The following is a 41378-nucleotide window of genomic DNA, read 5'->3' as shown; positions in this document are numbered from 1 at the left end:
GACGAAGAGAAAGAGTAACGTCGCCAGCACCCAGACAAAGGGCCATAGGGCTGTCTCTTATACAGAAATCCCCAAGCATTGCTTGGGGATTTTTTTACTTTGTCCCCCTTGCGTGATCTGAACCTGTCATCGCCCCATCCAGGTTCTAACATGCCCCTCACTCAACCGGCACAATGGGCTCGGGCTCAGTTTGGCCACGCGAACCTATAACACTCCGTACGGCTGTTCGCGCCGCGCGAGCGCAAGGTCGTTGGCATTGCCGACCAATGTATCTGGCCCCGTGATGTCAGCACCCGAGGGCTGTGCACACGATGCTGCTGACTGGCTGGCGTGGCACCGGCGAAGCAGTGACGACATCAGAGCAGGCCAGCGAGATTATCGGCGACGACGAGCGGCGCTGACTCATCGAGGATTATCACAAAATCGGGCAGAGTGCGGGCACCCGGATCGAGGGGTTAAAAATGCAGAGCAGGGAGAATCTGACTCGGATGTGCGTCATTCTGGCGTTTATCGCGGCGCGATTGCTGCAGCTGCGATTTATCAAAAAGGAATCATCTGCAGCGGGAGAAAGCTGCGAAGCACTGCTTGGTACGCAAAGCTGGAAGCTGCTGTGGTTGCAGATGAATGAAGAAGCCACTGCCGGGTAAGGCTGTTTTCAGTCAATCTTCCTCCAGCCTTTATACAGCGTGGCTTGCAATAGAAAGAGGGAGGCATCATGCCTCCCTCGCTTTTTAGCCCTGATACTAGGTGGACTGGCACTCAAATTCACTTAAGTGAATAGCATTGCGCCTTTAAGCCGCCTTTTTACGGGTCACAAACAGGCTTAGCCCCATGGACGCCAGCAGGATCAACGCCACGACACCCAGTGCTATGCCGGTCGGGATCTTGAAGATATCCAGCAGCAGCATCTTGACCCCGATAAACATCAGGATCAGCGCCAGACCATACTTGAGCAGGACGAAGCGATCAGCCACGCCAGCCAGCAGGAAGTACATGGCGCGCAGGCCCATAATGGCGAAGATGTTGGAGGTCAACACGATGAAGGGATCCGTGGTCACCGCGAAGATGGCCGGGATACTGTCCACCGCGAAGATGAGATCGCTCACCTCCACCAGCACCAGAATGAGCAGCAGCGGGGTGGCATAGCGCACACCGTCACGCCAGACGAAGAAGTTCTCCCCTTCCAAGGTCTCGGTCACCTTGAAGCGACGGCGCATCCAGCCCAGTAGCGGGTTGTTGGCCAGATCCGGCTCCTTGTCGGCCGCCCACAGCATCTTGGCACCGGTCAGCAACAAGAAGGCGCCGAACAGATAGAGGATCCAGTGGAACTGCTCGATCAGCCAGCTGCCCGCGAACACCATACCGGCACGCATCACGATGGCACCCAGTACCCCATACAGCAGCACTCGGCGCTGCAGCTCGGCCGGAATGGCAAAGTAGCTAAACAGCATCAGCCAGACGAAGACGTTGTCCACCGCCAGCGCTTTCTCGATAAGGTAGCCGGTGAGGAACTCCAGCCCCTTCTGGTTGGCAATTTCACGGCTTGCGCTGTGATCCAGCCAGAACCAGATAGCCAGGTTGAAGAGCAGCGCCACGCTGATCCAGATCAGAGACCAGATACCGGCCTCTTTGAGAGATACCTTGTGTGACTTGCCGCCACCGACAAAGCGTATGTCTACCCATAGCAGGACCAGCACTATGCTGAAGAAACCGGTCCACATCCACCATTCACCCATGTTCACCTCTCCCAAAAACGAAAAAACCCACATCCGAGAGGCGTGGGTTTGCGTTTAGAGCAGATACACCTTGCCTCTCGGCAAGGTCTCACTTACAGCCAATTTTCATCGACTGCCCAGCTGCCGGGTACACCTCAATGGATGCACCGTAATGACGACAAACCGGCGAGAAGTTACTCCCCTTGTTGCGCGGATATTAACAGCGGAAAAAGATAACGCCAAGGGACATCTTCATCTGTGGCCAAAATTAAGCGGGGTGCCACCTGAGCACCCCGCAAATCGGTTCAATAAATCGCCATCAGAGCGGATCGACCTTGAGGCAGGAGACCGCGTGATCGAAGTTGCCTTCCAGCTGGGGCCGAGTCTTGGCACACTCGGGGCCAGCCACCGGGCAGCGGGTGCGGAACACGCAGCCGGATGGCGGATTCATCGGTGAGGGCAAGTCTCCTTCCAAAATCTGAATCACCTTGTTGCGCTCCAGTTCCGGGTCTGGGATTGGAACCGCCGACATCAGCGCCTTGGTGTAGGGGTGCAACGGATTGGCGAAGATCTCCTTGCGGGTCCCCAGCTCAACGGCATTGCCCAGGTACATCACCAGCACCCGATCGGAGATGTGTTTGACCACCGACAGATCGTGGGCGATGAAGATGAGCGACAGCCCCATCTCCTTTTGCAGGGCTTTTAGCAGGTTGACCACCTGCGCTTGAATGGAGACATCCAGCGCCGAGACCGGCTCGTCACAGATGATCATCTTGGGTTCCAGGATCAACGCCCGGGCAATGCCGATCCGTTGACACTGACCGCCAGAGAACTCGTGAGGGTAACGGTTGACCAAATTGGGCAGCAGCCCCACCTTGCTCATCATGGCGCGCACCTTCTCTTTTACCTCTTCCCGCGACAGCTTGGGATAAAAGGTAATGAGCGGTTCAGCGATGATGTCACCTATGGTCATCCGCGGGTTGAGGGAAGCTAGCGGGTCCTGGAAGATCATCTGGATCTCTTTACGCTTCTCCCGCAGCGCATTGGGGTCGAGCTTGGTGAGGTCGTCACCAAGCCAAACGACCTTGCCCGCCGTAGCAGGCACCAGCCCGATGATGGCACGGGCAAAGGTAGACTTGCCGCAGCCAGACTCCCCCACTACCCCCAGGGTCTCCCCTTCGTAGAGACGCATGGTGACGCCATCAACCGCTTTAAGATCAGATGGCTTGGCCCAGGGCCAAGCCTTGCCACTCTTGATACTGAAGTGGACCTTGAGATCAGACACTTCTAACAGCAATTTTTTGTCGGCACCCATTTAGTTGGCCCCCTTGTTGATCGCATCCGAAACCCAGTGACAAGCCCGCTCCCGACCGTCGTTGAACGGCGTCAGGATCGGTGATTGTTGGCCGCAAATTTCGCTGACCCGGTGGCAACGCTCCTGGAAGGGGCAACCGGTCGGCAGACGCAGCAGGTTGGGCGGATTACCCGGAATGGTGGGCAGCTCTTCCCCTTCGGTATCGAGGCGGGGAATGGCGCGCAGCAAGCCTTCGGTATAGGGGTGGCTGGGACGATAGAAGATATCGTCGACCTTGCCGTACTCCATGGTGCGACCGGCATACATCACCAGCACCTTGTTGCAGATACCGGCGACCACGCCAAGGTCGTGGGTGATCATGATGATGGCGGTGTTGAACTCGCGCTTGAGCTCGTTCATCAGGGTCATGATCTGGGCCTGTACCGTCACGTCGAGGGCGGTAGTCGGCTCATCGGCGATCAGCAGTTGCGGCCTACACAGCAGTGCCATGGCGATCATCACCCGCTGGCGCATGCCGCCAGAAAACTCGTGGGGATACATTGCGATCCGCTTGCGCGCTTCGGGGATCTTCACCGCGTCGAGCATCCGCACCGACTCTTCAAACGCTTCCGCCTTGCTCACCCCTTTGTGCAACATCAGCACTTCCATCAGCTGATCCTTCACCTTCATGTAGGGGTTCAGCGAGGTCATGGGGTCCTGGAAGATCATGGCGATCTTCTCGGCGCGGATCTTGTTGAGCTTGTGTTCCGGCAGGTTGAGGATTTCGTCGCCCTGAAACTTGGCAGACCCTGTGATGATGCCGTTTTTGGCCAGCAGCCCCATGATGGCAAACGCAGTCTGGGACTTGCCGGAGCCGGATTCACCCACAATGCCGAGGGTCTCGCCCGCCGCGAGGGAAAAGTTGAGGTCGTTGACCGCCACCACATTGCCGTCCGGGGTCTTGAACTCGACCCGCAGATCTTTCACATCCAGTAACTTCATATAAAAACTCCTTATCGATCTTTCGTGATGCTTTCCTGTCGATCCGATGCTCGATTAACGATCTTTCGGATCGAGGGCGTCACGCAGACCATCCCCGAGGAAGTTGAAGCAAAACAGGGTCACCACCATAAAACAGGCGGGGAACAGCAGTTGCCAGATGGCCACTTCCATCGACTTGGAGCCTTCATCCAGCAGGGCACCCCAGCTGGTCATCGGTTCCTGAACCCCAAGGCCCAGGAAACTGAGGAAGGATTCAAACATGATCATCCCCGGCACCAGCAAGGTGGCATAAACGGCCACGATACCAAGCACGTTCGGGACTATGTGACGGGTAATGATCTTCCACTTGGAGACGCCACAGACGTGGGCCGCCTCGATAAACTCCTTGCTTTTGAGGCTCAGGGTCTGACCTCGCACAATCCGCGCCATGTCGAGCCAGCTCACCGCGCCGATGGCGATAAAGATCAGCGCCAGATTACGGCCGAAGAAGGTGACCAGCATGATCACGAAGAACATGAAGGGGAAGGCGTTGAGGATCTCAAGAATGCGCATCATCAGGCTATCGACCCGACCACCGATAAAGCCGGAAGCCGCGCCATACAAGGTGCCAATGATGACCGCCACCACGGCGCCCATGATGCCAACCATCAGCGAAATACGGCCACCGAGCAGGGTGCGCACGAACAGATCCCGCCCCAGACTGTCGGTACCGAAGTAGTGACCCGCCTCCATATCTGGCGGTGACTGCATCGCGTTCCAGTCCGGATCGTCAAAGGTGTACTGCGACAGATAGGGCCCGAAGATGACGGCCAACCCGATGATGGTCAATATAATCAGGCTGGTCAGTGCCGCCCTGTTACGCAGGAAACGGCGGCGTGCATCCTTCCACAGGGAGCGCCCCTCCACCACTTCCACTTTTTGCGCGAACGCGTCAACGGCGTCGCGTTTTTCAGTTGAAACAACCATGATGAACTCCCGAATTAGTAACGGATCTTGGGATCGATAAAGGCATAGAGAATATCGACCACAGCGTTAAAGGTGATGGTGAGGGCGCCGACCAGAATGGTCAGGCCAAGCACCATGGAGTAATCACGGTTAAGGGCACCGTTGACGAACAGCTGGCCAATCCCCGGCAAGCCGAAGATGGTCTCGATCACCACAGAGCCGGTGATGATGCCGACAAACGCCGGGCCCAGATAGGAGACCACCGGCAGCATGGCGGGACGCAGCGCGTGTTTGAGGATGATGTGACGCAGCGGCAATCCCTTGGCACGGGCGGTGCGAATGAAGTTGGCATTCATGGTCTCGATCATGCTACCGCGCATGATCCGCGAGATGGCGGAGATGTAGTACATCATCATGCCGAACACCGGCAGCACCATAAATTGAATGCCACCACCCTGCCAGCCACCGGCCGGGAACCAGCCCAGATAGATACTGAAAAACAGCACCAGCAAAGGTGCCAGCACAAAGCCCGGGATCACCACCCCGGCCATCGCCGACGACATCAACAGATAGTCAATAATGGTGTTCTGTTTCAAAGCGGCAATGGTGCCGAGGGTAACCCCCAGCAACACGGCGAAAAAGAACGCAGCCGCCCCGATCTTGGCTGAAACAGGCAGTGCCTGACTCACCAGATCATTGACGGTGAAATCCTTGTATTTGAACGAGGGACCCAAATCCCCCTGCACCAGGTTGCCCAGGTAGGTGAGATATTGCATGCCAATGGGTTTGTCGAGCCCGTATTTGGCCTCGATGTTGGCAATGACTTCGGGGGGCAGTGAACGCTCGCTGGTAAAGGGGTTACCCGGGGCGAAACGCATCATGAAAAAAGAGACGGTGATCAAGACCAGCAGAGTCGGGATCGCTTCCAATAGCCGTTTAAAAATGAATTTCAACATAGACATTACCTGTCCTGAACTGCTTCCAAATGGTCGCGGTTTTAATAAAGGCCCGCCATCTGGCGGGCCTGCTTGTTATGCGACTTGTTGCTTTAAATCAGTGAGCAATAATGTACATATCTTTGCTGTAGAGGTTATCCAGCGGGTTGGCAGGATAACCGCCCACAAAAGGCTTCACCATCCGAGCCGTCACATACTGGTAGATAGGCGCAATCGGCATGTCTTTGGCCAGGATCTCTTCGCCCTGAACGTAGAGCTTGTTACGGGCAGCCACATCGACCTGATCACGGGACGAATCCATCAGCTTGTCAAACTCCGGATTGGAGTACTTACCGTCGTTGTTGCCGTGGGTGGTCTGCATCAGATCCAGCATGGACGAGGCTTCGTTGTAGTCGGCGATCCAGCCGGCACGGCCCACATCAAACTGACCCTGTTTCTTGGTTTCCAGATAAGTTTTCCACTCCTGGTTAACCAGGCTCACCTGCACACCCAGCTTCTTCCACATGGAGGCAACGGCCACAGCCACTTTCTTGTGGTTGTCGTCGGTGTTGTAGAGCAGCTCGAACTTCAGCGGTTTGCTGGCATCGAAACCGGCCTCTTCCAGCAGAGCCTTGGCCTTGGCATCACGCTCGGCCTGGGTCATCTTCGACCACTCAGGCGCAACCGGTTTGAAACCATCTACAAAGTCCGGTACCAGGGTATAACCCGGGGTCTGGCCCTGACCCATCACCTTCTCGGCAATCACGTCACGGTTGATGGCGTAGGAGAGCGCGGTACGAACCCGCACGTCATCAAACGGCTTCTTCTTGACGTTGTACTGGTAGTAATAGGTGCCGACATAGCCGGTCACTTTCAGCTCGTCCGGCTTCTCTTTCTTCATCTGCTTGAAGCGCTCGATGGGCATCTGATAGGTGATGTCCACTTCGCCCGCCAGATAGCGGCTGAGATCGGCGTTGGTAGACTGGATTGGCAGATAAACCACCTTGTTGATCACTGTCTTGCCATCGTTCCAGTAGTGCTTGTTGCGCTCCACTTCGACGCGCTCGTTCACCACCCAACTCTTCAACGCATAGGCACCGTTGGATACCATGTTTTCAGGCTGGGTCCACTTGTCACCAAACTTCTCGATCACCTTCTTCGGGACCGGATAGGTAGTGGTGTGGGAAAGCATACTGACGAAATAGGGGATCGCTTTTTCAAGCTGAACTTCGAAGGTGTGGTCATCAACCGCCTTCACACCCAGGGTATCGGACGGCTTCTTGCCGGTAATGATCTCGCTGGCGTTGAGAATGGTCGGGATTTCCAGATACCAAGAGTAAGGAGAGGCAGTTTTCGGATCAACGGCGCGTTTGAAGGCAAATTCGAAGTCGTGGGCGGTAACCGGATCACCGTTGGACCACTTGGCATCTTTGCGCAGGTGGAACACGAAGTGTTTGTTATCCTTGGTTTCCCAAGATTCAGCCACAGCCGGGAGAATTTCCCCTTTCGGGCCAGAAGCAACGAGGCCTTCGAACAGGTCGCGCAAAATATTGGATTCGACCGTTCCTTCGGTCTTGTGCGGGTCAAGGGTGGCAGGCTCGGAGCCATTCCCCTTTACCAGTTGCTGAACATCCGCCAGCTTGGTTCCCGCCGGGACATCGGCAGCCTGTGCCACATTGATGCCACCAAACAGGGCAGCCATCAGAACTGTGTTAATAATTGTTTTTTTATGAGTCATTTCCCTACTCCAACAAGAACATTCCATGCATTTACTAAAGTGACGGGGTCGAAACCCGCTCCCAGCATAATTCCCTGCCAATTGCGATAATGCAACAGATATTGTCAGGATAATCGGCCTTTTCTGGTCAAAAAATCAGCTGCAGCGCTATTTTTCAGTATTAAAATACCGCCTTAAAGCTCGCTTTTTATACAAACGACCGATTCTAGAAAAAACCGGGCAAAAAGCAACCAATAAAAAGCCGGTCACCAGGACCGGCTTTGATAAAACAGAGCTGGCTCACATCAAGCTGGGGAAAACCCCCTTGATGCCGGCCACCATGATCTCGATACCGAGCGACATCATGATAAGACCCATGATACGGGTCACCACGTTGATGCCGGTATTGCCCATGATCTTGAACAGCAAGGGTGCGGCGCGGAAGATAAGCCAGGAGCAGAAGGAGAAGACCACCACCACCACCGACATGCCAAGCAGCTGCTGCCAGTGGCTCTGGCTGGCATAGACGATGACTGAGGAGATGGCACCGGGGCCCGCCATCAATGGCAGTGCCAGCGGCACCACGGCGATGGATTCGCGCACCGCCAGTTCACCCTTCTCCTGTTTGTTGTGCTTCACCTCGCCCAGCTTACCCTGCAGCATCGACCAGGCGATCAGGGTGATGAGCGAACCGCCAGCAATGCGAAACGACGCCAGCGAGATACCAAAACCATCGAGGATCAGCTGCCCCATGTACATGGAGACCAGCAGGATCACCATTACCGCAATATTGGCGGTGGTGTTGGTCTTCATCCGCTCGGCCTGGGTATGGTGGCTAGTCAGGCTGACAAATACCGGCAACAGACCAAGCGGATTGATAATTGCGAACAAACCGACAAAAAACTTCAGATACAAAGAGACGTCAATTGCTGCCATAGGCGCCTTCCAATAGTGTTACGGGCCCATCGGGCCAATCCATTAATTTCGTGCGTAAATTTACATCATAGCCAGAGCGGGCACCAATCAAATCATCACACTTATGCGGGTGATTGTTAGTGAGTTCACCTAATGATTGAAATCAACACGGGATAAAGTGGCAAGAAGATGCGCCTTCACCAGAGAGTTGGTAACAACAAGGCAGGCCCATTGCTGACCACCCCCACCAGCGCCGCCGGTGCCTCCCGGTTCAGCGAGCCTGGTTGCACCGAGTGACACGGCTTTGCCCAACAAAGGAGAGTCACAACCGTCATGATCTCGGTGATACAGGGGCCATTTTGCTCTCTAACCCCCACCAGCTAAGGCCGCCATCACGCCAGTTACAATTTCATCACAATCAAAATTTACCGCGGATTAAAACAACAACCATTTACGCAACACTTGCTGTAGATTTGCGCACCACCCCGACATGGCCACCCTGTAAAAATCAAAATGGTTAACTTTAACGGGAGAAACCCGCCGTAAAACCCCCCTTAAAAAGATCATTAACCACATGATTAATAGGTCTAAAAACCTTTTCATTACAACTCATATCACTTCCGCTACAATCCACTCTCCTGTAACATCCCTCGCACACGGATGATGAAATAAAATTTCTTTTGTTCTTTTGTTACACATGATCCAGATCAAGTTTTTATGGACCAACACAGCTCTATAATCGACTCGGAAAGCAATTTAGTAAGGCATGTAAATACCCCGTTATGGTCATTCGCGATTTGACTGAGGGTCTATAATTGCCGGGCATTGCCAACGTCTTACTAAACAGTTTTCAAATAATCAGGAGATAAACATGGCAGTAACCAACTTGGCTGAACTGGATGCAATGGTCGCCCGCGTTAAAGAAGCTCAGCGTGAATTCGCCAGCTTCTCGCAAGAGCAGGTAGACAAGGTTTTCCGTGCAGCCGCCCTGGCCGCCAGTAATGCTCGTATTCCCTTGGCCCAAATGGCCGTGGCTGAATCAGGCATGGGTATCATCGAAGACAAGGTTATCAAGAACCACTTCGCTTCCGAATACATCTATAACGCATACAAAGATGAGAAGACCTGCGGCATCCTGAGCCAGGATGACGAGATGGGCACCATGATCATCGCCGAGCCGGTAGGTATCATCTGCGGTATCGTTCCGACCACCAACCCGACCGCTACCGCGATCTTCAAATCTTTGATCTCCCTGAAGACTCGTAACGCCATCATCTTCTCCCCGCACCCCCGTGCCAAGAACTCCACCAATACCGCTGCCAAGCTGGTACTGGACGCAGCCGTTGCCGCTGGTGCACCGAAAGACATCATCGGCTGGATCGATCAACCGTCTGTTGAGCTGTCTAACGCACTGATGAAGCACAACGACATCAACCTGATCCTGGCCACCGGTGGCCCGGGCATGGTGAAAGCCGCTTACTCTTCCGGTAAGCCTGCTATCGGTGTGGGTGCCGGTAACGTACCCATCGTTATCGACGAAACCGCCGATGTGAAGCGTGCTGTCGCCTCTATCCTGATGTCCAAAACCTTCGACAACGGTGTGGTCTGTGCTTCCGAGCAAGCTGTTATCGTCGTGGACTCCATCTACAACCAGGTGAAAGAGCGTTTCTCCAACCACGATGGCTACATCCTGTCCAAAGATGAAGCGGACAAGGTACGTAAAGTGCTGCTGATTAACGGCGCGCTGAACGCAGATATCGTCGGTCAGCCAGCCACCAAGATCGCCGCCATGGCCGGTGTGACTGTGCCTGCCACCACCAAGATCCTGATCGGTGAAGGCCTGGAATTGTGCGCTGAAGATGAGTTCGCTCATGAGAAGCTCTCCCCGACCCTGGGTATGTTCCGCGCCAAGAATTTCGAAGACGCTGTCGAGATGGCCTGCACCATGGTCAACATCGGTGGTATCGGTCACACCTCAGGTCTGTACACCGACCAGGATCGCAATCAGGACCGCATCAGATACTTCGGCGACAAGATGAAGACCGCCCGTATCCTGATCAACACCCCTTCCACCCAAGGTGGTATCGGTGACCTGTACAACTTTGCTCTTGCTCCTTCCCTGACCCTGGGTTGCGGCTCCTGGAGTGGTAACTCCATCTCCGAGAACGTCGGTCCCAAGCACCTGATCAACAAGAAGACAGTCGCAAAACGGGCAGAAAATATGCTGTGGCACAAACTTCCGAAATCCATCTATTTCCGTCGTGGCTCCCTGCCGATCGCCCTGGGTGATCTGGAAGGTAAAAAGCGTGCAATGGTTGTTACCGACCGCTTCCTGTTCAACAACGGCTATGCCGATGACGTAGTTCGTCTGCTCAAGAAGCTGAACATGGAAGTGGAAGTATTCTACGAAGTAGAAGCTGACCCGACCCTGTCCATCGTCCGCAAGGGCGCCGAGATGGCCAACTCCTTCAAGCCGGACGTTATCCTGGCACTGGGTGGTGGTTCACCGATGGATGCGGCCAAGATCATGTGGGTGATGTACGAGCACCCGGATACTGCGTTCGAAGATCTGGCAATGCGCTTTATGGACATCCGCAAGCGTATCTACAAGTTCCCGAAAATGGGCGTGAAGGCCGAACTGGTCTGTATCACCACCACTTCCGGTACCGGTTCTGAAGTCACCCCGTTTGCGGTAGTAACCGACGACGCCACCGGCATGAAGTACCCGCTGGCTGACTACGAGCTGACCCCGAACATGGCCATCGTGGATGCCAACCTGGTCATGAACATGCCCAAGTCCCTGTGCGCCTTCGGTGGTGTGGATGCGGTCACTCATGCCATGGAAGCCTACGTTTCCGTGCTGGCTAACGAATACTCCGATGGCCAGGCACTGCAAGCGCTGAAGCTGCTGAAAGAGTACCTGCCGTCCAGCTACCAGAATGGTGCCAACGATCCGGTTGCTCGCGAGAAGGTACACAATGCGGCCACCATCGCCGGTATCGCATTCGCCAACGCCTTCCTGGGTGTCTGCCACTCCATGGCGCACAAACTGGGTGCTGAATTCCACATTCCGCACGGCTTGGCTAACGCCCTGCTGATCAGCAACGTGATCCGTTACAACGCCAACGACAACCCGACCAAGCAGACTGCGTTCTCCCAGTACGACCGTCCGCAAGCTCGCCGTCGTTATGCCGAAGTGGCTGACCACCTGGGTCTGACTGCTGCTGGTGACCGTACCGCTGCCAAGATCGAGAAGCTGCTGACCTGGCTGGACGAGCTGAAAGCCACTCTGGGCATCCCGGCCTCCATTCGTGAAGCTGGCGTGAACGAAGCGGACTTCCTGGCCAAGGTTGACCAGCTGGCGCTGGAAGCCTTCGATGACCAGTGCACCGGTGCCAACCCGCGCTACCCGCTGATCACCGAGCTCAAAGCCATCCTGATGGATACCTACTACGGTCGTCCGTTCACCGAAGGCGCTGCAGCTGCTCCTGCCGCCGCTGCCCCGGTTGAAGCCAAGGTTGATACCAAGAAAAAATCCAAGGCCTGATAACCAGTCCTGAGATCACAAGCCCGCGCCATGCGCGGGCTTTTTTTTATCCGCAAGTTATCACTCCCCCTCCTCTCCCCCTGCATGTTGTAGTGCAAACCATCCCCTCTCCCGACCAACCTGCACGCCCAACGCCCAACGCCCAGCCAATTATCCGATATCAACATCCAGGCAATGGCTCAGCATTGATTGCCGTACCATGACAACAAGGCCCATCGACAATCGCCTCGGGCATCCTGTGTACGGAGCAATCTGCCTGACTGGCAGAGCGAGCCGTCAACGCCATCTAAAGAGTTGCTCGTGTGATAAACCGGATAAGAGGAGCCATACCATGATCACGTAACGCAACCCGGCTAGCGTGTCGGGCTGACCAGCCAACAGGATCCGTGAAATGGTAAGGCACAGATGAGGCGGGAAAAGTATTGAGCGAAGAGAGCTGTTGCATTGGTGGATCAAACGACTCGTCAGAGGCTTCACCCATGCAAAGATAAAAAAATGGCAGCCATCCGGCTGCCATCTCAAGTACCTAGGTCAGCGATCAGAGGGTCGCTGCAACTTCATCAGAGATGGAGCCGTTGTGATACACCTCTTGCACATCGTCCAGATCTTCCAGCATGTCGATCAGACGCATCAGCTTGGGCGCGGTTTCCGCATCCAACTCGGCTTCGGTAGAGGGGATCATGGTCACTTCGGCGTTAGCTGCCTTGAAACCCGCCGCTTCCAGCGCATCCAGCACGGTACCAAAATCGTTCGGGCTGGTGTACACCTCGATGGAACCATCCTCTTCGGTGACCACGTCATCGGCGCCCGCTTCCAGTGCCGCATCCATCAATGCATCTTCATCGGCACCCACGAAGGTCAGCAGCCCTTTCTTGCTGAACAGATAGGCGACGGAGCCGTCGGTACCCAGGTTGCCGCCACTCTTGCTGAAGGCATGACGCACTTCGGCAACAGTCCGGTTCCGGTTGTCTGTCAGGCACTCGACCATCACGGCAGATCCAGCCGGACCGTAACCTTCATAGACGATGGTTTCCAGCTGCTCACCATCACCACCACCGGCCCCGCGCGCGATGGCGCGGTTGATGGTCTCGCGGGTCATGTTGCTGGTCAGGGCGGCAGTCACCGCCGCACGCAGGCGCGGGTTGTTGGCCGGGTCAGGATCACCGATCCGGGCGGAAGTGGTGATTTCCCGGATCAGTTTGGTGAAGATCTTGCCCCGCTTGGCATCTTGCGCAGCCTTACGGTGTTTGATGTTGGCCCATTTGCTGTGACCTGCCATAGAGATTCTCCGTTATTTTTTAAATGTCAGTAACACACTTCATTGCTCACCAAAGGGGAGAGAAAGGCCACCTGTGGCGGCCTTTGCTGCCGGTAGCGGCTTACTCGTCGCCCTTGACGGTAGTTGCAATCGCCAATTCACCCAGCTGGGCTGCGTTGGCAAGGCTGGGGGCGTCAGTCATCAGACAGGCAGCCGCAGTGGTTTTCGGGAAGGCAATCACGTCCCGAATGTTTTCAGTACCGGTCAGCAGCATGCTGAGACGATCCAGACCGAAGGCCAGACCGGCGTGCGGCGGGGTACCGTACTTCAGGGCATCCAGCAGGAAGCCAAACTTCAGGCGCTGCTCGGCAGGGGTAATGCCCAGGATGTCGAACACGGTGGCTTGCATCTCGCTGTTGTGGATACGGACAGAACCGCCACCCACTTCATAGCCGTTGATCACCATGTCGTAGGCGTTGGCGTAAGCACTCAGCGGGCTGGCTTTCAGATCGCTCGGGCCCATGTTGCTCGGGGCGGTGAACGGGTGGTGCATGGCGGCCAGACCACCTTCACTGTCCTCTTCAAACATCGGGAAGTCGATGACCCACAACGGCTTCCAGCTGTTCTCCAGCAGACCCAGATCGCGACCCACTTTCAGGCGCAGGGCGCCCATGGCATCGCACACTACTTTCTTGGAATCAGCGCCAAAGAAGATGATGTCGCCGTCAGCGGCACCGGTACGGGCCAGGATCTCGCGCACGATCTCGTCGGAGAGGAACTTGGCAACCGGAGACTGCACGCCTTCGAGGCCCTTAGCGGCTTCGTTGACCTTCATCCAGGCCAGGCCCTTGGCACCGTAGATGCCGACAAACTTGGTGTACTCGTCGATCTGCTTGCGGGACAGCTCGGCGCCGCCCGGTACTTTCAGGGCTGCTACGCGGCCTTTCGGGTCGTTGGCAGGGCCAGCGAACACCGCAAACTCAACCGCAGTCAGCAGATCCGCGACATCGACCAGCTCCATCGGCAGACGCAGATCCGGCTTGTCGGAGCCAAAGCGACGCATGGCTTCATCGAAGGTCATCACCGGGAAGTCACCGAGATCGACGGCCAGCACGTGTTGCCACAGCTTGCGGATCATCTCTTCCATCAGCTCACGCACTTGCGGCGCAGTCATGAAAGAGGTCTCCACGTCGATCTGGGTAAATTCCGGCTGACGGTCGGCACGCAGGTCTTCGTCACGGAAGCACTTGACGATCTGGTAGTAACGGTCGAAGCCGGACATCATCAGCAACTGCTTGAACAGCTGCGGTGATTGCGGCAGGGCGTAGAACTTGCCCTTGTGCACGCGGCTCGGTACCAGATAGTCACGGGCACCTTCCGGGGTCGCCTTGGTCAGCATCGGGGTCTCGATGTCGAGGAAGCCCTGCTCATCCATGAAGCGACGCACGAAAGCACTGGCCTTGGCACGGGTCTTCAGATACTTGGCCATCTCGGGGCGGCGCAAGTCCAGATAACGGAACTTGAGACGTTGCTCTTCGCTGTTGACCTGATTGAAGTCCAGCGGCAACGGCTCGGCACGGTTGATGATGTTGAGCTCGTGAGCGAACACTTCGATGGCGCCGGTGGCCATGTCGCTGTTGCGCTGGGAGTCAGGGCGGGTACGCACCACGCCGGTCACCTGGATGCAGAACTCGCCGCGCAGCTCGGAAGCCAGCGCGAATGCGTCCGGCTTGTCCGGATCGAAGAACACCTGCACGATCCCTTCCCGGTCGCGCATGTCGATAAAGATCAGGCCGCCAAGATCACGACGACGATGAACCCAACCGCACAATGTAATGGTCTGCCCGGCATGGGCCTCATTGACCTGTCCGCAATAGATAGAGCGCATGGACTTCTTCCTTCGAAATTGTAGAGAGACGGTTAACCTTGGGCCGCCGGGCACGACTGGCAAGCACCGTCTGTCTCACAGCTGGCCAGATTCTTTTCTTACCCGGTTTGAAATCAGTCTCGTACCATCCGGTTCCCTTGAGCCGGAAGCCTGCCGCCGATATCAGCTTGACCCGATGTGGCTTGCTACAGGCCGGACAGTCGGTCAGGGGGGCATCGGAAAGCTTTTGCAGTTTTGCCAACTCAGGACCACAGACATCGCAACGATCTGCGTAGACAGGCATGGGCCACTAGAAATTGGTAAACAAAAGGGCTGGCATTATAGAGGAAAACCCCCTTTTGGGTAAAATGGCCAGCAGCCTCCTTTCAGCAGTTTTTTGCACTCGGTGGCAAAAAAATCGACAAAAACGGGCATGCGAGCCCCAAGACCGACGAGAATAGCCGCCATGAGCCTCTATTTGGGCCTGCCACAGTGGTCCCACCCCAGCTGGCCCGGCCAGTTGCTGGGCCTTGGCGCCAAGCCTGCCGAACACCTCGCCCACTACGCCACCGTGTTCAATTCGGTGGAGGGTAACACCACCTTCTATGCCCTGCCGACGCCGGAGACGGTACAACGCTGGGCCGATGCGGTGCCCGCCCACTTTCGCTTCAACTTCAAGTTTCCGCAAACCATCAGCCATCAAAGCGATCTGGTGAGCGCAGATAAGCAGGTGGCCGACTTTATCCGGCTGCTCACCCCGCTGCACCATAAGCTGGGGCTGCTCACCCTGCAACTGCCCGCCCGCTTCGGCCCAGAGGGGCTGCCCCAGCTTGCGGCCTTTATCGAGCGGCTGCCGGCACAGTTCACCTACGCCCTCGAAGTACGCCACCCCGACTTCTTCGCCAAAGGGGACGCCGAGCGGACACTGAACCGGATGCTGATGGAGAAGGGGGTAAATCGCATCATGCTCGACAGTCGCCCGCTCTTCTCGGTAGCGGCGACCACTGCGACACTGATCGATGCTCAGGGCAAGAAGCCGCGACTGCCGGTGCATCTGCTGGCCACCGCCAGCGCCCCCATGGTGCGCTTTATCGGCCTGCCGGATCCGGCGGCCAACCACCCCTTCCTGCCAGGCTGGCTTCCCCACTGGCGTCAATGGCTCGCGGAGGGGAAGGATCTCTACCTCTATATACATACTGCCGACAACGCCCAGGCACCTGAGCTGGCTCGCCAGATCACCCATCTGCTGGAGCAGGAGATGGCCCCCTGGCCGGGGGAAAACGATCGCGCACGTCAGGGAGTGCTGCGCTTTTAGCCAACCCATTCTGCGGCCATCGAACTGCGGCAAAAAAAGCGCTTTTTTGTGGCGCGGCAAGCCCTGGCGTCAAGACAAATGGTCATCAATCCTCTACACTACCGCCCCAAGTAAGGGTCCGGAACATGACCCATACGAACAGGGTCGGTCCAAAGGATTTCATGACCAGCCACCCCGTTCGTAAACAGGTGATTAATCTACTCTGATGGGTGTCACCCAACGACTCAATTGAACAATACAGCCGGGTTATGCCCCGACTGTCAGGTTGCGCCAGCATGCAGACCAAAGACCAAATTTTTGCCGCCCCGATCGCCAGATTGGGGGATTTCTGTTTTGACGAACAGGTCGTCGACGTATTTCCCGACATGATCCAGCGCTCGGTGCCGGGTTACAGCAACATCATCTCCGCCATCGGTATGATGGCCGCCCGTTACGCCCAACCGATGAGCCAGCTCTATGATCTCGGCTGTTCGCTGGGCGCCGCGACCCAGGCAATGCGCCGCCATATCAGCCAGCCCGGTTGCCGCATCACCGCGGTGGATCTCTCCCACCCGATGATCGAGCGCGCCCGCGCCCACCTCTCCGGTTTCAAATCCGAGGTACCGGTGGAACTGGTAGAAGCGGATATCTGCGACATCGAGATCGAGAACGCCTCTGTGGTGGTGCTCAACTTCACCCTGCAATTTGTCGAGCCCGAGCAGCGGGCAGCCCTGATCCAGCGCATTTTTGATGGGCTGCGTCCGGGCGGGATCCTGATCCTGAGCGAAAAGTTTCGCTTCGAGGATGAGCCGGTCAACGAACTGCTGATCGACCTGCACCTCGACTTCAAACGGGCCAATGGCTACAGCGAGCTGGAGATCAGCCAGAAGCGCACCGCCCTTGAGAATGTGATGCGCACCGACAGCCTGCAGACCCACCGTGATCGCCTGCGGGATGCCGGTTTCGTTCATCAGGATCTCTGGTTCCAGTGCTTCAATTTCGGCTCCATGATTGCCATCAAATCCAGCGAGCCCACCCAGCCATGATCGACTTTGCCAACTTCTATCAACTGATTGCCAAAAACCGGCTGAGCCACTGGTTGCATACCCTGCCCGCCCAGCTGCACACCTGGCAACATGACAACCAGCACGGCGATTTGCCGCGCTGGAACCGTGCCCTCAACAAGCTGCCGGTGGTATCCCCCGGTAACGTCGAGCTGAAAAGCCGGGTCGAGATAGGCTCGGCCGAGAGCCTGAGCGAAGGGGAGCGCAAAAAGGTCGAGAGCCTGCTGCGCCACTTCATGCCATGGCGCAAGGGGCCGTTCACGGTGCACGGCATCCACATCGATACCGAGTGGCGCTCCGACTGGAAGTGGGATCGGGTGCTGCCCCATATCAGCCCGCTGGCAGGCCGTTACGTGCTGGATGTGGGCTGCGGCAGTGGCTATCACCTCTGGCGCATGGTGGGTGAAGGGGCCAAGCTGGCGGTCGGCATCGATCCGAGTCCGCTGTTTCTCTGTCAGTTCGAAGCCATTCGCCACTTTAACGGCGGCGACCAGCGCGCCCACCTGCTGCCGCTGGGCATTCAGGAGTTGCCTGAGCTGCGCGCCTTTGACACCGTCTTCTCCATGGGGGTGCTCTATCACCGTAAATCCCCCATCGAGCACATCGAACAGCTGCGCAACCAACTGAAAGACGATGGTGAACTGGTGCTGGAGACGCTGGTGGTGGATGGTGGCGTCAATGAAGTATTGGTGCCGACAGATCGCTACGGCAAAATGCGCAATGTCTGGTTTATTCCCTCAAGTAGCGCCCTCAAGCTGTGGGTTGAACGTTGCGGCTTCACCGACGTGCGGATTGTAGACGAGAATATGACCAGCACCGACGAACAACGTCGTACCGACTGGATGATTAATGAATCCCTGAGTGACTATCTGGACCCAGACAATCCGGCACTCACGGTAGAAGGACACCCGGCGCCCAAACGTGCCGTGCTGATTGCCCGCAAGGCCAAAGACTAGCCGCTGGCGATTCAGAAAGTTACACTGACCCAATTCCAGGAAGCACAGTTAAATGAATGACATGAAAAGCAAATTAAAAGGAATGACCCTGCTCTCCCTGCTTAGTCTCGGCGGGTGTGTCAATATGGAAAAAACGCCTCAGGTTCCTGTACTGACCCTGGCCGAGCTCCGTAGTGAACTCGATCAGAGCGAGCAGCGCCTGCAAACCTCCATGGAACAGCAACAAAAGCACTATGTGCAGCAACAGCACCTGCTGGTTCAGCTCAACACTGATGTCACCAACATGAAAGAGTCAGTCAAAAAACTCGATACCAAGCTCACCGCGATTCCCGCTGAGCCGCCCAAACCCATGGCCCTCCCGACTGAGCAATGCGCGGCTCCCACTCAGGGCCACACCATAGATGGCAAACTGATGGTCGGTGAAGCGGAGTGGATCTGGGTTGATGCTGCCAACGACGCCTTCCAGGCGCGCGTGGACACCGGTGCCACCACCTCCTCCATCAGCGCCCAGGAGATCACCATTTTCGAGCGCAACGGCAAGAACTGGGTGCGCTTCTTCCTGAGTCATCAGGATGTGGATGACAAGATCCAGATCGAAGCGCCGCTGGTGCGCCATGTGCGGGTACGTCAGGCCTCTGCCGATGATCTCGACCGCCGTCCGGTGGTGCGTCTGGCCGTGCGGATCGGTGACATGACCGAGAAAGCCGAATTTACCCTGAAAGACCGTAGCGACATGACCTTCCCGGTGCTGCTGGGTCGTGAATTTTTGAAAGACATCGCCGTGGTTGATGTGGCCCGCGAATATATCCAACCCAAACCCAAGCTCAAGGATGTGAAATAATCCATGGTTTCCCGTAAGCCGTTCTATTTGCTGGTAGCCCTGCTGTACATTGTCGGCCTGGGGATGACGATCTACCACCATATCGCGTTGGATGTGCCACTCACCCCCGGTGAAAAGCGCCAGATCTGGTCCATCGAAGCCAAGCTGGAGTTCGAGGCGACCGGTGATCCGGTGATCGCCTCGTTGGCCATTCCGGGCACCCAGCCCGGTTTCACCCTGATGAACGAGAACGCCGCCAGCCCGGGCTACGGCCTCTCCTTTGTCGAGAAAGATGGCGATGCCCGCGCCGAGTGGTCTATTCGCACCGCTTCCGGTCGCCAAGAGCTCTACTACCGCGTCGACATGATGGCGGATGCCCATGCCAAACCGGCTGCCAATCCGCAGCCGCCCGCCATCGAGAAGCAGATCGAGAGTGAGCCCTACGCCACTGCGATGAAACAGATCGTGGAGCGGGCGCAAGAGCGTTCAGCAGATGGCTACACCTTGACTCGCGAGATCATCAAGGAGATCGAGAAGCAGGAGCAAAATGCCGAGCTGCTGAAAAAGAACAAGAGTCGCGCCAACCTGATCGCCGAACTGCTCAACAATGCTGACGTGCCGACCCGGGTGGTGCATGCACTGAACCTGGAAGATGGCCGCCGTCGTCAGGAGCTGGTGGATTACCTGCAGGTGTTCAACAGCCCGACCGACTACAAGCTGTTCAACCCGCAAACCGGTGAACAGGGCCGTCCTGCCAACCTGCTGCTGTGGGAATACAACTCAGGCGCGCTGCTGGACGTGACCGGTGGCCACAACTCCCGTGTCAGCTTCTCGATGATCGAGCAGGAGCAGCCGGTCAGCGTGGCGCTGGCCCAGAAGTTCGAAAAATCCGAGATGATGAACTTCTCCATTCATAGCCTGCCGCTGGAAGAGCAGACCCTGTTCAAGGGCTTGCTGCTGATCCCGATTGGCGTGCTGATGGTGGTGTTCCTGCGGGTACTGGTGGGGATCAAAACGTCGGGCACCTTCATGCCAGTGCTGATCGCGGTCGCCTTTATCCAGACCTCGCTGGTCACCGGTCTCATTGGTTTCCTGCTGATTGTCGGCACCGGTCTCATCATCCGCTCCTACCTGTCGCGGCTTAACCTGCTGCTGGTTGCCCGAATATCGGCCATCATCATCATGGTAATTTCGATGATCGGCATCTTCTCGGCGTTCGCATTCAAGCTGGGACTGACCGATGGCATGAAGATCACCTTCTTCCCGATGATCATCCTCTCCTGGACTATCGAGCGGATGTCGATCCTGTGGGAAGAAGAGGGCCCGAAAGAGGTGGTACGTCAGGGCGGCGGTTCACTGCTGGTCGCCGTTATCGCCTATCTGGCCATGGATAACGAGTTGATCCGTCACCTTACCTTCAACTTCCTCGGTCTGCAGCTGGTGCTGATGGCGACCGTGCTGCTGATGGGTAACTACACCGGCTACAAGCTGAGCGAACTGAAGCGCTTCAAGCCGCTGGTGGACGAGATGAAGTCAGGCGCCACTCCGGGTAAGGACAAGTAACAGATGTGGTTCTGGGAAAAATACACCACCCCGTGGAGCCTGTCCCAATCAGGCATCCTCGGTATGAACAAGCGTAACCACTCCTACATCAGCCGCTACAATCCGCGCAGCCTCTACCCGCTGGTGGATGACAAACTGCAGACCAAGCGCATCGCGCTGGATGCAGGTGTCACAGTGCCTGAGCTGATCGGTACCATCCGTGCCCAGCACGATGTGGTACGGATCACCAAGCTGGTCAAGGATTGGCCGGGTTTCTGCATCAAACCGGCCCGCGGCTCGGGTGGCAAGGGGATCCTGGTGATCTTGCGTCAGGAAGATGGCCTCTTCTACAAGCCCAACGGCAGTGCCTCCAACGGTCAGGATCTGGAGCGTCATGTCTCCAACATTCTGGCGGGTCTCTACTCGCTCGGCGGCAAGCCCGACGTGGCGCTGGTTGAAGGCCTCATCAACTTTGATGATGTGTTCGACGGCTACTCCTTTGAAGGGGTCCCCGATGCCCGAGTGATCATCTTCAAGGGGTTCCCGGTAATGGCGATGATGCGCCTCTCTACCGCCGCCTCGGACGGCAAGGCGAACCTGCACCAGGGCGCCGTCGGGGTGGGCCTGTGCCTGCGTACCGGTCGCGCCCTGCGGGCGGTGCAGTTTGGCAATCCGCTGCGTCACCACCCGGATACCGGCCTTGACCTCTATGATCTCAAGGTGCCCCACTGGGATACCCTGCTGACCCTGGCCGCCTCCTGCTACGAGATGTCGGGTCTGGGCTATATCGGCACCGACATGGTGCTGGACAAGTTCCGTGGCCCCATGCTGCTGGAGCTCAACGCACGTCCCGGTCTTGCCATCCAGATCGCCAACGGCCGTGGCCTGGTGCCCAATCTCAAGACCATCGAGAAGCTGGGCCAAGTGAAAATGAACGTCGAGCAGCGGGTCAACTTCGCCAAGGATCACTTCGGGATCTTTGACGAGTAGCCACAAGCAGATAGCAAAACGCGCCAACTGGCGCGTTTTTTATGCCTAACCACTGGCGACCCCACTCTGATTGAGCAGCCCTCACTTGGGTTCTGCTGATTGCACACATAAAAAAAACCGGCGCCAAGGCACCGGTTCTTCAAGCAGAGTGCGACCCGATCACAGGGAGTCAGCATTCTCGGACAGGTACTTGGCCACGCCATCCGGCGAAGCTGTCATGCCTTTTTTGCCTTTTTCCCACTGAGCCGGGCACACTTCGCCGTGCTCTTCGTGGAACTGCAGGGCATCGACCATGCGCAGCATCTCGTCGATGTTGCGACCCAGCGGCAGATCGTTGACCACCTGATGACGCACAACACCGCTCTTGTCGATCAGGAAGGAGCCACGGAAAGCCACACCGGCTTCCGGGTGCTCAACGTCATAGGCTTTGCAGATCTCGTGCTTGATGTCAGCAACCAGCGGGTATTTGACCGGGCCTATGCCACCATCTTCAATCTTGGTGTTGCGCCATGCGTTGTGGGAGAACTCGGAATCGATAGAAACACCGATCACTTCCACGCCACGCTTGTTGAACTCTTCCAGACGATGATCGAAGGCAATCAGCTCGGACGGGCAGACGAAAGTGAAGTCGAGCGGATAGAAGAACAGGACGGCTGCTTTGCCTTTGATGCGGGAAGAGAGGTTGAATGAATCAACGATCTCGCCATTACCCAGAACGGCTGCGGCGGTAAAATCGGGTGCGGGACGGCCTACCAATACCATATTCAATTCCTCTTGATGTGAAGTGAACAATCCGGTCAGGATTGGGCTACCTAGAGCCAAGTCCATCTAATTCGAGCGACAAACTTTAGACCCAGTGGTAGATTAGTAAATCAAATTAAATAGATAGCATCTATCGGGTTTTTCTATGCAACGTTGGCCCAGCCTCAAACAGCTGCAATATCTGGTCGCTCTCGACGAGCACAAGAACTTCAATCGCGCCGCCAAAGCCTGCCATGTCAGCCAGTCGACCCTGAGTACCGGGATCCAGACGCTGGAGGACATGATAAGCCTGCAACTAGTGGAACGGGACCACAAGAGCTTCATTATGACCCCGGTCGGCATGGAAATCGTCGAGCGAGCTCGCAATTTACTCTCCGATGCGCGGGATCTGATGGAGCTCGGGCAACATCAGGGCGGCGTGATGCAGGGCACAGTACGTCTTGGCTGTATTCCCACCATTGCCCCCTTCCTGCTCAGCAAACTGCTGAAAGTGTGCAGCAAGACCTATCCTGAGCTGGAATTGTTGCTGCGAGAAGACACCACCAGCAATTTGCTCAAGCAGCTGGAGCAGGGTCAGCTCGATCTGCTGATCCTGGCGTTGCCCATCGAGATCGGCGGTTTTCACTGCAAGACCGTTGGTCAGGATCCGTTCCATATGGTGATGCCCGCCAGCATGGCGGCCGGTCTGCATACCCCGTTCGACTATAAAGAGCTGCCGAATCAAAGCATCTTTCTGCTGGAGCGGGAGCACTGCCTCACCGAGCATGCAGTGAGCGCCTGCAGCTTGCGGGACAAGAGCAAGATCAACCCGTTTGCCGCGACCAGCCTGCATACCTTGGTGCAGATGGTGGAAGCGGGTCTCGGCACCACCTTCTTGCCACAGATGGCCATTGATGCTGGCATTCTCGCCAACTCCGATCTGGTGGCTATCCCGCTTCCCGGGGAGATGCCCTATCGCGAAATCGGGCTGGTATGGCGCCCCAGCACCACCCGGGTGCAGACCTTCTACAAGCTGGCAGAACTGCTCAAACCGTTGATAACCCCAACCTCATAACGCAGACGCCAGCCCTCGGGCTGGCTTTTTTTGAGCCCCTGCCGCATTTTTCCGCTCCACTGCTAGGTATGGAGCCAGATCCCTGTTTATGATGGAAAAGTTGTCGCATCAGCGCCTCCGGCCCTACACCCAGGAGGTTGAACACTGCTGTTGATGTACTTTGCTATTGGTTAAACATGTCTGTGAAGAGAGCCCCGATGTATCACAAGCTGTCGCTATTCCTGCTGACCCTGCTGCTGGCCGCCTGCTCCAGCACGCCGGAGCCGCCTCCGCCCCCCCGGCAGAGCAGTGCCTTTGATGGCTTCTACCAGCAGTGGCGCGGTGTCCCCTACCGGATGGGTGGCGCCAGCCGCGCCGGGCTCGACTGCTCTGCCTTCACCCAACTCGCCTACAACCAGGTACTCGGCTTCAACCTGCCAAGAACCACCGAGTCCCAGGCCAGCATAGGCAAGCCGGTGGATCGCTACCGCCTGCAGCACGGGGATCTGGTCTTTTTCAAGACCGGCTGGCAGCAATACCATGTGGGGGTCTATACCGGTGCAGGGGAGTTTATCCATGCCTCCACCAGCAAAGGTGTGATCCGCTCCCGTCTCGACAACGTCTACTGGAACAGCCGCTACTGGCAAGCCCGCCGGGTGACCCAGTAACGGCCACTGGCCTCCTCATCGCACCAGCCGCCAGCCCACTGACTCCGTCCATCCTTGACGTTGCTCTGGACCCCCCACCCTCTGCTTATAACTCAATTGGCCCCAAAACCTGTAATTCACACCATTTCGTGATAAGGTGATAGCCAATTTTTAACACTTTCGCACTGTTTTTATACGCCAGTTATCAACATTGACAGTAAGAGTGGCGATAGAAACAACCGCTCACCATAAGGCGTGGCGAAAGTGGCTGTGGTAGCGCGCTCCGGGAAGGACCGCCCACAGCAGCAGTTTCAAAGGTTAAATGGATAAGGAGATCATGCAATGAAACAATACCAAAGCTGGCTGGGGCAATACCTGATGAGTCGCCGTGACGGTGACCATGCCATGGCATGCGAGATGGCGAGTTCCATCTGCGAGTTCTGGCAGCAACAGGGTGATGAAAACGAACTGGACAAGTGGCAGCAGATTTACCAAAACCACCTGGAAAAGACCACCTAACCTCACTTGCCACCTTGCTGCCAGCCATCTGGTGTGGCAGCAAGGCCATAGCTCCCGTCTCGCCTTCTGACCCACTCTCCCACTGCCTTAACCCTGTAGCTGTCATCCAATGACAGGGCGCTGCCGTCTTACCTCAGGATTGGCGCTGGTTGTCGAGCCAGTGCTGGATCAAAAACTCCTCATCCAGCGGCGAGAGGTCAAAACGCAGACTGGCCTCTTCAATGGCGGCGATATCGTGCAGGTGGTGCTCGCTGAGCCAACGCACCGCACGACGCAAATCTTCACCATGGGGGAGTAGCAGATGGTCGCTCATGGGATATCTCCGGTAGACTGCAAGGCGGCCAGCGAAGGTGGCCACCTGTTTCAAGTCTAGTCGGTCAATCCTCATCACCCGCGCCTCTTCACCCTCCCCCCTTCATCACAGCAATCCGCTTGTCACTGCGATCAGCTGCCGAAGGCGCGCTGCCAATCCTGATCAAACTTCACCAGCGCCGCATCCACCGCAGGCACGTTCAGCAACTGCTCCGCCACATCGAGTGGCAATGTGATGGATTGGCAACCGGCCAGCAGGCAGTCAAGGGCCTGACGGGGAGTGCGGAATGACGCCGCCAACACCTTGCTGTTCGGTGCGTGCAGCTCAAGCAGCTGTTGCAGCTCCTGCACGGTGGCGATGCCATCGCCGCCCTGAGCGTCCAGCCGGTTAACGTAGGGAGCGACATATTCCGCCCCCGCCACCGCCGCCAGCCAGCCTTGCAGCGGGGTATAAACAGCGGTGCCCAGGGTCGGCACGCCGTTGGCAGTCAGGCTCTTGATGGCCGCCAGCCCCTCTGCACACACCGGGATCTTGATCACCAGATCCGGGTCCAGCTCACGCAGGGCGAACGCCTCGCGCACCATCTCGGTTTCAGTTTTGGCCATCACCTGGGCAAACAAGCGCGCCTTGGGCCCCAGCACATCGCGCAGGGCAGGCAGCAGCTCGGAGAGCGGCAATCCCCCGGCGGCAGTAATGGAAGGATTGGTGGTAACACCGGCCAACGGCAGGATCCGTGACCAGCGACGCACTGCCGCCACATCGGCGGTATCGAGATACAGCTCCATCTCTAACTCCTTAACGGGATGTTTAATATGTCGCCATTCTAGCGATAAAACATCTGCGAAATACTTGATCGAAATCAAATCAACTTTCGAATGAAAGCAAATAGAATGAAAAAACAAAAGGAGGCGGTATGATTTTCGACCTGCAACGATATTCAACTCACGATGGCCCCGGCATTCGCACCCTGGTGTTTCTCAAGGGGTGCTCGCTAGCTTGCCTGTGGTGTCAAAACCCGGAAAGCCGCTCTCCCAAGCCGGACATACTACTCGACCGGCGCCAATGCATCGAGGGATGCCAGCTCTGCAGCCAGACCTGTCCGGCAATCTTGCGTGACAGCGAAGGCATCCAGCTCAGCCGTTCCGCCCTCAAGGCCGACGATATGGAACGGCTGCGCGGCCTCTGCCCCAGCGAAGCGCTGCAGGTGTGCGGCCGGGATGAAACCCTGGACACCCTGATGGACACCATACTGCGGGATCGCCCCTTCTTCGAGCGCAGCGGCGGTGGCGTCACCCTCTCTGGTGGCGAGCCGTTTATGCAGCCCGACTTTGCCGCTGCCCTGCTGGCCCGCTGCAAGGCCGAAGGGCTGCACACCGCGGTCGAGAGCTGCCTCCATGTGCCCTGGCACCAGATTGAGCCAAGCCTCCCCTCGCTGGATCTGGTGCTGGCAGATCTCAAACACGTGGATAAAGAACGTTTCTTCAACTGGACCCGCGGCAAGGTGGAGCTGCCCATCGCAAACCTCAAACGCCTCGCCGAGCACGGCGTGCCGATGCAGATCCGGGTGCCGCTCATTCCCGGCTTCAATGCCGACCGCGCATCGATCACCGCCATCACCGACACCGCCGCCAGTCTCGGCACTGTGCAGGAGATCCACTTCCTCCCCTACCACACCTTGGGGATGGGCAAATATGCCCTGCTGGATCTGCCCTATCAGGCGCCGGAGACACCACTCGACGACCCCGATTTACTCAGCTTTGCCCACGCATACGCCCAACGTCAGGGGCTGACCCCTGTGACCAGAGGATAAGATCATGACCCAGCTCGACCTCAATACCCTCAGCCCGCGGATCCGCGCCCACAAAGAGAGCCTGATCCACATAGTGCAGCCACCGGTCTGCACCGAGCGTGCCCGCCACTACACGCAGGCCTATCAGGCTCATCTCGCCCGGCCGCTACCGGTGCGCCGCGCGCTGGCGCTGGCCCATCACCTCAAGCAGCGCTCCATCTGGATCAAGCACGACGAGCTTATCGTCGGCAATCAGGCCAGTCAGGTGCGGGCGGCGCCGCTGTTTCCCGAATACACGGTGAGCTGGATTGAGAAGGAGATCGACGAGCTGGCAGACAGACCCGGCGCCGGTTTTGCAGTCAGCGAAACCGACAAGGAGGTCATCCACGCCCTCACCCCCTTCTGGCGCGGCCAGACGGTGCAGGATCGCTGCTTTGGCCTCTTTACCGATGAGCAGAAAGCGCTACTGGAGAGCGGCATCATCAAGGCCGAGGGCAACATGACCTCGGGGGATGCTCACCTCGCGGTCAACTATGAGGAGCTGCTCACGCTGGGTCTTGATGGCTTCAAGGCCAAGGTGACCGAGCGGCGCAGTCGGCTGGATCTGGCGGATTGGGCCGATCTGCAGCGCGAGCAGTTCCTGCAGGCCGTCGCCATCACTCTGGAGGCGGTCAGCGATCACATAGCGCGCTACGCCACTCTTGCCCACGAGATGGCCAGCGACATGGCCGTGCAAGAACCGCGCCCCGAGCGCCGCAGCGAGCTTGAGACCATAGCGCTCAACTGCGCCCACATCGCCCACCAGCCCCCCGAGACCTTCTGGCAGGCGCTGCAGCTCTGCTACTTCATCCAGCTCATTCTGCAGATCGAATCCAACGGCCACTCGGTGTCGTTTGGCCGGATGGATCAATACCTCTACCCCTGGTATCGCCGCGAAGTAGAATTGTCGGAATCCCTGCCGCGCGAGCGCGCCATCGAGCTGCTGCAAGGGTGCTGGCTCAAACTGCTGGAGGTGAACAAGATCCGCTCCGGCACCCACTCCAAGGCCTCCGCCGGCAGCCCGCTCTACCAGAACGTCACCATTGGCGGCCAGAACTGGCGGGATGGTGCGGCCCATGACGCGGTCAACGGCCTCTCTTACGCGATTCTGGAGTCCTGTGGCCAGTTGCGTTCCACCCAGCCCAACCTCTCGGTGCGCTACCACGCGGGGATGAGCGAGGACTTCCTCGACGCCTGCATTCAGGTGATCCGCTGCGGCTTTGGCATGCCCGCCTTCAACAACGACGAGGTGGTGATCCCCGAGTTCATCAAGCTCGGGGTGAGCGTAGAGGATGCCCACCACTATGCCGCCATCGGCTGCATCGAGACCGCGGTGCCCGGCAAGTGGGGCTACCGCTGCACCGGCATGAGCTTTATCAACTTCGCCCGCATCCTGCTGGCCTCCCTCGATGGCGGCCGCGATGCCACCACCGGCAAGGTATTCCTGCCCCAATCCCAGTCACTGCGAGACGGGAGCTTTGGCAACTTTGACGAAGTGATGGCCCGCTGGGATGAGCAGGTGCGCTACTTCACCCGCAAATCCATCGAGATCGACTGCGTGGTCGACAGCGTGCTGGAGGCGCAGGCCCACGACATCCTCTGCAGCACTTTGGTGGATGACTGCATCGAGCGCGGCAAGACCGTCAAGGAGGGGGGCGCCGTCTATGACTGGGTATCTGGTCTGCAGGTGGGGATCGCCAACCTCGGCAACAGTCTGGCGGCCCTGAAGAAACTGGTGTTCGAACAGGGTGTGGTGGATCAGCAAGAGCTGGCTGCTGCGCTGGAGCAGGACTTTGCCGGGCTGGCGGGGGAGCAGTTGCGCCAACGCCTCACCAACGCCGCCCCCAAATATGGCAACGATCTGGACGAGGTCGACCTGCTGCTGGTGCAGGCTTACCAGAGCTATATCGACGAGCTCAAGGGGCTGCACAACACTCGCTTCGGCCGTGGCCCCATCGGCGGCACCTACTACGCCGGCACCTCCTCCATCTCCGCCAACGTGCCGTTCGGTGCAGCCACCCTGGCCACCCCGGATGGTCGCCACGCCCGCACCCCGCTGGCGGAAGGGGCCAGCCCTTCCTCGGGCTCGGATCGCCTCGGCCCGACGGCGGTGTTCAACTCCATCGGCAAGCTGCCCACGGCCGCCATCCTCGGCGGGGTACTGCTCAACCAGAAGCTGGGCCCGGCCAGCCTTGAGAACGAGCGGGACAAGGCCAAACTGATGAGCCTGCTGCGCACCTTCTTCGAGGTACACAAGGGGTGGCACGTGCAGTACAACATCGTCTCGCGGGAGACCCTGCTGGCAGCCAAGGCCAATCCGGATCAGTACCGGGATCTGGTGGTGCGGGTGGCGGGCTATTCAGCCTTCTTCACCGCCTTATCCCCGGATGCGCAAGATGATATCATCGCCCGCACCGAGCACAGTCTCTGACGGGGCGCACCCCATGGCGCCTGTGACGTCATATGATTGGCAAGCCACCCTCGGGTGGCTTGCCGCTATCTACCACCCTGCATGCGAGCGCACCATGAATCCACGCCACCAACTGATCCTCACTCTGGTCCATCAGGCTCGCAAGATGAGCGTGAGTGAGCTCTCCCAACACACCGGCGTGTCAGAGGTGACGGTGCGCAACGACCTCACCGCGCTGGAGAAACAGGGGCTGCTCCGACGGGTACACGGCTCAGCCATGGCGCTGGAGACCGATGACCCGGATGCCCGGATGAACATCAACTACCTGCTCAAGGAGCGCCTCGCCGAGCGGGCCGCCCAACTGGTGGAAGATGGCGAGACGGTCTTTATCGAAGGGGGCAGCGCCAACGCCATGCTGGCCCGCCATCTGGCCCTGCACAAACGGGTCACCATCATCACCATCAGCAGCTATATCGCCCATCTGCTCAAAGACACTCCGGCTCAGGTGGTGCTGCTCGGCGGCCTGTTCCAGCATCAGAGCGAGAGCGTGGTGGGGCCGCTGACCCGCCTCTGTATCGAGCAGGTGCACTTCTCCAAGGCCTTTATCGGGGTCGACGGTTTTCACCCCGAGGTGGGCTTTACCGGCCGCGACATGATGCGGGCCGACGTGGTCAACAGCGTGCTGGCCAAGGGAGTGACCAATGTGGTGATCACCGACAGCAGCAAATTTGGCGCCATCCACCCGAGCCAGCTTGGTGCGCCGGGCCAGATCACCGTGCTGGTCACCGACGATGCCCTGCCCGCCCCCATGCGTGCGGCTATCGCGGCCCGCGGCATAGCCCTGCATTGCGTTACAGCCTGATCTGCCCTGACCTTGCCACCAGAACCCGCCACCGGCCCCTCTACCAGGAACTCCCAAACGGGTCTTTAACCTTGACACTCACCACCTGCTCAAGGGTATGCTCCCCCTCTTGCCGATCGCGCCGGGCTGTGTAAACCCGCCCGCGCGCCGTACTGCTGATGACAGGGATTTAAACCATGCAAACCAAAGACAAGTGTCTGGCCGCTCTGGTCATCCTCTGCTGGGGGCTCAACTTCGTCGCCATCAAGTGGGGGCTGGAGGGGATACCACCGCTGCTGCTGGGGGCACTCCGCTTCGTCGGTGTGGTCTTTCCCGCCATCTTGCTGGTACCCAGGCCCGCCATGCCCTGGCGCTGGCTGCTGGCCTATGGCAGCGCTATCAGTCTGGGCCAGTTCGCGTTTCTGTTCAGTGCCATGAAGTTCGGCATGCCCGCGGGCATGGCCTCGCTGGTGCTGCAATCCCAGGTGGTGTTCACCCTGCTGTTTGCGATGATCTGGCTCGGGGAGCGCTGGCAACCCCACCACTGGGTGGCGCTACCCTTGGCGGGGTTCGGCCTCTATCTCATCGCCACTCACGGCGAAGGTAACCTGACCTTGCTCGGGTTTATCCTGACGCTGTGCGCGGCAGCCTGTTGGGGCTTGGGCAACGTCATCAATCGCCAGATTGGTCTGCGCTATCACACCTCCCTGCCCAGCCTGATCGCCTGGGGTGGGCTGGTGCCCATACTGCCGTTTTTCGCCTTATCCTGGCTGTTCGAAGGGCCGGAACTGATTGCCAGCAGCCTGCTCAACTTCAGCTGGCAGGGATTGCTGTGCGTACTTTATCTCTCGTATGTCGCGACCTGGCTGGGTTACGGCCTGTGGGGACGGCTGCTGATGCGCTATCCGGTGGCGCAGGTGGCGCCGCTCTCCCTGCTGATCCCTTGTGTCGGCATGGTGGCTGCCGCTCTCCTGCTTGATGAACACCCGACCCCCTTGCAGTGGCTGGGCTCAGGTCTGGTGCTGCTTGGCTTTGTAGTGCATCTGCTGGGTAGCCGACTGCGCTGGTTCAAACCACAGAGTGCGATCTGATTAGCACCAGCCAATTTTCGCTATTTCATTGACCTGACAGGATAAAATTTTCATGATGAGCCAGTCCCCATCGGGACTGACATCACCAGCGCGTGAGCTGCAGGAAGCAGACTTTCAGGAGAGCAAGGACATGCCATCGACCATCACCGCCGGGGGGCGCAGCCTCCCTCCAATCATTCGCGCCACCGCCATCACCCTGACCCTGTGCTGGAGCCCGTTTGGCTGGAGTGCCACGCTGCCCGCTGACTTGAAGTGGGAGAGCAACAACACGGATCCTCTCTATGCCGATCCGGCTGCCAAGGGCGACGGCACCTTTCGCACCTTTATGACCAGCTTTCCCCTGACCTTGCGCAAATATGGCCCCGACTCCAACGGCGGCTTTGCCGGTTACGTGCGAGAAAGCAACCTGCCACTGCTGAGCACCCACCCCGTCACCGGCAACCCCATGCCGATGCTGGCGAACGAGTGGGCCTTCGGCGCCGACCACAAGACCCTCTATTTTCGCATCAATCCCAAGGCGCGCTGGTCAGACGGTCAACCGGTCACCGCCGATGACTGGCTCTTTACCCTCAAGATGATGCGCAGCAAAGAGATCAACGACCCCTGGTACAACAACTACTACAGCACCCAGATAACCGATATCACCAAGTTTGATGATCACACCCTGGCCATCACCAGCGGCACCGAAAAGAGCCGCCAGGATCTGCTCGAATCACTGCCCATCAGCCCGGAGCCGAGCCACGCCATCAAGCTCACCGCCAACTGGGTCAAGGAGTACAACTGGAAGGTGTTGCCGGTCACCGGCCCCTATCAGCTCGATCAGGTGAAAAAGGGCAAGTCGGTCACCTTCAAACGGATTGAAAACTGGTGGGGGGATGACGAGCGTTACTTCCAGCATCGCTTCAATCCCGCGCGGATCGAGATCAAGGTGCTCAGAGATCTGAACATCGCCTGGCAGCACTTCCTGCGCGGCGATCTCGACAGCTTCCCGCTGGTGATGCCCAACTGGTGGCACGACAAGACCAAAACATCGGAGTTCGAAAAGGGGTATATCGCGCGTATCTGGTTCTACAACCAGACCCCGCAATCGCCGATGGGGCTCTATCTCAACACCGCCGATCCGCTGCTCAAAGACCTCAATGTGCGACTCGGCATCCAGCATGCCCTCAACCTCGACAAGATGCTCACCACCCTGCTGCGGGGAGATTACCAGCGCCTCAACAGCTATGGCTCAGGTCAGGGGGAGTTTACCAACAGCGAGCTCAAGGCCCGTCCGTTCGATCCCAAACTGGCCCGGCAATACTTTGCCAAGGCCGGTTTCAACAAGGCGGGGCCGCAGGGGATTTTGCAAAACGACAAGGGCCAGTCACTGACTCTCGCCATCACCTACACCACCGCAGAGCATGCCCAGCGGCTCACCTTGCTGCGGGAAGAGGCCAAGAAGGCGGGGCTTAATCTGGAGCTCAATCTGATGGATGCCTCGGCCGGCTTCAAATCGATGCTGGAGAAGAAACACCAGAGCGCCTGGATGGCCTGGAGCGGCGGCCGCTACCCCGCCTATTGGGAGTTCTTCCACAAGGTCAACGCCAACAAGCCCCAGACCAACAACATCATGAACATCGATGACGAGGCCATCACAGCGCTGGGGGAGCAGTACGACAAGGAGTTCGATTTTGCCAAAAAGGCGGCCCTGTCGCGCCAGATCCAGCAGCGGCTCTATGAGCTGGCCAGCTTCGTGCCAGCCTATCAGGTGCCCTACACCCGGGAAGGGGCCTGGCGCTGGATCAAACTGCCCAAGGTGCCAGCAACCCCCAAGAGCGAGTTGCTTTACTGGCCTCTCGGGGGCGACAACAGCGGCTACAGTTACGGCGGCCTGTTGTGGATTGATGAAGAGTTAAAATCCGAGACCAAGGCGGCGATCAAGAGCGGCAAGACCTTCCCTGCCGATCCCATTATTGATACCACCTATCGCCAGCCTTGAGTGCATCAGCCCATCGACCAAAGGCCTTAAAACAAAAGACCCCGCTAGCTAGCGGGGTCTTTGTTGGCAACCGGTGTTGCGAAAGCAGCGGTGATCAGGCGCGCTTGGCCTGCTTCTCGGCGATGGCGTCAGCCACGTCGCCCGGCTCCAGTACTATGCCTTCCTGATCCGGGGTCGGGAACACGGCAACACACAGCTCGTCCTGCTCCATACCGTCAACCCAGCGCTCCAGCCACACCTTGAGGGTGATGGATTGCGGCTTGCACTCAGCCCACTCGCCTTCGGCCCACGCCTGGGCGTACTCCGGGTGCGGCCATACCGGGATGCAATCTTCATCGTCGGTGGTCAGCATCATGACGCCATGTTCGTCAGTCAGCACGAACAGCTCTTCATGCTCGACCAGCTTGCTGATGAAGTGCTCGTAACGGTAGTCAGCATTCAGTTGCAGCGCGGCATTGCGCTCGGTGTCACTCAGTTCATAGCTCATTGGCCAAGTCTCTCTCTCGATAAAGGGCGTCATGTTCACATCTTGTCGGCAGCTTGTCCAGCTTGCACCCACGCCAGGCTGGCGGGATCGCACTACGAATATGCGCGAGTAACGCACTCACTTTGCGCGGCTGCCGCCCATAAGGATAGAGCAATCCCATCTGCCAGGGCGCGGCCTGCCACCCGGGCAAGCAAGGCACCAGGCTGTCAGGGTGAGCCTGGTTCAACGCCCGGACACGGATATCTGGCACAATGCCGATACCGCGTCCACGGCACATGGCGCTCATCCTCATGCCGACATCATCAAACAGCAAACGGGCAGAGGTTGGCTGGCACAGATACTCTCCTTGCTGCCGATGCCGTAGTAGCACCCCCTCGCTGACACACTGTTCCCCGCCGATCCAGTCATGGGTGATCAGATCTCCGGGATGCAGCAGCGGCGGTTGCTGGGCCAGATATGCGGGACTGGCATAGAGTGACGCAGGCAGTTGCACCAATGACTCATATCGCAGATCACTCTCGGGATCGGCGCCAAACCAGCACCAGATAGCACCCTGGCTGGCACCATTGACGGGCAGCTTATCCTCGGTCTTCAGGGTGATCCGCGCCCCCGGGTAGCGATCCAGAAATGATTCCAGAGCGGCCACAAACCATGGCTCGGCACAGACGGGATGACAGCGCACCTGCAGCTCCCCGCTCACCTCTTCCCGCAGATCCTCTATCACCTGCAATCCTTGCTGCGAGAGTCGCAACATTTGCCGGGCATAGGATTCAAATAGCCGACCGGCTTCGGTTAACTGCAGCCGGTTGCTCTGCCGACGTAATAACGGCTGGCCAACCCGCCGTTCCAGTTGGGCAAGGCGCCGACTCATGGTCGATTTCGGCATGCCAAGGGTATCGGCGGCAGCCGTCAGCCCACGGCTATCGACCACGGCACAAAATATTTTTATCTCGATCAGATCCAGCATTCAGCTACCTTGCTCAATCTGCTGATGGGGCAAGCTGGTGACTCAACGCCTGCTGGTTTTGCGCCAACCAGATCTCGATCGATTGCCCCCCCATCCGCAGCAAGGGATCAGGTTGCCACATCCGACGCGCCTCCCCCTTGGCGGGACGGCTGGTCAACACCAGATCGGCATCCTGTTCCGCCACCAGCGGCAAACCGAGCGCCAACGCCAGTGGCATCAGGCGCTCATCAGCCACCGCCAGACTGGCCACATTGTGTTCGAGCAACAGGTTATCGATGGCCATGGCACTGCCCTGCACCGCCCGCAGCAGTCGCTGGCGATTGCGTTCAATCTGCGCGCTCTGGGCTGGCCACACCCGCGCCAGATCCCGCGCGGCCACATTGCCCATCAGGGTCAGGTTGCCAAAATCGAGCCAGAAGTAATCGCCCTCCCCGTCCGGTCGCAGGGTCACTTTGGCGCCTGCTGGCGCCAACTCCTGGGCCACATCGATCGGTACAATGCGGATCTGACGCTGGCGCAGCAGAGGATAAATCGCCAGCTCGGGTTGCAACGACTCCATGGTCAGCAGGGCATCTGCCTGTCCCAGGGTGGCCACATCCACCTTGTTCAGCCAGCCGGGGATCCGGTTAAGGGGCAATCTGGCGGGTGGCAGGTAACGTGCTTCGATGCCGGTATCGGCCAACAGTGACAGGTTGATCCCGTGCAGCACGGGTACGGCACTGACCACAGTTGGCGCGGCCCAGAGCGGTAACGCCAACACGCCAAGCAGCAGAGGGATAAGAAACTTCATTCAATGGTTCTCCAGCGACGATAGCCGAGGGCAAGCACAAAAAAGAGCGAGGCAAACATCACGATGGCCGCCCCGGAAGGGAGTGGCAGGGCGCCAGCCATCGGTATCAAAATGCCCAATAAACAGCTGAGGGTAGAAAACAGCACCGATAGCCAGAAAAACTGGGCACCACTGCGGCTCACCAATCGGGCTGCGGTCGCGGGGATAAGCAGCAGCGCCCCCACCAAAATGGCGCCAATCACCTTGACCGAGGCAACCGTCATCAACGCAATCAGCAGGACAAACAGATAGTCATACAGACGCACCGACACCCCGCGACTGCGGGCCAGTTCAGGGGCCAGACTCGCCAGCAGGGCGGTATTGGTGCCTCGCAGCAACATCAGCAGTGCCGGGATGGCAATGACCAGCAACACCAGCAGATCGAGATCCTTGACGGTCAGAATGGAGCCAAACAGCACGTTTTCCAGAATGTGTACGTTGACCCTTTTGGCCACATAGAGCAGCAAGGCCGCCCCCAGCGCGATGGCAAACGAGAGGAACACCCCCACCAACGCATCATAGGGGATCTGGGTGCGGCTCTTGACCCAGTGGAGCAGCAGGGCAAACAGAGTACAAAAACAAAACAGCGCCACCAGCGGCGCCGTGGCGGGCTCCCCCAGCAAGATCCCCAGTGCGACGCCAGTCAGGGCGCCATGCCCGACCGCTTCGGAGAAAAACGCCAATCGTTTGACCACCACCAAGGGGCCCAGCGCCCCGAGCAAGGGCCCCATCAACAAGGCCGCCACCAGGGCATTGGTCAGGAAGGCATACTGGAACATCTCGGGCAAATAGCCGCTTTCAAAGAGGGAAAATACCCATTGACGCAAACCCTCCATCACGCGACCTCCTGCGGGGAGTGAGCAAATATCTCATCCGGCGTGCCGACCGCAACCAGACCACCATCGATGAGCCACACCCGATCGGCATAGCGCCTCACCCAGGCCATATCATGGTGAACCACCAGCATGGTGACCCCCTGTTCACGCAGTTGTAGCAGCAAGCGGTTAACCATCTCTTGTCCTTCTTGATCGAGCCCGGTCATGGGTTCATCCAGACACCAGAGTTGGCTCTGCTGATCCAGCCCCTGCGCCAACAGCAACCGCTGGCGTTCCCCCCCAGAGAGTTGGCCGAGACGCAAGTGCCCCTTGCCGTTGAGCCCGACGTGCGCCAACAGGCGCTCGATCCGGCTTTTTGCCGCGGAGCTCATCGGTAACCAGAGCGGACGACGAGAGAAGGTAGCGAGCAGAAATTCGTTGATGGTAATGGGCAGGGATGGCTCAAACTGGCTCTGCTGAGGCACGTAGGCCACCGGCCCCGGCGCCCCCGGCCACTCTCTGAATACCTCGCCGCTATGGGCTCTCAGACCGAGTACGCTCTTGAGCAGAGAGGATTTTCCCGCCCCGTTGGGACCGACGATGGCATGCAGTTTCCCCGCCTCGAAGGTGCCATCGATCGGCTTGAGAATAGATACCCGATTGAGTGACAAGGCCAGCCCTTGCAAGATGATTGAGGGCCCCATCAGCTCGCCTGCGCAGCCAGTGACAGCGCCTTGACCAGGGTCTTGAGGTTGTGCTCCATCTCCCGGCTCACCAGGGCCGGGTCATAGTCACCAAAGGTCATGTGGGAGAAGTGGTAAATCCGGATCCCGGTGGCGTCCTGGATCAGTTCTACGTAGCGGTTATCCATATCGAGTTCGGTAAACAGCACCTGAATATTGGCCGCTTTGATCCGCGCTATGGTCTGTTGTAACTGGGTCGCATTCGGCTCAACCCCATGGGCAGGTTCAATGACGGTGTCGATGCCGATGCCAAACTCTTGCAGCAGGTAGCCGTAGGCATTATGGGTACTTGCTATGCGCACACTGGCCAGATCCAGCGCCAGCAACTCGGCCCGGTAACGATTCTTGATGGCGCGTAAACTGCGGGCATAGGTCAGGGCATTTTGCTGAAAGTAATCCCGATTTTCCGGGTCGAGCCGTCCCAATTCGCGGGCAATGGTATAGACCTGACGCACCGCCGCATCAATGGAGACAAAGGTATGGGGGTTGTAACTCCCTTTGCCGGTGGCGAGCAGCGGCAAGTCGGCATTGGCATAAATGCGGGTCAGGTTGGGCAACGCCAGGCCATCGAGGGCATGCACCGCAAACTCATCATGGCCGATACCATTGAGTACCAGCGCATCCATGGTGGCCAGTCGCTTGAGGTCGCTCGGTTGCAGCTCATAACTGTGGGGATTGAAGCCACTCTCGATGAGCGGAATGACCTTGGCCCGATCACCGACAATATGGTGCACATAACTGTAATAAGGGTGCAGGGTGATCCCCACGGTCAGCGGTTTGCTCCACACCGTAAGGCTGGTCAGCAGCAAGGTCAGGCTCAGAAAGAAACGCATCATGGTGTCATCGAAATCCAGTGGGTAGGTGTAGTGCAATCAGGGGTACCGGATACCCCCTCGCCAGCCATAAAAATGGCGTTGGCAGGCAGCGACAATAGCCAGCGCCCATCAGCATGGCCTGGGCGAGGCCCCAGCCAGCAGCCATTGGCCAGCTCCTGCCAGTCACCCTCGTGAAAAGGCGGGATCTGTGCTTGCGCCATGGCGGCCAGCGCAGGCCAGCGCCCGTCACTGGCCATAAAGCGGGCTTCATCAAGGGCGATGGTGAGCTCGGTGAGCTGCTGGCGCGCGGACGGGGTCAGCTGCGGAGTCTGCACCACTGGCGTGGCAGGCTCCTGGCGCAGCCAGATCCCCACCACGCCACACAACAAGAGTGCGATGGTGAAGATCGCCACCCAGCGGTTCTCGTTGCGACCATCGTCCGGCGCCACCCGCTCCCGGTAACCGGTCATGTCAGAGCAACTCGGCATAATCAAATTCAGCTGGATCTTCATGTCCGGCATCAAAGCGGATGTAAAACTCCCCTTTCGGCTCGGTGAAACGTGCTTGGGAATGACCATTGGCCTTGACGGTAGCCAGCACTTCATCGTCATAGCTATACATGACGACCTCGGCACCGGTCGCGAACGTGCCATCGCTATAGCCCACCTTGCAGACCAGCTCGGCACCCTCACGACCACAATCCATCACCGGATAGTGGGCTTGGGCGGCCAGCGGCGTCAGTAACGTCAAGGCTATCGCCAACTTGCTAAGCAGGGTCATTGCGGCAGCACCTCGAAGGTCAGCAGGTAGTTGATCTCCACCTTGTCAGCCAGTGGCGAACGGCTGACCTGCTCAATGTTGGCAGACAGCAGGTGTGGGCCCCGCTGGGCAGGGGTGAATGTCACCACACCGTCCTGATCGCTCACCAGATCCTGCTGCTGGCGCCCATCACGCCACTGAGTGCCATGCCCCACCACTTCTACTTTGCGATCGGCCAGCGGCTGACCATCGAAAGTCAGGCGGAAACGGGCGGCCTCACCGACCACCACATCGCTGGGATGGGTCAATGGTTGCAGCTCGAGCCCCTGGCCGCTGCTTTTGAACACGGTATCGCTTGGCGTGTTGCGGGTGACATAGAAGGCGCTGATATTTTGCATGGCATAGGTGGTCACCCCCTGCGCCTTGGCTGGCACCTGAGCGGCCGCCTCCTGCTTGTTGGCCATGATCCGCCGTTCAGTATTGCGCTTGCCAATGGTGTAGGTGGTGACATAACGAGGCGGATTACGCAGCTCGACCTTGTAGGTGCCCACCTCGCTCAATGCCAGATCAAACACACTGCGGCGTTGCCCTTTGTAATAGGGCCCGATCCTGGCGGGGTTGCCTGCGGGATCATAGACAGTGACATTGTCCAGCCCTATCGGTTTGTCAAAACTGAATACCCCGTGGGACGCCGTGCCATCCACTGTCACCCAATGGGCGGTATCACTCGACACATTGAACTCACTTGGCAGCATCCAGACCGGATGCGCGGAAGCGGAGGTGGCAACCAGGGCCAGCAGGCCCCAGCCAAAGGAACGGTTAATCATGATTTAACTCCGGTGTGGATGGTGATCGCGCCCAGTTCAGCGACGGGTTCGAGGTGGTAACTGGTTGTTTGTCCAAGTTCTATCGCCTGGCTGACCAAAGATCGGCTGCCATGCTCGCGAGCGGCTTCAATATGCAAGGTGTAACGCCCCGGCGGCAGGGCCTTGCCCTGCTGGTCACGGCCATCCCACTGCAATTGGTAAACCCCGGGTTTACGGGTCGCTCCGGAGACCCCATCCGGCTGGCCATTCTCATAACGGCCACTCTTGCGCCACCAGCGCCGCATATCCTTGAGCCAGTCCGCCTCTTTGCGCCAGACGGCGAGCGTGGCCACCGCCTGTTGCTGGGGATTTTCTACCCAGACAGCGACATAAGGGCGGTATTGACTACCTTCATGGCGCGGTAATTCCAGTGACAGGGTCACCTCAGCGGCAACTGGCACACTCACCAGCACGAGTGCCAGCGTGGTGGATTTGAACATCCAGGACTCCGTTTAGTAGTAGAGGATAATGAGGTAGAACATGCCCATCAGGGTCGTGCCCGCCAGACTGAGACCAAACAGGCCAATCCGACGCTTGCGTTGCGACAACACCAACCAGAAACCGCTCAAGGTAAACAGCAACATGACCAGCGCTGACACGTCGATGAACCATCGCCATAGCTCGCCGCTGTAACGCCCCATATGAAGATCGTTGAGCTGGGCCAGCCAACCCGCTGGCTGAGTCTCGATCCTCACTTCTGCCAGCGCGGGTTCAATTTCTACCAGGCTGTAGCCACCGGGGCGCTTGATGTCGAGGGTGAGCAGTTGCTCATCGGCATTCCACTCCATGACCGCTTCCCCACCCGCCAGCACATCTTGCTGGCGGAGCCAGTGCAGCAGCTGCGCACCCGCCAACAGAGGGTCCTGTTGCCATAACCCGGTTTCCACCCACTGGGCGGGCAATACCAATCGTTGATGTACCAAAGGGGAGGCTGCGGGTAACCACTGACGATTGTTCAGCGTCAATCCGGTCACAGTGAAAAAGAGCATGATCACCAGCATCAGCATGGAGCTGTATGTATGCAGAGGGCGAACCCAGCGAGGCACATGATAGGGACGGGCAGACTTGCTCGACATGGTAAAGAAAAGCTCCCGCAGGTAGTCATCATAAGCCGCGGCAAACTATTGCAAATACAAATCATTGTCAATACCGTTTAATTAGTTGAATTGACAATAAAAGCTTTTGCCATGGCGGGCCTCTCTTCGCCCTTATCTGCAGATAAAGAGTAACTAACTGATTTCCCTTAAATTAACTGTCGATTAATTGGCTACATCCCAGACGAGAAGCAACGTCACCCCGCCAGTTCCATTTTTTGGAACGACAGGTTCCATAAACATGACTCTCTGCGCGACCCGAGTTTGCATAGAATGCTGCCGCCATAAGATGATAATGATTATCAGTAGCGAACAATAGCGGAGTTGGCTCGTCAGTCGCATTCCAATAACAACAGGAGAGTTCACATGCCCATACCTCAACCGTCCCGACTTGGTTACGCCATTGCGATGGCTCTGCTGCCTGCCGGCGCAGTCTCGGCCCAGGCAGTCAATGAAACCATGGTGATCACAGCATCCGGATTTGAGCAGAAGATAACCGATGCGCCTGCCAGCATCACTGTTATCACTCGCGAAGATCTGGAACAAAAACGCGTGGCGAGCATTGCTGATGCACTCAGCGATGTGGAAGGTGTGGATGTGGGAGGCAGCGTCGGCAAGACGGGTGGCCTGAATATCAGCATGCGGGGTATGCCCAGCGACTACACCCTGATCCTGATCGATGGTCGTCGGCAAAACAACGTGGGGAACGTGACCCCC

General features: G+C 58.0%; 40 protein-coding genes and 1 pseudogene (1 of these 41 only partly in view). 17 read left to right on the top strand and 24 right to left on the bottom strand.

Features of this window, described 5'->3' with window-relative positions; translation table 11 throughout:
* Positions 1 to 335: 335 nt before the first annotated feature.
* Positions 336 to 623 (top strand): annotated as a pseudogene (locus CF137_RS22305) (IS4 family transposase); the annotation flags it as partial.
* Between the two features lie 168 nt (positions 624 to 791).
* Here CF137_RS22305 and CF137_RS16880 read toward each other — a convergent pair.
* The 7 genes from CF137_RS16880 to CF137_RS16850 all read right to left on the bottom strand — a co-directional run bounded on the left by CF137_RS16880 (position 792) and on the right by CF137_RS16850 (position 8544).
* Entirely contained in the window at positions 792 to 1736 is a 945-nt protein-coding gene (locus CF137_RS16880) for a TerC family protein (protein WP_139720493.1), read from the bottom strand.
* A gap of 298 nt (positions 1737 to 2034) precedes the next feature.
* The gene (gene oppF / locus CF137_RS16875; RefSeq protein ID WP_068977238.1) at positions 2035 to 3030 is read right to left on the bottom strand and encodes a murein tripeptide/oligopeptide ABC transporter ATP binding protein OppF; all 996 of its coding nucleotides are present in this window, start codon (positions 3028 to 3030) and stop codon (positions 2035 to 2037) included.
* Positions 3031 to 4011: an ABC transporter ATP-binding protein gene (gene oppD / locus CF137_RS16870; RefSeq protein WP_042021334.1), complete on the bottom strand. Its 981-nt coding sequence runs from the start codon at positions 4009 to 4011 to the stop codon at positions 3031 to 3033.
* A gap of 54 nt (positions 4012 to 4065) precedes the next feature.
* Positions 4066 to 4977, bottom strand: coding sequence for an oligopeptide ABC transporter permease OppC (gene oppC, locus CF137_RS16865; protein WP_042021331.1), 912 nt, complete (start codon positions 4975 to 4977; stop codon positions 4066 to 4068).
* A 14-nt stretch (positions 4978 to 4991) separates the two neighbouring features.
* A complete protein-coding gene (oppB, locus tag CF137_RS16860; protein WP_042021329.1) occupies positions 4992 to 5912 on the bottom strand; it encodes an oligopeptide ABC transporter permease OppB in 921 nt (306 codons plus the stop codon).
* Between the two features lie 97 nt (positions 5913 to 6009).
* Complete coding sequence (locus tag CF137_RS16855; RefSeq protein ID WP_139720491.1) at positions 6010 to 7629, bottom strand: ABC transporter substrate-binding protein; 1620 nt, start codon at positions 7627 to 7629, stop codon at positions 6010 to 6012.
* Positions 7630 to 7908: 279 nt separating this feature from the next.
* Entirely contained in the window at positions 7909 to 8544 is a 636-nt protein-coding gene (locus CF137_RS16850; protein ID WP_005337678.1) for a YchE family NAAT transporter, read from the bottom strand.
* A gap of 850 nt (positions 8545 to 9394) precedes the next feature.
* Here CF137_RS16850 and adhE point away from each other — a divergent pair.
* Positions 9395 to 12070: a bifunctional acetaldehyde-CoA/alcohol dehydrogenase gene (adhE, locus tag CF137_RS16845; RefSeq protein WP_101324228.1), complete on the top strand. Its 2676-nt coding sequence runs from the start codon at positions 9395 to 9397 to the stop codon at positions 12068 to 12070.
* 538 nt (positions 12071 to 12608) lie between these two features.
* On the opposite strand, the gene CF137_RS16840 is transcribed toward adhE, so the two are convergent.
* From CF137_RS16840 to CF137_RS16830, 3 genes are all read right to left on the bottom strand, one after another.
* A complete protein-coding gene (locus CF137_RS16840) occupies positions 12609 to 13349 on the bottom strand; it encodes a YebC/PmpR family DNA-binding transcriptional regulator (protein ID WP_042021324.1) in 741 nt (246 codons plus the stop codon).
* A 100-nt stretch (positions 13350 to 13449) separates the two neighbouring features.
* Complete coding sequence (gene aspS / locus CF137_RS16835) at positions 13450 to 15216, bottom strand: aspartate--tRNA ligase (RefSeq protein ID WP_139720489.1); 1767 nt, start codon at positions 15214 to 15216, stop codon at positions 13450 to 13452.
* Positions 15185 to 15499, bottom strand: coding sequence for an FmdB family zinc ribbon protein (locus CF137_RS16830; RefSeq protein ID WP_204787380.1), 315 nt, complete (start codon positions 15497 to 15499; stop codon positions 15185 to 15187). The genes aspS and CF137_RS16830 overlap by 32 nt, the downstream gene beginning before the upstream one ends.
* A gap of 162 nt (positions 15500 to 15661) precedes the next feature.
* Here CF137_RS16830 and CF137_RS16825 point away from each other — a divergent pair, with 162 nt between their 5' ends.
* The 6 genes from CF137_RS16825 to CF137_RS16800 all read left to right on the top strand — a co-directional run bounded on the left by CF137_RS16825 (position 15662) and on the right by CF137_RS16800 (position 21861).
* Entirely contained in the window at positions 15662 to 16510 is an 849-nt protein-coding gene (locus CF137_RS16825) for a DUF72 domain-containing protein (RefSeq protein WP_139720487.1), read from the top strand.
* Positions 16511 to 16785: 275 nt separating this feature from the next.
* Positions 16786 to 17535, top strand: coding sequence for a carboxy-S-adenosyl-L-methionine synthase CmoA (gene cmoA / locus CF137_RS16820; RefSeq protein ID WP_101346676.1), 750 nt, complete (start codon positions 16786 to 16788; stop codon positions 17533 to 17535).
* Entirely contained in the window at positions 17532 to 18509 is a 978-nt protein-coding gene (gene cmoB, locus CF137_RS16815; RefSeq protein WP_162515968.1) for a tRNA 5-methoxyuridine(34)/uridine 5-oxyacetic acid(34) synthase CmoB, read from the top strand. The genes cmoA and cmoB overlap by 4 nt, the downstream gene beginning before the upstream one ends.
* A gap of 52 nt (positions 18510 to 18561) precedes the next feature.
* Positions 18562 to 19350 carry an ATP-dependent zinc protease family protein gene (locus tag CF137_RS16810; RefSeq protein WP_162515655.1) on the top strand — a complete coding sequence of 263 codons (789 nt, stop codon included), beginning with the start codon at positions 18562 to 18564 and terminating at the stop codon, positions 19348 to 19350.
* Between the two features lie 3 nt (positions 19351 to 19353).
* Positions 19354 to 20892, top strand: a complete 1539-nt coding sequence (locus CF137_RS16805; protein ID WP_101324222.1) for an inactive transglutaminase family protein — start codon at positions 19354 to 19356, stop codon at positions 20890 to 20892.
* 3 nt (positions 20893 to 20895) lie between these two features.
* Positions 20896 to 21861 carry an alpha-L-glutamate ligase-like protein gene (locus CF137_RS16800; protein WP_042021312.1) on the top strand — a complete coding sequence of 322 codons (966 nt, stop codon included), beginning with the start codon at positions 20896 to 20898 and terminating at the stop codon, positions 21859 to 21861.
* A 159-nt stretch (positions 21862 to 22020) separates the two neighbouring features.
* Here CF137_RS16800 and CF137_RS16795 read toward each other — a convergent pair whose 3' ends face one another.
* Positions 22021 to 22623 (bottom strand): peroxiredoxin C, encoded by a 603-nt coding sequence (locus CF137_RS16795; protein WP_139720483.1) that lies wholly within the window; start codon positions 22621 to 22623, stop codon positions 22021 to 22023.
* 145 nt (positions 22624 to 22768) lie between these two features.
* On the opposite strand from CF137_RS16795, the gene CF137_RS16790 reads away from it, so the two are divergent.
* The 3 genes from CF137_RS16790 (at position 22769) to CF137_RS22130 (ending at position 24822) form a co-directional block, all read left to right on the top strand.
* Entirely contained in the window at positions 22769 to 23677 is a 909-nt protein-coding gene (locus CF137_RS16790; protein WP_139720481.1) for a hydrogen peroxide-inducible genes activator, read from the top strand.
* 197 nt (positions 23678 to 23874) lie between these two features.
* Positions 23875 to 24324 (top strand): C40 family peptidase, encoded by a 450-nt coding sequence (locus CF137_RS16785; protein ID WP_139720479.1) that lies wholly within the window; start codon positions 23875 to 23877, stop codon positions 24322 to 24324.
* A 321-nt stretch (positions 24325 to 24645) separates the two neighbouring features.
* Positions 24646 to 24822, top strand: a complete 177-nt coding sequence (locus tag CF137_RS22130; protein WP_005337704.1) for a hypothetical protein — start codon at positions 24646 to 24648, stop codon at positions 24820 to 24822.
* A gap of 133 nt (positions 24823 to 24955) precedes the next feature.
* Here CF137_RS22130 and CF137_RS16775 read toward each other — a convergent pair whose 3' ends face one another.
* Together CF137_RS16775 and fsa are read right to left on the bottom strand one after the other, a co-directional pair.
* A complete protein-coding gene (locus CF137_RS16775; RefSeq protein WP_042021305.1) occupies positions 24956 to 25135 on the bottom strand; it encodes a hypothetical protein in 180 nt (59 codons plus the stop codon).
* 131 nt (positions 25136 to 25266) lie between these two features.
* Positions 25267 to 25920, bottom strand: coding sequence for a fructose-6-phosphate aldolase (gene fsa, locus CF137_RS16770; protein ID WP_101324220.1), 654 nt, complete (start codon positions 25918 to 25920; stop codon positions 25267 to 25269).
* A 128-nt stretch (positions 25921 to 26048) separates the two neighbouring features.
* Here fsa and CF137_RS16765 point away from each other — a divergent pair, with 128 nt between their 5' ends.
* The 5 genes from CF137_RS16765 to CF137_RS16745 all read left to right on the top strand — a co-directional run bounded on the left by CF137_RS16765 (position 26049) and on the right by CF137_RS16745 (position 33286).
* Positions 26049 to 26945 (top strand): glycyl-radical enzyme activating protein, encoded by an 897-nt coding sequence (locus CF137_RS16765; RefSeq protein ID WP_139720476.1) that lies wholly within the window; start codon positions 26049 to 26051, stop codon positions 26943 to 26945.
* Positions 26946 to 26949: 4 nt separating this feature from the next.
* Entirely contained in the window at positions 26950 to 29394 is a 2445-nt protein-coding gene (locus CF137_RS16760; protein ID WP_139720473.1) for a formate C-acetyltransferase/glycerol dehydratase family glycyl radical enzyme, read from the top strand.
* Positions 29395 to 29488: 94 nt separating this feature from the next.
* Positions 29489 to 30235, top strand: a complete 747-nt coding sequence (locus CF137_RS16755) for a DeoR/GlpR family DNA-binding transcription regulator (protein ID WP_139720471.1) — start codon at positions 29489 to 29491, stop codon at positions 30233 to 30235.
* 176 nt (positions 30236 to 30411) lie between these two features.
* Positions 30412 to 31305, top strand: coding sequence for an EamA family transporter (locus tag CF137_RS16750; RefSeq protein WP_139720468.1), 894 nt, complete (start codon positions 30412 to 30414; stop codon positions 31303 to 31305).
* A 130-nt stretch (positions 31306 to 31435) separates the two neighbouring features.
* Positions 31436 to 33286: an extracellular solute-binding protein gene (locus CF137_RS16745; protein ID WP_139720498.1), complete on the top strand. Its 1851-nt coding sequence runs from the start codon at positions 31436 to 31438 to the stop codon at positions 33284 to 33286.
* Positions 33287 to 33380: 94 nt separating this feature from the next.
* Here CF137_RS16745 and CF137_RS16740 read toward each other — a convergent pair whose 3' ends face one another.
* From CF137_RS16740 to CF137_RS16690, 11 genes are read right to left on the bottom strand one after another with little or no spacing between them, the layout of a single operon-like run.
* Positions 33381 to 33773 carry a DUF2750 domain-containing protein gene (locus CF137_RS16740; protein ID WP_042021294.1) on the bottom strand — a complete coding sequence of 131 codons (393 nt, stop codon included), beginning with the start codon at positions 33771 to 33773 and terminating at the stop codon, positions 33381 to 33383.
* Positions 33763 to 34740 carry a LysR family transcriptional regulator gene (locus CF137_RS16735; RefSeq protein ID WP_139720466.1) on the bottom strand — a complete coding sequence of 326 codons (978 nt, stop codon included), beginning with the start codon at positions 34738 to 34740 and terminating at the stop codon, positions 33763 to 33765. The genes CF137_RS16740 and CF137_RS16735 overlap by 11 nt, the downstream gene beginning before the upstream one ends.
* A 13-nt stretch (positions 34741 to 34753) precedes the next feature.
* Positions 34754 to 35530: a hypothetical protein gene (locus tag CF137_RS16730; protein ID WP_139720464.1), complete on the bottom strand. Its 777-nt coding sequence runs from the start codon at positions 35528 to 35530 to the stop codon at positions 34754 to 34756.
* Positions 35527 to 36405, bottom strand: a complete 879-nt coding sequence (locus CF137_RS16725) for a metal ABC transporter permease (protein ID WP_098969020.1) — start codon at positions 36403 to 36405, stop codon at positions 35527 to 35529. The genes CF137_RS16730 and CF137_RS16725 overlap by 4 nt, the downstream gene beginning before the upstream one ends.
* On the bottom strand, positions 36405 to 37088 hold the full coding sequence (locus CF137_RS16720; RefSeq protein WP_139720462.1) for a metal ABC transporter ATP-binding protein: 684 nt from the start codon (positions 37086 to 37088) through the stop codon (positions 36405 to 36407). The genes CF137_RS16725 and CF137_RS16720 overlap by 1 nt, the downstream gene beginning before the upstream one ends.
* The gene (locus CF137_RS16715) at positions 37088 to 37963 is read right to left on the bottom strand and encodes a metal ABC transporter solute-binding protein, Zn/Mn family (RefSeq protein ID WP_098969018.1); all 876 of its coding nucleotides are present in this window, start codon (positions 37961 to 37963) and stop codon (positions 37088 to 37090) included. The genes CF137_RS16720 and CF137_RS16715 overlap by 1 nt, the downstream gene beginning before the upstream one ends.
* A complete protein-coding gene (locus CF137_RS16710) occupies positions 37960 to 38430 on the bottom strand; it encodes a hypothetical protein (RefSeq protein ID WP_139720460.1) in 471 nt (156 codons plus the stop codon). Before CF137_RS16710 ends, CF137_RS16715 begins: the two co-directional genes overlap by 4 nt.
* The gene (locus CF137_RS16705) at positions 38414 to 38722 is read right to left on the bottom strand and encodes a hypothetical protein (protein ID WP_098969016.1); all 309 of its coding nucleotides are present in this window, start codon (positions 38720 to 38722) and stop codon (positions 38414 to 38416) included. Before CF137_RS16705 ends, CF137_RS16710 begins: the two co-directional genes overlap by 17 nt.
* Positions 38719 to 39528, bottom strand: a complete 810-nt coding sequence (locus tag CF137_RS16700; RefSeq protein ID WP_139720458.1) for a DUF4198 domain-containing protein — start codon at positions 39526 to 39528, stop codon at positions 38719 to 38721. The genes CF137_RS16705 and CF137_RS16700 overlap by 4 nt, the downstream gene beginning before the upstream one ends.
* Entirely contained in the window at positions 39525 to 40007 is a 483-nt protein-coding gene (locus CF137_RS16695) for a DUF2271 domain-containing protein (RefSeq protein ID WP_101324210.1), read from the bottom strand. The genes CF137_RS16700 and CF137_RS16695 overlap by 4 nt, the downstream gene beginning before the upstream one ends.
* A gap of 12 nt (positions 40008 to 40019) precedes the next feature.
* The gene (locus CF137_RS16690; RefSeq protein WP_139720456.1) at positions 40020 to 40643 is read right to left on the bottom strand and encodes a PepSY-associated TM helix domain-containing protein; all 624 of its coding nucleotides are present in this window, start codon (positions 40641 to 40643) and stop codon (positions 40020 to 40022) included.
* Between the two features lie 384 nt (positions 40644 to 41027).
* On the opposite strand from CF137_RS16690, the gene CF137_RS16685 reads away from it, so the two are divergent.
* Positions 41028 to 41378, top strand: the beginning of a protein-coding gene (locus tag CF137_RS16685) for a TonB-dependent receptor domain-containing protein (protein WP_139720454.1). The gene runs 1764 nt beyond the window's last position; 351 of the gene's 2115 nt are visible here — the first part of the coding sequence; its start codon is at positions 41028 to 41030; the stop codon falls past the right edge of the window.

The sequence above is a fragment of the Aeromonas sobria genome, assembly GCF_006243315.1.
GTDB lineage: Bacteria > Pseudomonadota > Gammaproteobacteria > Enterobacterales > Aeromonadaceae > Aeromonas > Aeromonas sobria_A.
The sequence above is the reverse complement of the archived record's forward strand: the minus strand, read 5'-3'. Positions and strand labels throughout refer to the sequence as shown.

Excerpts from the sequence above, each read along its gene's own strand:
- CF137_RS16880 (WP_139720493.1), bottom strand. The coding sequence starts at position 1,736 with ATGGGTGAATGGTGGATGTGGACCGGTTTCTTCAGCATAGTGCTGGTC.
- oppF (WP_068977238.1), bottom strand. The coding sequence starts at position 3,030 with ATGGGTGCCGACAAAAAATTGCTGTTAGAAGTGTCTGATCTCAAGGTC.
- oppD (WP_042021334.1), bottom strand. The coding sequence starts at position 4,011 with ATGAAGTTACTGGATGTGAAAGATCTGCGGGTCGAGTTCAAGACCCCG.
- oppC (WP_042021331.1), bottom strand. The coding sequence starts at position 4,977 with ATGGTTGTTTCAACTGAAAAACGCGACGCCGTTGACGCGTTCGCGCAA.
- oppB (WP_042021329.1), bottom strand. The coding sequence starts at position 5,912 with ATGTTGAAATTCATTTTTAAACGGCTATTGGAAGCGATCCCGACTCTG.
- CF137_RS16855 (WP_139720491.1), bottom strand. The coding sequence starts at position 7,629 with ATGACTCATAAAAAAACAATTATTAACACAGTTCTGATGGCTGCCCTG.
- CF137_RS16850 (WP_005337678.1), bottom strand. The coding sequence starts at position 8,544 with ATGGCAGCAATTGACGTCTCTTTGTATCTGAAGTTTTTTGTCGGTTTG.
- adhE (WP_101324228.1), top strand. The coding sequence starts at position 9,395 with ATGGCAGTAACCAACTTGGCTGAACTGGATGCAATGGTCGCCCGCGTT.
- CF137_RS16840 (WP_042021324.1), bottom strand. The coding sequence starts at position 13,349 with ATGGCAGGTCACAGCAAATGGGCCAACATCAAACACCGTAAGGCTGCG.
- aspS (WP_139720489.1), bottom strand. The coding sequence starts at position 15,216 with ATGCGCTCTATCTATTGCGGACAGGTCAATGAGGCCCATGCCGGGCAG.
- CF137_RS16830 (WP_204787380.1), bottom strand. The coding sequence starts at position 15,499 with ATGCCTGTCTACGCAGATCGTTGCGATGTCTGTGGTCCTGAGTTGGCA.
- CF137_RS16825 (WP_139720487.1), top strand. The coding sequence starts at position 15,662 with ATGAGCCTCTATTTGGGCCTGCCACAGTGGTCCCACCCCAGCTGGCCC.
- cmoA (WP_101346676.1), top strand. The coding sequence starts at position 16,786 with ATGCAGACCAAAGACCAAATTTTTGCCGCCCCGATCGCCAGATTGGGG.
- cmoB (WP_162515968.1), top strand. The coding sequence starts at position 17,532 with ATGATCGACTTTGCCAACTTCTATCAACTGATTGCCAAAAACCGGCTG.
- CF137_RS16810 (WP_162515655.1), top strand. The coding sequence starts at position 18,562 with ATGAATGACATGAAAAGCAAATTAAAAGGAATGACCCTGCTCTCCCTG.
- CF137_RS16805 (WP_101324222.1), top strand. The coding sequence starts at position 19,354 with ATGGTTTCCCGTAAGCCGTTCTATTTGCTGGTAGCCCTGCTGTACATT.
- CF137_RS16800 (WP_042021312.1), top strand. The coding sequence starts at position 20,896 with ATGTGGTTCTGGGAAAAATACACCACCCCGTGGAGCCTGTCCCAATCA.
- CF137_RS16795 (WP_139720483.1), bottom strand. The coding sequence starts at position 22,623 with ATGGTATTGGTAGGCCGTCCCGCACCCGATTTTACCGCCGCAGCCGTT.
- CF137_RS16790 (WP_139720481.1), top strand. The coding sequence starts at position 22,769 with ATGCAACGTTGGCCCAGCCTCAAACAGCTGCAATATCTGGTCGCTCTC.
- CF137_RS16785 (WP_139720479.1), top strand. The coding sequence starts at position 23,875 with ATGTATCACAAGCTGTCGCTATTCCTGCTGACCCTGCTGCTGGCCGCC.
- CF137_RS22130 (WP_005337704.1), top strand. The coding sequence starts at position 24,646 with ATGAAACAATACCAAAGCTGGCTGGGGCAATACCTGATGAGTCGCCGT.
- CF137_RS16775 (WP_042021305.1), bottom strand. The coding sequence starts at position 25,135 with ATGAGCGACCATCTGCTACTCCCCCATGGTGAAGATTTGCGTCGTGCG.
- fsa (WP_101324220.1), bottom strand. The coding sequence starts at position 25,920 with ATGGAGCTGTATCTCGATACCGCCGATGTGGCGGCAGTGCGTCGCTGG.
- CF137_RS16765 (WP_139720476.1), top strand. The coding sequence starts at position 26,049 with ATGATTTTCGACCTGCAACGATATTCAACTCACGATGGCCCCGGCATT.
- CF137_RS16760 (WP_139720473.1), top strand. The coding sequence starts at position 26,950 with ATGACCCAGCTCGACCTCAATACCCTCAGCCCGCGGATCCGCGCCCAC.
- CF137_RS16755 (WP_139720471.1), top strand. The coding sequence starts at position 29,489 with ATGAATCCACGCCACCAACTGATCCTCACTCTGGTCCATCAGGCTCGC.
- CF137_RS16750 (WP_139720468.1), top strand. The coding sequence starts at position 30,412 with ATGCAAACCAAAGACAAGTGTCTGGCCGCTCTGGTCATCCTCTGCTGG.
- CF137_RS16745 (WP_139720498.1), top strand. The coding sequence starts at position 31,436 with ATGCCATCGACCATCACCGCCGGGGGGCGCAGCCTCCCTCCAATCATT.
- CF137_RS16740 (WP_042021294.1), bottom strand. The coding sequence starts at position 33,773 with ATGAGCTATGAACTGAGTGACACCGAGCGCAATGCCGCGCTGCAACTG.
- CF137_RS16735 (WP_139720466.1), bottom strand. The coding sequence starts at position 34,740 with ATGCTGGATCTGATCGAGATAAAAATATTTTGTGCCGTGGTCGATAGC.
- CF137_RS16730 (WP_139720464.1), bottom strand. The coding sequence starts at position 35,530 with ATGAAGTTTCTTATCCCTCTGCTGCTTGGCGTGTTGGCGTTACCGCTC.
- CF137_RS16725 (WP_098969020.1), bottom strand. The coding sequence starts at position 36,405 with ATGGAGGGTTTGCGTCAATGGGTATTTTCCCTCTTTGAAAGCGGCTAT.
- CF137_RS16720 (WP_139720462.1), bottom strand. The coding sequence starts at position 37,088 with ATGGGGCCCTCAATCATCTTGCAAGGGCTGGCCTTGTCACTCAATCGG.
- CF137_RS16715 (WP_098969018.1), bottom strand. The coding sequence starts at position 37,963 with ATGATGCGTTTCTTTCTGAGCCTGACCTTGCTGCTGACCAGCCTTACG.
- CF137_RS16710 (WP_139720460.1), bottom strand. The coding sequence starts at position 38,430 with ATGCCGAGTTGCTCTGACATGACCGGTTACCGGGAGCGGGTGGCGCCG.
- CF137_RS16705 (WP_098969016.1), bottom strand. The coding sequence starts at position 38,722 with ATGACCCTGCTTAGCAAGTTGGCGATAGCCTTGACGTTACTGACGCCG.
- CF137_RS16700 (WP_139720458.1), bottom strand. The coding sequence starts at position 39,528 with ATGATTAACCGTTCCTTTGGCTGGGGCCTGCTGGCCCTGGTTGCCACC.
- CF137_RS16695 (WP_101324210.1), bottom strand. The coding sequence starts at position 40,007 with ATGTTCAAATCCACCACGCTGGCACTCGTGCTGGTGAGTGTGCCAGTT.
- CF137_RS16690 (WP_139720456.1), bottom strand. The coding sequence starts at position 40,643 with ATGTCGAGCAAGTCTGCCCGTCCCTATCATGTGCCTCGCTGGGTTCGC.